Here is a 57671-nt window from a genome sequence, read left to right on the forward strand (position 1 = left end):
GCAGCGGTGGCCCGAATAATGGTCGCCGCCGCCGTGCGGCACGAAATCGAAGCCGCTGCTCTGCCGGCGGTCGAAGCGCTCCGGCCGGAACACCTCGGGGTCGCCCCAGATCGCGGGGTGGTGGTTCGTGCCGTACAGGTCGAACAACACCCACGTCCCTTTTTTCACATGCATTCCGCGCCAGTCGAAGGCGTGCAGGGCGCGGCCGCCCATCGCCGGGATGAACGGGTAGTAGCGCCGCACTTCCTGCATGAACCACGTCGTGTACGCGTCGTCGCCCGCGGCGATGCGCGCGCGGGATTCCGGGTGGTCGTGCAGCGCCAGCAGGCCGAACACGATGTAGCGCGCCACGGCCACCGTCGGGCGCAGCAGGTTGATGAGTTCCACGCCCGCGTGCTTGCGGTGCATGAGTTCCCCGTCGGCGCCGCGGTGGCGTGCGATCACGTTCAGCGGACTGTCGAACGCCGGCTGGACCTGGCCGGCGCGCACGGCGTCGACGAGGGCGCGGGCCCATTGCTCGGTGCGGGCACGCGCGAGGTGGCCGCGCCAGTTGCGCGGACCGGCCGAGCCGGCACCCGCGATCATCCGTGCGAATTCGCGCGTGCGCTCCTGCGCGTCCTCCGCGCTGATCGGAATCCCGGCCCAGTGGCACACCGCGCGGCACAGCACTTCCTGCGCGGCCTCGTGCACGACGACCTGCGCGTTGCCCGTCCACTGCGCGAAGCGCGTGCGCCATTCGGCCGCGGCCAGGCCGACGAGGCGCTGCCGCTCCAGGGGGCTGAACAACGACATCAGCATGGCCTTGCGCTTCTTGTGCGCCTCGCCGTCCAGCGCCATGACGCTGCCGAAGTCCTGCAGCAGGGCCATCGTCGTCGCCGGCAGCGCGTGGCGGCGCGTGAAGCGGCCGGGTTGATAAAACATGCGGCCCGCGTCCTCGCCGCGCACGCACAGCACGCGCTGCAGCATCAGGCGGGTCGCGAACAGGTCGCTGTCCAGCGCGGCGTAACGGCGCGGCATGAACTCGTAGCCTTGCGCCAGAAAGGCGATCGAGTTGTCGAAACCCGGGGCGCGCGGTGCGGCGTCGAGGGCGTCGGCGTGGTGGTGGTCGGTATTGCTCAAGACTTCTCCTGCGGTGGTGATACCAGATACTCGGTGCGTCAGTGCGGCACGGGCACGAAGGCGGGATCGGGCGTGTCCTGCAGCGCGCGCGGCAGGTAGATGGTCACGGTCGTGCCTTCTCCCTCGCGGCTCGCCAGCCGGATATGGCCGCCGCTCTGCTTGACGAAGCCGTGTGCCATCGACAGGCCCAGGCCCGTGCCCTTGCCCTCGGGCTTGGTCGTGAAGAACGGTTCGAACGCCCGCTCGATCACGTCGGGCGGCATGCCGCTGCCCGCGTCGCTGACGGCGATCGTGACGAATTCGCCGGGACGGATGCCGGGGTAGGCCAGCTGGTCGGCCGGGTCGATCGTCACGTTGGCGAGTGCGATGGTGACATTGCCGCCGCCTTCCATCGCGTCGCGCGCGTTGATCACGAGGTTCAGCAGCACGTTTTCCAGCTGGTTCGGGTCGACGAGGACGTTCCACAGGTCGGGCGGCATGGTCAACCGGATCGCGACGCTGTCGCCGGCCGCGCGGTGCAGCAGCGTGTCCATGCGTTCGATGAGCTGGGCCAGGTTGACGACGCTCGGGTGCAGCGGCTGGCGCCGCGCGAAGGCGAGCAGCTGGGCGGCCAGCTTCTTGCCCCGCTCGACGGCGTCGAGGATGTTCAGCAGGCGCTTGCGGCCGTTGTCGTCGCTGCGCAGCATCAGCTGGACGTTGGCGCTGATGATGTGCAGGATGTTGTTGAAGTCGTGGGCCACGCCGCCCGTCAGCTTGCCGACGGCTTCCAGCTTCTGCGAGCGCAGCAGCGCGGCGCGCGCGTCCTCCAGGCCTTGCTGGCGCTGGCGCTCGCGTTCCGCCGTTTCCTTGCGCGGGCGGATGTCGCGCACGAACGCCGTGACGCCGTAGCCGTGCTTCGTCGGCAGCGGCGTCATCGCGACCTCCACCGGGATCGCGTGGCCGTCGCGCGTCAGCGCGGTCGTTTCCGTGGGGCCCGTCAGCATCGCGCAGGTGCCGCGCTGGGCGAACTGCGCCAGGCAGTCGCGCCACGCCGCGCGCTCGGAGGCGGGGACCAGGAGGTCGAGCACGTCGTGCCCCACCGCCTCGCCCTCGCGCCAGCCGAACAGTTTGCAGGCCTGCAGGTTCCAGTCCGTGATGCGGCCGTCGGGTGCGATGGCGATGAAGGCGTCGTACGCCGTCTGCAGGATCAGGCGCACGCGTTCGCGTTCGGCGTCGATGCGGTCGCGCGAGGCGCGCAGTTCCACCGTCATCCCTTGCGCCAGCTGCAGCGCGCGGCGGCGTTCGGAGGCCAGCAGCCAGACGACGAGCGCCAGCAGCATGCCCAGGCCGACGCCGGTCAGCGCGATCGCGACGGTCGTGCGGCGCTCCAGCGATGCCTCGAAACGGGGCATCGAGTGGATGACGACGGTCCATGTGCGGCCGGCGCTGTCGACCGTCGTCTGGTAGTTCAGCAGCGGCTTGCGGCCGGGCGCGCCGCGGGAAGAGCGGTAGAGCAGGGCGTCCGCGGTGGGCGCGAGGCCATCGTAGATTTCGACCAGCAGGTCGTCCGCGTGTTCGCCGCCCAGGCCGCGCATCAGGTCGTTCATGCGGAACGGCGCGTACACCCAGCCGACGATGGCGGCGCGCCGGGCGTCGAGCGAGTCGTGCACGAGGCCGGCCTCGTATACCGGCATGTACATCAGGAAGCCGGGCTGGCCGCCGTTGCCGCCTTCCTGCACCAGCACGACCTTGCCGGTGGCGGCCGCATGGCCGGTATCGCGCGCCTGCTCCATCGCCGCGCGCCGCACCGGCTCGCTGAACATGTCGTAGCCGAACGCGCGCAGGTTACGTCCCGAGAACGGTTCGATGCGGGTGATCGACGTGATCACGGGGCGCGGCCCGGGCGGCTTGATCGCATAGTCGCGAAAGCCCTCGGCACGCATCGCGGCGACGTGCGCGTCGACACGGCCGGGCGGGACGATCGCGGCGATGCCCAGCGCCTCGATGCCGGGGAAGTGTTCGTTCAGGCGCAGCAGGTCGTAGTATTCGGCGAATGCACCGCGGTCGATCTCGACCGAGCCGCGCAGGAAGCCGCTCGTGGCCAGCAGCACTTCCTCGTAGACGTCCATGCGCCGGTCGATGCTGGCCGCCATGTCGCGTGCGCGGAAATTAAAATTGCCGGCCAGTTCGGCCGCCGCCGTCCGCTGCGCATTGCCGGCCACCATATAGGTCACGATCAACGCGGCGAGAAACGCGAGCGCGGCCAGGAGCAGGGGAAGGTGGACCGGGCTGCGCGGCGCCGGGCGGGTGGTTGAAACGAGCGATGGGTCTGGACGCGGCATGAATGCAGTACGCTGTACTCGACAAGGGAAAAGGTGGCAATGGTCCATTGCCGGCAGGGCAAGCGTGCCGTCATGACAGGATACGCGGGTGCCCACGAAATCGGCGCACAACAGGGCGCGTACCGTCCGGCTACAATGAGCGTTTTACGCCATGCCGATGCCTTCCCACTTCTCCACGATGAGCCTGCTGCAGCGCGTGCGCTGGGGTGCCGCGCTGGCCCTCGTCGCCGTCCTGCTGTGGGCCGCGCTCGCGCCCGTGCGCTACCCGACGCGCGAGCGCACGTTCGTGTTCCCGCGCGGCGCGGCCGTCCTGCGCGGGGAGCATGCCGGCCTGGTGCCGGCCGAGGTGCAGCTGACGCTGGGCGTGCGCGACGTCCTGCTGCTGCACAACCGCGACATCGCGCCGCACGTGTTCGGCCAGGTGCTCGTGCTGCCGGGCCACGCGTTCCGCCTGCCGTTCGAGCAGGCCGGCGACTACGTGTACGCCTGCGACGCGGCGCCCGGCCATGCCGTCACGGTGCGCGTGGCGAATCATCCCGATCCTGGTTGGGCGCGTCTCGGGTGGCGCCTGCGTGGGCTGGCCGAGGCCGTACGCACCTTGCCGATCGTCGCGCCGGACGACTGACGGGACGCGCAATCGTGCTCCGTCCCGCGCGGCGAATCTGTCATCATGCGCGCATGGCCACGATCACGTTACCCCTGTTCCCGCTCAGTACGGTCCTGTTCCCGGATGGCGTGCTGCCGCTACAGATCTTTGAGGTACGCTACCTCGACATGATCAGCCATTGCCTGACGGAAGACGAGCCGTTCGGCGTCGTGCTGCTGACGCATGGCCAGGAAGTGCGCACTCCGCAGGGCCAGGAAAAGTTCGCGTCGGCGGGCACGCTGGCGTCCGTGCAGGACACGACGGCCTCCACGCCGGGGCTGCTGCAGGTGGTGTGCCGCGGCGGTGCGCGTTTCAATGTCCTGGAAAGCGAACGCCGCACGAACGGCCTGTGGATGGCCGAGGCGGAATTGCTGGACGACGATCACATCGTGCGCATCCCGTCCGACCTGAAGGGCGCGGCCGATGCGCTCGACCGCGTGCTGGCGTCGCTGCACGACGTGCCGCAGAGCCGCTGGCCCGTGCAGCCGCCGTTCCGCCTGGACGATTGCGGCTGGGTGGCCAACCGCTGGTGCGAGCTGCTGCCGCTGCCCAATCACCAGAAGCAGAGCATGCTCATGCTGGACAATCCGATGATCCGGCTGGAGCTGCTCCATGACGTGCTCGACGAGCACGGCTTGATCACGTCGTAATCTACGCTTCGACGCTGACGGCGCTACTGGTCGAGGGCGTGTCGCCGTCGTCCGAATACGCCTTCAACAACTGCAGCGCATGGGCGAATGCGCGCATCGGATCGCGCTCGTCGTGCGGTTTGGCCGCCTGGCCGCTGTCCGATTCGCTGGCCTGCTTCGTCTCGTACGCCGCCTGTTCCTGGGCGCTGACGGTGCCGTCGCCGTTGGTGTCGGCCGGCTCGGTCGTGCTGGTGGTGCTGCTGCTCGTGCTGTCGGCCGCACCGCCCGCGCCGCCCGCGCCGCCTGCACCGCCCGGCGGCGGACCGGGCGGGGGACCGTCCGGCCGCATGCCGCCGCCGTTCACGCGCGCCGCGTCGTATTGGGCGTTGAGCTGGCCGGACAGCTTCGTCATCGCATCCGTGAGCTCGCTCCTGGTGACCTTGCCGTCGCCATCGCCGTCGAGGGCGCTGAAGGCGTCGTCGATGTCGCCCGACTGCATGCCGCCGCCATCGTCCGTCGCCGAGAGCGCGCTCTGCAGGTCGGTCTTCTCGATATAGCCCTGCTTCTTCGTATCGAGTTTGGAAAAGACGGAATCGGCCCACGTCGACAGGCCACCGCTGATGCTCGCTACCATGCTGGAATCCTTTATTTGATGAACTATTTATTCAAAGAATTATCGGTCCGACAAGCGATTTAAGGCTGTAAAGGCGCGTAAAGGTAGGTAAAAACACGGATTTCATATACAGGGGGTACGATTTGAGGTAACCTTGAGCGCGATTTAGATTCTCTACGTCAGCCTAAGCCGCCGCTCCCGGCCAAGCCCGCGCGAGGCGCGTCCCGTCATCCCGGTTTACCCGCGTTGGCCCAGCCAGGGCAGCAGCCCGGCCGTAGAACGCAACGATTCATTGCCCGAAAGAAAACATGTCTGAAACACCGACCACTATTGAAGCTGGCGGCGCGCCGACCGTGCGCTTCGCCGATTTCGGCCTCGCGCCTGAGATCCAGCGTGCGCTGTCGGACCAGGGCTATGTCCATCCGACCCCGATCCAGGCCCAGGCGATCCCCATCGTCCTGCAGGGCCGCGACGTCATGGGCGCGGCCCAGACCGGCACCGGCAAGACGGCGAGCTTCTCGCTACCGATCATCCAGCTGCTGCTGCCGCATGCCAACACGAGCATGTCGCCCGCGCGCCATGCCGTGCGCGCCCTCGTGCTGACGCCGACACGCGAACTGGCGATCCAGGTTGCCGAGAACGTCAAGGCCTATGCCCAGCACACGCCGCTGCGCTCCACCGTCGTCTTCGGCGGCATGGACATGAAGCCGCAGACCGAGATCCTGCGCCGCGGCGTCGAGATCGTCATCGCCACGCCGGGCCGCCTGCTCGACCACGTGGAGCAGAAGAACATCAGCCTGGGCCAGGTGCAGATGCTCGTGATGGACGAAGCCGACCGCATGCTCGACATGGGCTTCCTGCCCGACCTGCAGCGCATCATCAACCTGCTGCCGAAGAAGCGCCAGAACCTGATGTTCTCGGCCACGTTCTCGCCGGAGATCAAGAAGCTGGCGTCCAGCTTCCTGAACGACCCGCTGACGATCGAAGTCGCGCGCAGCAACGCCACCAACACCTCGATCACGCAGGTGCTGTACAAGGTCGACGAAGAGCAGAAGCGCAACGTCGTCGAGCACCTGATCCGCGCGCGCGACCTGAAGCAGGTCCTCGTGTTCTCGAACACCAAGATCGGCGCCTCGCGCCTGGCGCGTTACCTCGAGCAGGCCGGCATCAAGGCCTCCGCCATTCACGGCGACAAGACGCAACAGGAACGCATCGCCGCGCTGGATGCGTTCAAGAACGGCGACATCGACGTGCTCGTCGCGACCGACGTCGCGGCGCGCGGCCTCGACATCACCGACCTGCCGTGCGTGATCAACTACGACCTGCCGTACAACGCCGAGGACTACGTGCACCGCATCGGCCGCACGGGCCGCGCCGGCGCCACGGGCGATGCGCTGTCCGTGTATTCGGACAAGGACGAGCGCCTGCTGGCGGACATCGAGAAGCTGATCAAGCAGACCATCACCCGCGGCGAACTGACGGGCTTCATGCCGTCGCGCGGCGGCGAGCGCGGCGAGCGCCCGGTCGAGCGCCGCGGCGGCCGCCGCGAGACGGACAGCCCGCGTCCCGAGCGCACGGAACGTCCCGACCGCGGTCCGCGCAACTACGGCGCGCCGCGCCGCGACAAGATCGATCCGTGGTTCCTCAAGCCGTACGAACCGTCGGCAGCCCCGCGCAAGGAAGCGCCCCCGGCACCGGCTGCATCGGGCAAGCCGAAGCCCAAGCTGGCGGCGCTGCTGGGCGGACTCCCGAAGCAGTAAGCTCCCTTACGTCGTCCCCGCGAAGGCGGGGATCCAAGTTCGACGCGTTACGACACCGCATGCAACATTGGGCCCCCGCCTGCGCGGGGGCGACGGTAATTAGACTTCCTTTCCCAGCGCCGCCTCCACCCGCTCCAGCAGATCGCCATGCTTGTACGGCTTGGCGAGGATATTCAGCCGCTGGCCCTGCCCGCGTCCCGGCAGTTCGTCCATGTAGCCCGTCGTGACGAGCACCTGCAGGCGCGGGCGCAGCCGGCGCGCTTCGTCGACCAGCTGCAGGCCGTTCATCCCGCCCGGCATGATCACGTCCGTGAACAGCAGGTCCACCCGCGCGCCTTCGCGCAGCAGGTCCAGCGCCTGTTCTCCGCTGGCGGCCGCCAGCACCGCGTAGCCGGCCATGCCCAGCACGCTCTCCGCCAGTTCGCGCACGTCGTCGTTGTCTTCCACCACGAGCACGCTGGGCCGGCTGCCCGCCATGGCGTCCGTTTCCGGTGTCGTCGCGTCGAGCTCCGGCCCCGCGCCGCCGGCACCGTCCTGGCCATTGTCGGCCACGGGGAAGATCATGCGCACCGTCGTGCCTTCGCCCGGCTTGCTGTCGATTTCCAGGCGGCCGTGCGACTGCTGCACGAAGCCGTGCACCATCGCCAGGCCGAGCCCCGTGCCCGGTCCCTTGGTCGTGAAGAAGGGCTCGGTCGCGCGCTGCAGGACTTCGGGCGGCATGCCGGTGCCCTTGTCGACCACGCACAGGTCGACATAGGAGATGCGCTCCTCGCCGCGCACGATGGCGGTGCCGACCGTCACCTGGCCGCCGTCCGGCATGGCATCGCGCGCGTTGATCAGCACGTTCAGCAGGGCCATCTCCAGGTGCGTCGGATCGAGGTAGCACAGCGGCAGGCCGGGACGCAAGTCGAGGCGCAGGTCGACCTTCTCGCCCAGCGTGCGCACGAGCATCTCGGAAAATTCCACGACGAGGGTGTTGATGTTGATGGCCTTGGGTTCCAGCCGCTGCTTGCGCGCGAACGTCAGCAGCTGCTGGGTGAGCTTGCCGGCCCGCATGGCCGCGCGCTGCGCCCGTTCCAGTGCGGTGCGCGCCATGTCCGGCTTGTCGAGGCTGATCAGCGCGACTTCCAGGTTGCCGTTGATGACTTGCAGCAGGTTGTTGAAGTCGTGCGCCATGCCGGCCGTCAGCTGGCCGATCGCTTCCATCTTCTGCGCCTGCAGGTGCGATTCCTGGCTCGTGCGGCGCTCCGTGACGTCCATCTGCGACGCGAAGAAATACAGCAGCTGGCCGTCCTGGTCGAAGATCGGGCCGATGAACAGGGCGTTCCAGAACGGCGTGCCGTCGGCCTTGTAGTTCAGGATGTCGACGGCGACGGCGCGCTGCTCGGCGACCGCCTTGCGCACCTCGTCCACCGTGCTGCGATCCGTCTGCGGGCCCTGCAGGAGGCGGCAGTTGCGGCCAACGACGTCGTCTTCCTTGTACTGCGTGAGGTCGAGGAAGGCGCCATTGCAGAACACGATCGGGTTATCGGGCTGGCGCGGATCCGTGATGACCATCGGCATGCGCGTCATCTCGACGGCGGCGAAGAAGATGTTGCCGCGGTCCTGCAAGCCATCGCGGTCGATGTACGTGGCCTGCCAGTGGTTGACGCCGGGGCTGCCCATGGGCTCGTAGGCATTGCCCTCGATCTCGCCGTCGGCGCGCACGCCATAGCTCTGGCCACCGCCCTGCACCTCGACGTTCCTGTTGCGCGTTTGTTCTTTTTTCGGACCGACGACCATACGATTTCCCTGGACATGAAGGCTTGCGAAGCCTTCATTCTGGCGGGGCGGCGGTCGGTGCTCTGTACGTGCGCGCACAGAGCACCTCGGCGTCAGGCGGCCGGTGCGGACAGCAGCGCCAGTAGCGCCTGCGCCTGTTCCCGCCAGGTCATCCACGTCATGCCGTGCGACGCCGGATGGCGCCCCTCGGCATGCAGCGCGAGCCAGGCGCGCACCGCGTCGGCCAGCGCCGCGCCGTCCAGGCCCGAGAAGTAATACGCATGCTCGCCCGCCACTTCGCGGAACACGGGCAGGTCGCGCGCCAGCAGCGGCAGGCCGTGGTGCGCCGCCTCGATCAGCGGCAGGCCGAAGCCTTCGCCCTCGCTGGGGAACAGCAGGCAGGTGCTGGCCAGGTAGACTTGCTGCAGCGTGTCGTCGTCGATGCCGTCCAGCCACAGCAGGCGGCGGCCCAGTTCCGGACTGCCGCGCAGGCGTTCCATGATGCGGGGCAGCGTGCGGCGGTCGGCGTCGGCCAGCGGCTTCCAGCCTTCGCGGCCCACGATCACGAGGTTTACGTCCACCCCCGCGGCCCACAGCTGCTCGAAGGCCTCGATGGCCTGCAGGTGGCCCTTGCGCGGCTCGATCGTGCCCACCATCAGGAAGCTCGGGCGCGCTGCGACTTGCTCCGCGACTGACGATTGCACCGCGTCGTGCGGCTTTTCCAGTTCCAGGTCGGCGCCGAGGTGCAGCGCCGTCAGCAGCTGGCCCGGCCGGCGCGCCGCGCCGCGCGTCGCCAGCCATTGGGCGAGGTCGTCGCACACCGCGTGCGAGATGCAGACCAGGCGGTCCGCCTCGCCGGCCACGCAGTCGAGGAATGCCGCGTGCGTGACGTCGGCATGGGGCGGGAAGAATTCCGGCCGCAGCACGGGCAGCAGGTCGTACACCGTGAAGTTGATGGAGACGCCGCGCGCGCGCCAGGCGGCGTACAGACCGCTGCGCGCGGCCGTCATCGCGGCATGCGGCGAATGGTCGGCGCAGTAATAGATGTCGCCGGCCAGCACGTCCACCACGGGGTCCGGCCCCTGCAGCACCTGGTCGATGCCGAGCAGGCGCGCCGCGTAGTTGCGCGCGTAGCGGTATTGCGGGTGGCCGCCCGTTTCGTCGAGGTACACCGGTTCGACGCGCCAGCCGATCGCGCGCATCCCGAGCAGTTCCTGCAGCTGGTTGCGCACGACGCGCTCGATGCCCGTCTTGAGGTCGTGGCGCGCGATCGTCGTCACGTCCAGCAGCAGCTGGCGCGGCTGCAGCGGGTCGGGCGCGCGCGCGATGCAGCGCGCGAGACGCTGCAGCAGGGCGTCGTCGTCGTCGAGGCCGGGCGTCGCCAGCAGCGCGCGCAGCAGCGCGGGACGGCCGTGCCGCTGTTTCCGCGCATCGCGCGCGAGGGCCGCCTTGTACATCAGGCCCACGCGTTCCGGGCTGTTGCGCGTGCCCATCAGCGCGAAGCCGGCGGCGCCCAGCGCGAGGCGGCGCGCGTCGTCGGCGCGCAGCGCTTCCAGCGCGGCGACGAGCGCGTGTTGTTCAAACACGTCCGGCAGCATCCACACGGCGTCGTGCGGGAATTCCGCCATTGCGCCGTTGGCGTTGATGATCACGGGCAGGCCGTAGATCATGCAGTCGAGGACCGTGCCCGACGTCTCGCCGCGCGAACTGGTGCGCAGCTGCACGCCGAGGTCGGCGGCCTGCAGCCAGCGGAAATAATCGTCGTCCGACGTCCAGCCGGAGATGCGCACGCGTTCCCCCGCATGGGCGGCGGCGATGGTGTCCGTCATCTGGCGGCCGTAGTCGCCGCCGTGGTTGGCGCCGACGAACACGAGGTGGCAGCTCGTGTCGCCGTGCAGGCTGGAAGCGAGCCAGGCCTGCAGCAGTTCCAGGCAGTGCTTGGTGGGCGCGACGAAGCCGAAGTTACAGACGACGAAGGCGTCGTCCGCGATGCCGAGCGCGCGCCGCGCCCGCATGCGGTCGTTCTCGGCCGGCACCGCGCGCGGCAGCTGCGCCGGGCTCCAGTCGGCGCCGGCCTCCGGCCCGTACCACTCGCGCGCGAGCTGGCGCGCGTAGTCGGAGTGGACGATCACGTGCGACGCGTCCTGCAGGATCTCCAGGTTGCACGGGTAGTCCTGCTTGGCGCGTTCGAGGCCGTCCGGCCCCATGCTCGCCTGCACGGCCGCGTAGCCGTGCGAGTGGAGCAGGCTGCGCGTCCACACGTCCGGCATCGCGCCCGTGACCTGCTCGTACGAGAGCATCCCGCTCAGGAAGAAGTCGTGCAGGACGACGACGCCCGGATGGCGCTGCAGCAGCGGCATCATGTGGCTGTGGAACGGGCTGTTGCCGAACTGGTAGACGATGTGCCGGTAGCGGTCCGGATGCGCGTCGAGCCATGCGAGCGGATGCCGCGGCAGGTGCGCGAGTTCCGGCGGCAGCGTCACCTCCGCCTGGTGCACGATCAGTTCCACGTCGAAGTGGGGCAGCAGCGTGGGCAGCACGCGCACGGCGTAGTCGGCGACGCCGGTGCGTTCCGGCGGCAGCGGCGACAGGAAGGCGATGCGCGGCTTGGCGTGCGCGTCCGGTGCCGGCGCCTGCGCCGCCGCATGCGCTTCCAGCGCGGCGATCGCGCGGCGGGCGCTGTGGTCCCAGCTGAACTTGCGCGCCTGGACGGCGCCGTGCTCGCGCAGGCGTGCCTGCAGCGCCGGATCGTCGAGCACCTGCCGGATGCGCGCCGCGATGGCGGCCGGGTCGCGCGGGTCGAACAGCGCTTCCGGGTTGCCGATCACTTCCGGGACGCTGGTGCTGTCGGCGCCGATCACGAGCGCGCCGCACGCCATCGCTTCCAGCGCGGGCAGGCCGAAGCCTTCGTGCAGCGACGGGAACACGAACAGCGCGGCGCCGCGGTACAGGTCGATCAGGTCGGCGTCGCTCACGTAACCCGTCAGGACCATCTCGTCCGGCGCGAGGCCGTGGCGGCGCGCGAGGTCGCGCAGGCGCTGGCGCTCGCCGTCGTTGATCTTGCCGGCGATGAGCAGCTGGTGCGCGGCGCGCTGCACGGGCGGCAGCATGCCGTAGGCGGCGACGAGGCCGTCGATGTTCTTGCGCGCGTCGAAGCCGCCGGGCGCGCACATCAGGTAAGCGCGGCGGATGCCGAAGCGCGTGCGCAGCGCGGCCGCGTGCGCCGCATCGAGCGCGGCGGGGCAAAAGGTCTCGTCCACGGCCGTCGAGATCGAGACGACGCGCGCCGGATCGAGGCCCAGCGCGTCGATGGCTTCCTGGCGCGAGTAGTCGGAAATCGCCAGCAGCAGGCCGGCCTGGCGCAGCGAGGCGATCTTGCGCTCGTAGTAGTGGCGCTGCTCCGGCTGGGCCAGGTATTTGTCCGGGTTCAGGAACGGGATCAGGTCGTACAGGACGGCCGCGGTGGACGCGCCGTCCGCCAGGCGGCCGATCGAGACGACGGCATCGTCCACATAGCCTTCGAACAGGCTCGTGACGAGCACGGCGTCCGGGCGCAGCTGGGCGATCGCGTGTTCGCGCAGCAGCTCGGACGCGCGCGCGCGCGGGCCGTTGTGCGGATGCGATTCGGCCGTCGGGCCGACGATGTCGAACACGCAGATGCGCTCCGGCGGCACGAGGCCCGCGAACGCCTGGCGGATGTCGTCGATGGCGCTGCCCAGGGCGGCGTTCAGCACGAGCCAGACCTCGTGGCCGCCGGCATTGCGCGCCACGCCCAGCGCCAGCGCGAGCGAATAGCGGCCGATGCCGCGGTAGCGGCTTTCGGACTGGGCGCCCTGGAGATCAATGACGATCCGCATCGTTCATCCTTGCTTGTTCCTGTTTCAGTTGGCGCAGCTGGCGGTACGCGCGCGCGGCGCGCGGCGACAGCTCGCCCGGTTCGTCGTCCAGCCGCACGCGCGCGGCGCCGCTGTTGTCCAGCATGAGCGTGTACAGGCGGGCTTCCAGCGCCGGCACCTTGCGCAGCAGGGCGCGCGCGGCGCGCTTCATGCCTGGACGGCGCAGCACGGCGCCGCCGGCGCCGCGCACCAGGCCTTTTACGCGCGTCTTGATGCCGCTGCCGATGCGGCCCTCGCGCTGCGCGCTGCGCAGGCGCAGGGCCAGCGTCATCGCGCGCCGCAGCGGTTCGGTGATGCGCCACGAGGTGCTCGACAACAGGTCGACGACGCGCTGCGACATCTCGGCCGCATGCGCCTCGGCCCGGCCGATGCGCTCGTCCAGCCGCGCCAGCGCGTGATGCAGTTCCTGCGCCTGCGCCTGGGCGCTCGCCAGTTGCTGCGCGAGGTCGGTGCCGTGCCGTTCGACGCGGGCGAGGATGTGGTGGATCTCGGCGTCGCGGCCGGCCAGCTGGTCTTCGTAGCGCAGCGCGAGCTGGCCCAGCGTGATGCCCCAGCGGGCGGAGAAAGCGGCGTCGAAGCGGGCCAGCGTGTCCGGGTCGGCGGCCTTCTGCGCCACCACGGCGTAGTCGGGACTGACGCCTTCGAGCACGTTGATGAGGCCCAGCGGCGCGCCTGTGTGCAGTTGCGGATCTTCCTGCAGGCGCACGATGCGCTGGCGCGCGAAGCCCGCGTGTTCGGCCGCGAAGCCGAGCAGGCCGGGAGGCAGCGGGTGCAGGTGCGAGGGATCGAGATAGAAGCTGGTGGCGCCGACCGTCAGGTTTTCCGGGTTCGGCGTCTCCATGACGAGCAGGCCGCCCGGGCGCAGCGCGCGCAGCGCTTCGGCGATCAGTTCGCGCACGAGGTCGAACGGCAGGTGCTCGACGAGGTGGAAGGCCGAGACCAGCGCCAGGCTGCCGTCCGGCTGGGCGCGCAGCGCGGCCAGCGCGTCGCCGTGCTGCGCGGCGAGGCCGCGTTCGCGGCATGCGGCCAGCATGCCCTCGTCGAGGTCCACGCCGCGCGCATCGAAACCGCTTTCGCCCAGCAGCTCCAGCCATTCGCCGCGGCCGCAGCCCAGGTCGAGGGCGACGGCCGGCGCGTCCGGCCGCAGCAGGGGATCGGTGAAGGGGGCGTAGGCGCGCAGCCGCTCCTTGATGGTGTCGCGCGAACCGCGGTAGCGGTCTTCGAAGGCGCGGTAGAACGATGTCTGGCTCATCGCCGGATCTCCACTTGCGGTTCCAGCCAACTGCTGCCCACGAACTCGCGCCGGTTCATGTTCATGACCATGAAGATGGCCGCCAGGTCGCGCCATTCGTAGTTGTCGGCCAGATGGGTTTCGTTGCTCGTCAGGGCGGTGGTGATCGAATAGCTGCCCGGACCCAGGTTGAGCGGGAAGCGGAAGCGGTAGTCGATGGTTTCGCCGGCCGCGAGGTCCGTCAGCGGGTGGTCGAGGAAGTGCGTGTTGGTGCCGAAGATCTGCTGGCCCAGGCGGTCCTTGATCATGTAGCCCAGCACGAGGCGCGGCAGCGGCTTGTTCACGCGCACGCGGATGCGCAGGGTGGCCGGCACGCCCACGTTCAGCACTTCCAGCGCCCGGCCTTCCTCGTTTTCCAGCGCGACGTCGACGACGTTCGCGTGGCCGTTGCCGGACGTGGTCTGGACGCGGCCTTCCGGCGTGCGTACCTGTTCCACCGTCGTGCCTTCGCGCTCGGCGATCAGCGCGTTGTAGTAGTCCATCACTTCCTCGGGCGTGCCCTGCTTGGCCAGGCGCCCGCCGTCGAGCAGGATCGCGCGGTCGCAGATCGACTGCATCGCGGCGCGGTCGTGGCTGACGATCAGCAGCGTCGTGCCCTGCTTGCGGAACTCGCGGATGCGGTCGAAGCTCTTGTGCTGGAAGTAGGCGTCGCCGACGGACAGCGCCTCGTCCACGATCAGCACGTCCGGCCGGCGCACGGTGGCCACGCTGAACGCGAGGCGCATCTGCATGCCGGACGAGTACACGCGCACGGGCTGGTCGATGTAGTCGCCGATCTCGGCGAACGCCTCGATCTGCGGCATCAGTTCCTCGAGCTCGTGCACGCCGAGGCCCAGCAGCTGGCCCGCCATGAAGACGTTCTGGCGGCCCGTGAAATCGGGGTGGAAGCCCATCCCCAGTTCGAGCAGCGCCGCCACGCGGCCGCTGATCGCCACGCCGCCCGTGGTCGGCTGCGTCGTGCCGGTGATCAGCTTGAGCAGCGTGCTCTTGCCGGCGCCGTTGATGCCGATGATGCCCACGGCGTCGCCCGGCGCCAGTTCGAAGCTGATGTCCTGCAGCACCCACTTCAGCTTGTGGCGCGGCTGGTTGCCGGGCAGGATCCATTCGGCCAGCCGGCTCCAGCGGTTGCCGTACTGTTTATAGGCCTTGCCCAGGTTTTCGACTCGGATCGCGCCCATTACAGTTCATCCACCATTTCGCCCGCGCGCTTGCGGAACAGGTGCATCCCCAGCGCGCAGAACAGCAGCGCCAGCACCGTGACCGGCACCAGCCCTTTCCAATGCGGCAGCCGGCCGTCCAGCAGGATGCCCTGGCAGGCCTGCACGACGGCCGCCATCGGGTTCCAGGCCAGCAGCGGACGGATGTCCTGCGGCAGGGCCGTGGCGGGATAGACGACCGGCGTGAACCAGAACCAGAACTGCAGCACGATCGCGAAGAACTGGCCGACGTCGCGGAAGAACACGTTCAGCACGCCCAGTATCATGGCCAGGCCGATCGCGAACAGCACCAGCACGCCGAGCACGGGCACCAGCGCCAGGAACGACCAGCCGGGGAACGAGCCGCTGATGGCGAGGAAGACGGTGAACAGGCCGAAGATGATCGCGAAATTGACCAGCGCGTTGAGCACGACGACGATCGGCAGGCAGATGCGGGGAAACTGCAGCTTCTTGATCAGGTTGGCGTTTTCGAGGAAGACGTTCTGGCCGCGCGACGTGATCTCGGCGAACAGGCCCCACGTGAGCACGCCCGCGCACAGGTAGATGCTGTACGCGAAGTGGCCGGTGCTGCCCTGCAGGCGCGTGCCCATCACCTGCGAAAAGATGACGGTGTACACGACGATCATCGCGAGGGGATTCAGGATGGTCCACGCGGCGCCCAGCAGGGAATTGCGGTACTTGGCCTGGAATTCGCGGCGTACGCTACCCGCGATGAAGCCGCGATAGCGCCAGACGCCACCCAGCATGGAACGGGAAATCATAGGGAGACGAAAGGAGGAAAACCGGATGGTAAGTTGTTGATTATAACATGTTGCAAGTCGCTAATTTACGTCTTACCAATTGTTACGAATGGGCGCGAACGTCAGCCGTCGATCAGCTTTTGCAGCGCGTCCGGCTTGACGATGATGAGGCGGTGCGTGCCTTTTTCGATGATGCCCTGTTGCACCAGGGTGAGCAGGGCGCGGGTCACCGTTTCGCGGCTCGTGTTGATCATGTTGGCGATGTCCTGATGCGTGGGCAGGTTTTCCACGACCTGCATGTTGCCGTCCTTTTGCTCCTTCAGCAGGTTGAGGAACGTGTAGATGCGGCGCGATGTGTTGTGGATGCTGAGCAGGGCGCGGAATTCCGAATCGCGCTGCACTTTCTCGGCCAAAAAGCGCAGCATCTGGTTCGCGACCGACGGCGAGTGGGAAAACAGGTACAGTGCCGTCGCGCGCGGCAGCAATGCCACCAGCACGGACGTCAGCGCCACGACGGACGCAGAGCGCATCGAGCCGTTGATGACGGCGATTTCGCCGAAGAAGTCGCCCGGTTGCAGCAGGCGCAGGCCGATCGCGCGGCCATCTTCCGTGACGTCGACGACTTGCAGCGAGCCCGTCAGCAGGAACAGCAGGCTGTCGCCGGCCGCGCCCTTTTGCAGGACGATGTCGCGCTTGGCGTACTGGCGGATGCGCAGGTCGGACTTCACCCGCTGCATGTGCTCCTCGCTGAGGTTGGCCAGCAACGGGATCTTGCGCAGGTGGATGTGCACGTTGACTTCCTGCGGCGCCGGCTCGTTGGCGGCCGCGGCCGGATCCGGCACCAGCTCCTTCGGGACGATGTCGTTGTCCGTCTCGTTCTTACGTTTGCTCGACGATGTCATTCGCGTCTCAGATCACTTGTAACAGTCCGAAAACCAGGGTGGCGGCCAGGATGCCTGCCGTGTTGGCGCCCATGTCGCGCCAGCAGAAACTGCGTCCGGGCACCATTTTTTGCAGCAATTCGATCGCCAGCCCCGCCATCAGCAACCCCAGCAGCCAGACCGCGCGCCAGGGCCATGCGGGTTCGATATGCAGCGCGAGCGCGCTCAGTCCGGCAAACGCGATGAAGTGCAGTAGTTTGTCGTGTGGCAATAACGGCAGCCAGCGCGCCGGCAGCAGGCAGCCAAGGACAACCGCGGCTGCGGCAGCCAGGAAGACGATCAGTTCCCAGGACATATCGGTCGATTGCTTGTACACCGAATCCCGGCGTCAGAAATTATCCCATCGCAGACTTAGCTGCAGAGCCCGACTATTATATTGGAACAGCGAGATGTTCTCGCGATTGAACGTGCCGCGCCATTCCAGCACCAGGCTGGTGTGTGGCCGCAGCAACCACTGGCCGGCGGCGCGCAGCGTCGTCGTGTCTTGCCGCCGGCGCTTGTCGATCAGGTTGGGGGAATAGATCTCGCTGCTTTGCCACATCTGGTGGCTCAGTCCCGCTTCCAGGCCCAGGCGGCTGGTCACGTCGCCGGACCATTGCAGGTTGCCGAACCAGCCCTTGCGGTCGCCGCCGGGACGGTCCGCCGCGCTGGCGTCGTGCAGCCGGGTCAGCGTGGCCTGCGCCAGGCCGAATTCGCTACGATAGCCGAAGATGCCACCGATTTCCACCGTGTTGCCGTCATAGGCCGGGCGTGTCGGATACGTGACATGGCTGTAGTTCGCCGTGGCCGCGAACTCGACCCCGGGTGCCAGCCGGGCCGCCGGGGGCGCCAGGCGTGCCTGGACTTGCTGCTGGCGCTGGTACAGGGTGCCGTCGAGCGTCACGTAGCCGGTCGCCGCGGTGCCGCGCAGCCGCCAGGCGAACGGTTTCCACGTGTGCTCGACGGCGGCCAGCACGGAGGCGGTGTCCTGCGCGCGGACGTTGTCGTGCCGGCGCGTGTACGCCTGGACGATGAGGTCGCTGTCCGCATCGCCGAGCGGACGCAGCCACGACGCGGACAGCTGGCTGAACGCGTCGGCCCGGGGCAGGAAGGACGGGTCGAGCTGGTATTCCGTTTGGGTGCTGCCCGTGCCGATCGTGAAGCGCGGATCGCTCGCGCCCTGGTTGACGTTGTCGTCGTGCCCGCGGGTGGCGGCCAGCAGCCAGACGCCGCCCCTGCGCGCCGGCGCCTTGCCGCAACCGGTGGCGCGGTAGCGCGCGATCACGTCTTCGATGCCGGCCGGCACGGCCATACGTTGTTCGAGGCTGGAAAACAGGCGCTCCGCCTCCGCCGCGTTGCCCAGTTCGCACTGGCTGATGGCGAGGTCGAGCCACGCGCCGGCGTGGCGCGGTTCGCGCTCGACGACGCGCTGCAGCAGGGCGGCGGCTTCCTCGAGGCGGCCTTCGCCCAGGGCCAGCAGCGCCGCGGCGTACAGGTCGCCCGGCTGGGCCGGATCGGCGGCGATGGCGAGCGGCGCCTGCTGGGCGCGGACCGTGCCGGCGGCGAGACACGACGACAGCGCCGCGGCCAGCGCGGCGCACATGGACAGGCGCCTCATGCGTTGCGCTCCAGCGTATAGATGCGGAGCGAGCGTTCCTTGCCGCGCAGCTGGCGCTCGCCCAGCGGCAGCAGGCGGTGGCGGTGCGCCCGGGAGGCCGTGCCTTCGCCGATGATCACGTCGTGCGGATAGTCGCGTGCGGCCTGTTCCAGGCGCGCGGCCGTGTTCACGCTATCGCCCACCGCCGTATAGATGCTGCGCGCGGCCGTGCCGTAGTCGCCGGCCATCGCGGTGCCGCTTTCGATGCCGATGCGCACGCGCAGCGCCGGCTTGCCGTTGGCGACGCGTAGCGCGGAGAAGCGCGCCACTTCGCGCAGGATGCTGGCGGCGGCGTCCAGGGCGAGATCGGCGTGGTCGTCGTCCGGCAGCGGCGCGCCCCAGAATGCGACGAGGCCGTCGCCCGTGTATTTGTCGAGCGTGCCGCGGTGTTCCAGCACGGGGCGCGTCAGGCAGTCGAGGAATTCGGTCGTCAGGCGCGACGCGTCTTCCAGCGACAGCGACTCGACCTGGCCCGTATAGCCTTCCATGTCCGCCACGAGCGTCGTCACCTCGAGCCGGCGCGGCGCCAGCGGGTCCTGCAGGTCGCTGCGCAGCAGTTCGTCGACGACGGCGCCGGCGACGTATTGGCGCAGCGTCCCCAGCAGCTGGCGCGAGCGGCGCTGCGCCAGTTCCCACTGAAACGGCACCGCGACGGCGAGCAGGTACAGGCAGCAGAACAGCGGCGCCGCCGGCGCGAAGACGGGATCGCGCGGCGCCAGCAGCCACACGACGCCGAGCCACACGAACGCGCTCGCGCCCAGCAGCAGCGCATTGGCGGCCGCGGCCATGCGCGGCAGCGTATAGCCCGTCAGCAGCACGACCGCCAGCGTGAAGGCGAACGCGATCGCGCGGCCGGGCAGCGGCGCGGGTGCCAGGCCCTGCTGGCGGTCCAGCAGCGACGTCAGCATCGACGCGTGGACCAGCAGGCCGGCGCTGGACGCGCCCAGCGGCGTGGAAATGCGGTCGCCGAGGCTCAGCGAGGACGAGCCGATCAGCACCAGCCGGCCGCGCGCCATGCCGGGCGGCATCCGGCCCGCGAGCACGTCGCGCGCCTTGACGACGTCGTACGCCGACCAGGCGCGGGAATAGGGGATGCGCTCCACCGGACGCACCGGCGGCACGGCGGCTGTCGCGGCGCCGCAACATTCGAGTAAGGCGAGCGAGAGCGTAGGATAGACTTGGCCCTGGTACGTGGTCCGCATCGGCAGGCGGCGCAAGGTGCCGTCCGCGTCGGGCAGTACGCCGATGTTGCCGGCGTGACGCGCCACTGCGAATGTCGCGTGGTTGGCCAGGTAGCCATGCGCGCTCGGGATGCCGGCCGTCGCCCGGGCAGGCCGGCCGCCGATCAGCCGGCCGCTCGCGAGGGGCGCGGCGTCGTGCAGGTAGTCGAACATCTGGGCCAGCACGACGGGGCCGTGGCTCGCCAGCATGGCAAGGCGCAGGTCGCCGGACGTATCGGCCGGTTTCTCGAGCAGGATATCCAGTGCGACGCCGCGGGCGCCGTCCGCCAGCACCAGTTCGACCAGGTCGGCGATGCGCGCGCGGGGCCACGGCCACGGCAGCTGCGCGACGCTGCTTTCGTCGATGTCGACCACGAGCACGCGCCGTTCCGGTGCCGATGTCGCCTGCAACTGGATAGTTTTGTCGCGCAGCCATTCGTTGGCCGCGGCCGTGAAAGCGGGGCCGTCGTGCCACTGCAGCCAGCCCCCGATGGCCAGGGCCACGAGCGCGATCAGGCCGCGCAGGATGCCTGTATCGCGCAAAGTGGTACGCAGGAAACCGGGGAATCTCATCAATAAAGAAGACGAAGGGCGCAGGAAGCTGGCGAATGTCGAAGTATAACTGCTTGTTAGTCTGGAATTATATGTTGCTTGAACCAATCCTCAGTGCAACAATCGTTACTTGTGACGACGGTCACAGACTTTAGCATTTGCGTCAGGACAATGCTAGTTATGGAGGACTCTATGCTGAAAAAACTCGCCCTGGCCATTGGCCTGATGTGGTCGCTTGTCGACATGGCGTACGCCGCCGAGGCCGGGCGTGTCGTATTTACCGCGGGACAGGCCCAGGTCGGCCGCCACGCTGCCACCCTCAATACTGCGGTGGGCGAGGGCGACGAACTGTCGACCGGTGGCGACGGCTATATCTATATGAAGACCGTCGACAACGGTTTCCTGATCCTGCGCCCGAACAGTACGGCGCGCGTCGTCACGTATTCGATCGACAAGGCCGATCCGTCGAAGACGCAGGTCAAGCTCGAGCTCCTGCGGGGCGTGGCACGGGCGATTTCCGGCCAGGGTGTCAAGCAGGCCCGGCAGAACTTCCGCTTCAACACGCCCGTTGCCGCGATCGGCGTGCGCGGGACCGACTTCACCGTGTACACCGACCAGCAGACCACCCGCGTGACCGTGCTGTCCGGCGGCGTCGTGATGAGCGGCTTCGGCGCCAACTGCACGGCCGCGGGCACGGGCCCCTGCGAGGGCCGCAGCGCACGCGAACTGTTTGCCGGCCAGGCGGGCCTGCTGCTGCAGGTGGAGCGCGGCACCAGCGTGCCGCAGCTGCTGCAGAACCCGGCGCTGGCGCCGGACCAGACGGAAAAGCCGCGCAGCGACGAACCTGCCGCCAAGCAGGCGCTGTCGGCGACGCCGGCGGCTCAGGTCAACCTGGATCCGCAGCGCTCCGAGCAGTCGTTGAACAGCGCGCGTCCCGTGACGCCGCCGCCGCCGGGCTCGAACAACCCGCCGCCGGTCGTCACGCCGCCGCCCGTCGTGATCAACGACCCTACGCCGCCGAAACCGACCCAGCCGTCGCCGCCGGAAATCTTCTGGGGCCGCTGGCAGGCGCTCGCCGGCCTGCCGGCGCAACCGGGACGTATCGGTGATGCCGATGTGGAAATTGCCACCTATTACGCGCCGTATGCCATTACCCGCGTAAAAAATACGGAGCTCGTACTTCCGAGGGACGGTACGGCCGCATTCAAATTGATGAGTGGTGAAGCGATCATGTCGAATAGCATCGGCGACCGCCCCGCCAATATCCAGTCGGGGCAGTTGAATATGGACTTTTCCAAAAGAACGTTTTCCACGTCATTGGACGTGAGAGCGGGAAATGATCGTGCCGACGTCATCGGTAACGGCGTGATTACCGACAAGGGGATGCTGTATGAGGGAATCGGCTCGCCCACCATCATCCGCGGCTATCTGGGCGGTTCGAACGCCGAACAGGCGGGTTATATCTTCAAGAATTCCGCCACGCCCGGCATTACCGTCAGCGGCGCCACGCTGTGGGGACGCTGAAAAATGGCGTCAATTGCGTGGAAATCCGTGAGTATCTGAAATAACGTGTAAATAAATTGTATTAATGAAGTAAAAATTCGTAGCTTTGTGATGACTGTCACAACGCTACTTTGGTGGTCTGGCAATATACTTCGCAGTTCTGCAAATAGCGTTCCGTATCTCGGCACGCGAACCGGTAGCAGACTTGGTTTAAACCACAATCTTTAAAGGATTTCACATCATGGCAGCACAAGACTACACCAGCGTAGTGCAGCAACTGTACGTTTCGTACTTCGGCCGTCCGGCCGACTACTATGGCCTGCAGAATTTCGCGGCAGCCCTCGACAAGATGGGCGCACCGAAGGACTTCGCCGCGGTGCAAGCTGCTGTGCAGGCCGACAAGGCAGGCACCACCGCGCTGTCGCAACTGGTGAACAGCTTCAACTCGTCGGCTGAGTCGGTCGCCCTGTACGGCAACGACAACAGCCAGATCGGCATCGGCAAATTCGTCAACGCCATCTACCAGAACGTCCTGGGCCGTGACGCCGACAAATCCGGCTTCGACTTCTGGGTCAACGCCATCAACACCGGCGAACTGACCAAGGCCAACGCCGCCGCCGCCATCACCCAGGCAGCACTGACCAACACGTCGGACCAGGGCAAGCTGGACGCACTGACCGTGCAGAACAAGCTGGCCGTCGCCACCGCCTTCACGACCGCACTGGACACCCCGGCCGAGATCACCTCGTTCTCGGGTGACGCAGCTGCCGCAGCCGCACGTTCGCTGCTGCTGGGCGTGAACAGCAGCACCAACCTGACCGCCTACCAGGCCAACATCAACGACACCATCGACAAGCTGGGCAACGTCGTCAACGGCACGACCTTCTCCGTGACCACCGGCGTCGACACGCTGGCAGGCACGAGCGGCAACGACGTGTTCAACTCGCTGAACGTCGCAGCTGACGGCCAGACCGCATCGTCGACCCTGAGCGCATTCGACTCGATCGACGGCGGCGCAGGCAAGGACACGCTGAACGTCTACACCGACGGCACGACCAATGCTTCGATCCCGGCCAATGCCACGATCAAGAACATCGAAACCGTCAACATCTTCAACACCGGCGCCGCTGCAACCGGCCTGACCGACGCTTCGAAATACGCTGGCGTGACCGCCCTGTGGCAGACCGGTGCTGCTGCCAACGTTACCAACCTGTCTGCAACCACGACCGCTGGCTTCCACGGCCTGAACGGTGCAGTGGGTGTCGCTGCTGTTGACGCTGCTGCAACCGCAACCATCGCTCTGGACAAGGCAGTCGAAGGCTCGACCCTGAACGTGACCTCGGGCGCTGCCGGCACGCTGGCTACCGTCGTCGTGGGCGGCACCGTCGTCGACGGCGGCGATGCTGGCTCGGACGTTGGCAACATCAACCTGAACATCACCGGCGGCAAAGATGTCCAGACCCTGATGGTCAACACCGCTGTTGCTACCAACGTGGCTTCCACCGCCAACGGCAAGGCAGTCACCACGATCGACGCCAGCGCAAGCACCGGCGCCATCACCTACGCCGACAGCGAAACGACCGTTGCCAACATCAAGACCGGTTCGGGCAACGACACCGTGACCCTGGTGGCTGCAACCGTCAAGGATGACTCGGCTACCACCGCTGACGAAACCGTCAACGCCACCGTCAACACCGGCGCAGGCAACGACAAGATCACCGTCAACGCATCGGGCAACGGCATCGTGACGATCGTCGCTGGCGACGGCAACGACACCGTCAACGTCACCGGCCGCAGCAGCGGCGCGCTGAACGTCGACCTGGGCGCAGGCAACGACACCTTCACCTCGACCGTCGCTATCGGCGCGAACGACAAGATCGACGCCGGCGCTGGCACCGACACCCTGCTGCTGAACCTGGTTGGTTCGGCCAACGTGGGCGCATTCAGCAACTTCGACGCATTCGACGCCAAAGGCCTGGCCAAGGCCCTGGACGTGGACATCCTGTCGCAGAAGAACACCGTCACCGAAATCGTCGCTTCCGCTGACGTCGGCGTCGGCGCTTCGCTGCTGAACGTGGGTTCGGGCGTGAGCTACCGCGTCACCGGCGACACCAACGTCGCCAACGCGCTGAGCCTGACCCAGAAGGTCGCTGGCGACCTGACCGTCACGCTGGACATCGACGAATCGGGCGACGCTGCTACCTCCACCGCGACCAGCGCTGACGCAGCCGTCAACGCCACCAACGCCACCGGCGTGAAAGTCGTGTTCGATTCGTCGTTCGTCGGCGCATCGAAAGCTGCTGGCGACAACGTCTCGGCACTGACCCTGACCGCTGGCGCAGCGAAGACCATCGCTGTCACCTCGGGCGGCGCCAACGCCGAAAACCACCTGACGCTGACCGCCAGCGACGCGCTGACCTCGGTCACCGTCACCGGCGCAAGCGAACTGGTGATCGACTCGGTCACCGGCGCAACCAAGCTGGCGTCGATCGACGCATCGGCTGCAACCGGTGGCCTGACCGCCTCGCTGGCTGACGTCGCCAACGGCGGCACCATCAAGCTGGGCACGGGCGCTGACATGATCACCATCACCAGCGCTTCGACCGTCGGTGCTGTCGAGTCGATCTCTGGCTTCGAGAAGACCGCCGCCGCTGCCGTGGGTTCGGATGCAACCGCCAAGGCTGCTGCAATCGCCGACGCCGACGTGCTGTCGTTCGCTGGTACCGTTGCTGCTGACGGCGGCCAGATCTCGAAGGGCGTGCTGAGCTTCACCGGCGCCGGCCCGTCGACCCTGGCTGATGCTGTCGGCCTGGCTGACGGCGCTGCTACCGTCGCTGGCTCCGCTGTCGTGTTCGAATACCTGGGTAACTCCTACGTGTTCGTCCAGGGCGGCGCGACCGACACGCTGGTCCAGCTGGCTGGCATCACCGGCATCAAGAACTTCGCCGAAGACGGTGCTACCGACCACTTCTTCATCGTCTAATCGATGCTTCGGTCGCCATCCGCTCCGGCGGATGGCGCTGAATGACAAGGGCAGGGCGGGTTCGGCGGAACGGTTGTCGCGACTTCTGTAGTGCTGTCGAATGCGGAGCATATCTGCTGGGTGTCGGCCGGATGGATAACATGCACCGGTCCCGGAGCCCACCATGTCCTTCGGGGGCCACGCTGCAAAGCGTGGCCCTTTGTGTTTTGTCTGTTGTTACCAACGTAGTGGCCCAACCTCTCCGAGATTTAATCAAATGCGTTATTAAAATGTGATCCTCGTCACATTTTCTCGATCTTTTAGGCGATAATGTCGCGTCTGCTTGATATTGGGTATTTCTATCCATCAAGTACCTCAACGACGGCCTGAAGATGAACAACAAACAATCCCAACCCAAGAACGAGATCGAGCTCGCGCTACGCAGCTTTAAGAGCACCTTCGTGACCGTGGGCACGTTCAGTGCCATCACGAACCTGTTGGCCCTCGTGCCTTCGCTGTACATGCTGCAGGTCTACGACCGCGTGCTGGCGAGCCGCAACGGGATCACGCTGCTCATGCTCACCTTGATCATGCTCGGCGGCTTCCTGCTGCTCTCGGCGCTGGAAATGATGCGCAGCTTCGTGCTCGTGCGCGTGGGCGCCAAGTTCGACATGATGCTGAACAAGCGCGTCTACACGGCCGCCTTCGAGCAGAACCTCAAGAAGGCGGGCGGCAACGCGGGGCAGGCGCTCAACGACCTGACGAACCTGCGCCAGTTCCTGACCGGTAACGCGCTGTTCGCGTTCTTCGACGCGCCGTGGTTCCCGATCTACCTGATCGTCATCTTCTTCTTCGAGCCCTGGCTCGGCCTGTTCGCGCTGTGCGGTACCGCGGTGCTGATCGTGCTGGCCATCGTCAACGAAAAAGTGTCGCGCGCGCCGCTCAGCGAAGCCAACACCATGGCGATCATGGCCGGCACGCTGGCGACCAACAACCTGCGCAACGCCGAAGTCATCGAATCGATGGGCATGCTGCCCAACCTGATGGGCCGCTGGTTCAAGCTGCACAGCCGTTTCCTGAACTTGCAGGCGGATGCCAGCCAGAAGGCCGGCGTCGTCGGCGCCATCACCAAGTTCGTCCAGTCCTCGCTGACGTCCGGCGTGCTCGGTTTCGGCGCGCTGCTGGCGATCGACGGCCGCATCACCCCGGGCATGATGATCGCCGCGTCCATCCTCGTGGGCCGCGCGCTGGCGCCGGTGCAGCAGGTGATCGCGGTGTGGAAATCGTGGGCGAGCACCCGCAGCGCCTATGGCCGCCTGGCGGAACTGCTGAATGGTAATCCCGAGCGCAGCGCCGGCATGGAATTGCCCAAGCCGGAAGGCATCCTGACGGTCGAAGGCGTCACCGCGGCGCCGCCGGGCGCGGCGCAGGCCGTCGTGCGCGGCCTGTCGTTCGCCATCGCGCCGGGCGACGCGCTGGGCGTGGTCGGTCCGTCCGGCTCCGGCAAGTCGACGCTGGCGCGGCTGCTGGTGGGCGTCTGGCCGGCCGCGGGCGGCAAGGTGCGCCTCGACGGCGCCGACATCTACAGCTGGAACAAGGGCGAACTGGGCCCGAACATCGGCTATCTGCCGCAAGACATCGAACTGTTCGGCGGGACCGTCAGCGACAACATCGCCCGCTTCGGCGAAGTCGATCCGGAGAAAGTGGTCGATGCCGCCAAGCGTGCGGGCGTGCACGACATGATCCTGCACCTGCCGAAAGGCTACGACACGCCGCTGGGCGACGCCGGTGCCGGCCTGTCCGGCGGCCAGAAGCAGCGCCTGGGCCTGGCCCGCGCCATGTACGGCGATCCGGCGCTGATCGTCCTCGACGAACCGAATTCGAATCTCGACGAGATCGGCGAACAGGCGCTCGTGCAGGCCGTGCTCGACCTGCGCCGGCGCGGCAAGACGATCGTCCTGATCACGCACCGCACCAGCATCATCGGCGCCACCAGCAAGCTGCTCGTGATGCGCGACGGCGTCGGCCAGATGTTCGGCCCGACCGACCAGGTACTGGCCGCCCTCCAGGAAGCGAACCAGAAGGCGGCGCAACAGCAGGCCGCCGCCCAGCAGCAGGCAGCCCAGCAGGCCGCGCAGGCACGTGCCCAGGCCATGCAGGCGCAGGCGCCCGCAACGACGGAACAAGGAAGCAAATAATGAAGCTCGTGAAACACAACGATGCGCGCAAGGAAGCGGGCAAGCCCGCGGCCACCGAAGTGATCACCCATGACGTCGAGCCGTTGACCGTCAACACCGACGCGCGCGCCTACGCGCGCCTGGGCTGGCTCATCGTCCTGCTCGGCGTCGTCGGCTTCCTGGTCTGGGCCGCGTTCGCGCCGCTCGACAAGGGCGTGCCGATGTCCGGCACGGTCGCCAAGGAATCGAACCGCAAGGCCGTGCAGCACCAGACCGGCGGCACCATCCAGGAAATCCTCGTCAGGGATGGCGACGTCGTGAAGGCGGGGCAGGTGCTCGTCCGCATGAACGGCGTCACCGCCAAGGCGGGCTACGACATCACCGAGGCCCAGTACCTCAACGCGCGCGCCACCGAGGCGCGCCTGCTGGCCGAGCAGGCCGGCGCGAAGACCATTCGCTTCCCGGACGAGCTGACGAAGCGCGCCAGCGATCCGCGCGTGGCCGAGACGATGACCCTGCAAACCCAGCTGCTGGCCTCGCGCCAGGCATCGCTGCAGAGCGAGCTGGGCGGCGTGGACGAGAACATCGCCGGCCTCAAGTTGCAGATCCAGGGCCTGCAGGAAGGCCGCGAGAGCAAGAAGGCCCAGATGGGCTTCCTCAAGGAACAGCTCGCGGGCATGCGCGACCTGGCGAAGGATGGCTACGTCGCCCGCAACCGCCTGCTGGACCTGGAGCGCACCTACGCCCAGCTGCAGGGCGAGATCTCGGAAGACATCGGCAACATCGGCCGCGCCCAGCGCCAGGTGATGGAACTGACCCTGCGCAAGGCGCAGCGCGTGCAGGACTACCAGAAGGAAGTGCGCACCCAGCTGAGCGAGACGCAGAAAGAGGCCGAAGCCCAGGGCGCGCGCATGAGCGCCCAGCAATTCGAACTGTCGAACGTCGACGTCAAGGCGCCGGTCGACGGCACCGTCGTCAACCTCGCCGTGTTCACCAACGGCGGCGTCGTGCCGCCGGGCTTCAAGATGATGGACATCGTGCCGGCCGACGACCCGCTGATCGTCGAGGGCCAGCTGGCCGTCAACCTGGTCGACAAGGTGCACAAGGGCCTGCCGACCGAGCTGATCTTCTCGGCCTTCAATGCCAACCGCACGCCGCGCATTCCGGGCGAGGTCGAGACGGTGTCCGCCGACCGCAGCGTCGACGAGCACACTGGCGTGCCGTACTACAAGGTGCGCGTGAAGGTGACGCCGGAAGGCGCGAAGATGATCGCCGCCCACCACATGGCCATCCGTCCCGGCATGCCGGCGGAACTGTTCGTCAAGACGGGCGAGCGCACGATGATGAGCTACCTGCTCAAGCCGGTCTTCGACCGTGCCCATTCGTCGATGAGCGAGGAATGACGATGGCGCGAGCGATCAGGACGGCCGTGGCCGCGGCCGCACTGCTGGCGCTGGCCGCCGGCAACGCGGGCGCGATCAGCCTGCAACAGGCCTACGAGGCGGCACTGAAGAACGATCCTCAGTACCGCATGCATTACTTCGAGAAGGAATCGGCGCAGGAAAACGAGATCCTCGGGCGGTCGAACCTGCTGCCGCAGGTGTCGGCCAGCTATTCGGCGAACCGCAACGTGGCGGACCTCAACCAGTATTCGTCGCAGTACAACATGTGGTTTCCGAGCCACCCCCGCTACATCAGCCGGTCGTCCGCCATCCAGGTGCGCCAGCCGATCCTGAACCTGGACGGCATCGTGCGCTACCGCCAGGGCAAGGTCCAGGCGAAGCAGGGCGCCCAGCAGTTCGAGGCGGATACGAACGACGTGATCCTGCGCGTCGTCGGTGCGTATGCCGATGCCCTGTTCGCCGAAGACCAGGTGGAACTCGCGCGCGTGCAGCGCGATATGTACCAGGAGCAGATGAAGGTCAACGCGCGCCTGTTCGAAAAAGGCGAGGGCACGAAAACCGACATGCTCGAGACCAAGGCGCGGTTCGACCTCGCGGAAGCCCAGCTGGTGGAAACGCAGGACAACGCCCAGGCGATGCGCGACACGCTGGCCGGCGTGATCGGCATGGAACCCGGCACGCTCGACAAACTCGGGACGAATTTCCACTTCCAGCCGCTGAAGCCCGCGTCGATGGACGAGTGGCGCAACATCGCGCTCGCGCACAATCCGCAACTGCTGTCCGCGCGCCTGGGTGTCGAGAACGCGCGCCTGGAGATCCAGCGTAACAAGGCGGGCCATGCGCCGCGCGTCGATTTCATCGCGGCCTACAGCAAGGACGACTCGGCGTCGCTGCAGACTTACCAGCAGAACTCCGTGAACCGCACGATCGGCGTGCAGGTGAACATTCCGATCTACCAGGGCGGCGCCATCAGCGCGCAGACGCGCCAGGCCGCCGACAACTGGAACCGCGCCCAGTCCGACCTGGACAACCGCACGAACCAGGTGCTGGTCGAGCTGCGCAAGGCCTACGACCTCGTGCAGAACAGCGTGGCCAAGGTCACGGCGCTGGAAAAGGCCGTCGCGTCCGGCAAGGAGCTGATGGTCGCCACCGAGCAGAGCATCAAGGGTGGCGTGCGTATCAATCTCGACCTGCTCAATGCCCAGCAACAGTTGTACTCGAGCCAGCGCGATCTCGCGCAGGCGCGCTATTCCTACCTGCTCGGTCTGCTGCGCCTGCGCGCCGCAGCCGGCACGCTCGGCGACAGCGACGTGCGCGAAGTGGCGGCGTATTTCCGCTGACACGCTCGCCGCCCGACATGGACGAGGCCCGCTGCGTTCCGCGCAGCGGGCCTTTTTTTTGGCTATCCAAGAAGTAACAATTACACTCCAGAATGTAAGCAGTTACTTCTCTTGAGAAATACTATCCATGAGGAACTCGGCCCGTTGCGCCTGAGTTCGGTGCGCCTCCCGTCCATCAATTCATGTAGCATGAATTTACAACCGTTAGATGGAGGCAGCGATGGCTGACAATGTGAGTGAGATTCAGAAGCTGTATGTGGAATATTTCGGACGTCCCGCGGATCCGGAAGGCCTGAACTTCTGGGTCAGTGCCATGAACCAGGATCCGAACGTGATCACGCAAATCCAGCACGACTTCGCGACGTCGGCTGAATACCAGGCGAATTACGGCGGCAGGAGCAACCACGACGTGGTGGAAGCGGTGTACCACAACATGTTTGGCCGCGAAGGCGATGCGGAAGGCGTGAAATTCTGGACCGACGCCCTCGACAACCACATCCTCAGCATCGAGCACGTGGTCAGCGAGATGGTCAAGGCGGCGCAGACTGCGCACAATGCCGACAGTGTCGTCTTCAACGGCCGTCTCGCCGTCGCCGTCGAGTACACGAACCACCTCGACACGGCGGCCGAGATTTCGGCTTACATGGGACCGAAGGCGTTCGACATCTCGTCCGGCCTGATCGACTCGATCGTCGACCTCGCCAGCGCCGCCATGGCGCGCGACCCCGGCGTCATCGATGCCAATATCGCCCAGATCGTGGGCAGCGCACAGGGCGTCGAAGCGCCGCACTTCGTGGCTTGAATCGGGTGAGGATGGCACGCACTCTGCGCAAGACGCGCTCGTGATTTACATCGTGCCGGCTCCCGCTGCAGTATCGGGCGGGAGTTTTTTATTATGCGGCCGCGGCGTCCCCGGCGGCGGATTCGACCGTTGCCTTGCCACCCGCGCAATGCGGGCACGATTTCCCCACCACATACTCCGGCGACAACTGCTGCCGCGGCGTCACGACGGCACGGCACGCGAAGCATTGCACGGTCTCCGTCGGTTCCAGCTTCGGATTGAGTGCGGTGCGATAGTCGAACACGAAGCAGTCGCCCGTGTAGTGGTCGCCGCCCACTTCCTCGAAATACTTCAGGATGCCGCCGTCGAGTTGATAAACGCGGTCATAGCCGATGTTTTGCATGTGGATAGCGGCTTTTTCGCAGCGGATGCCGCCCGTGCAGAACGTCACGACGGTCTTGCCCTTGAGCTCGTCCTTGTGTTTCTCGACGACTTCCGGGAATTCGCTGAACTTGTCAATGCGGTAGTCGAGCGTGTTGTCGAACGTGCCGACGTCGACTTCGAACGCGTTGCGCGTTTCCATCATGACGACCGGGACGCCGTCGTCGTCATGGCCCTGGTCGAGCCAGCGCTTGAGCGTCTTCGGCGCCACGGAGGGCGCGCGGCCCAGTTCAGGCTTGATCAGCGGCATGCGCATCGTGATGATTTCCTTCTTGATGCGAACCAGCATGCGGCGGTGCGACTGTTCGGTCGACACGCTTTCTTTCCACTCCAGGTCGGCCAGGCGGGCGTCGCTGTGCACCCAGGCGAGGTACTGGTCGATCTCCGCGCGCGGGCCGGAGACGAACATGTTGATGCCCTCCGGCGTCAGCAGGACCGTGCCCTTCAGGCCCAGCTCGTTGCACTTCGCCTGGTATTGCGGGCGCAATTCTTCGAGGTTGTCGAGGGTGACGAACTTGTAGGCGGCGATATTGACGTGCATGATCGTGAATGCGGGAGAACGTGACATGAAGCCCGCTATTATAAGTCAGCTGCGGGCCGTAAGCGTCGCTTTCCCGGCACTGGCGTCCGTTCATGCACGCCGGACCAGCGTCAGAACCAGTAGCCGAGATTCAGCGTCAGGCCACGGGTGACGTTGCTGCGCACGTAAGAGACGCCCGCACGCAGGAAGCTGTGGCGGTTCGAGGCGTTGCGGTTGGTGCCGAGCGTGACGCCGATCTCCTGGCTGTTGCTGACATACGGTTTCTCGCCCAGGTAGCGGGTGTCGATCAGCGAGAACTCCGCGGCCGTATCGGCGCCGAAGGCCGTCGTCGGCAGCGAGGCCATCAGGCCATTGCGCGTCATCTTCAGCTTGATGTCCGGATCGAACGAGTAATCGCCGCTGCGGAACTTGCCCGTTTTATACAGGGCGATCATGTTGCCGACCGCGAGATCGACGCCGCCCAGGGGAATGACGTACGTGCTCATCAGCGAGGCGGATGCGACGGTGGAGACGGTGGCGCGGTCGAGCGACGCCACGGCGGAGTAGCGCACGCCCGGCGTCAGGGTCCAGTTGTCGCTGACCGGCAGGCGCACGGCCAGGCCGAGCCCGAAGTTGTAGGCGTGGGCGTTGCCCGTCTTCGCATCCATGATGGGCATGCTCAGCACGACCTGGCGCCGTGCGTCGCTGTCGCTCCGCCAGGTGTAGGAAAGGGGCAGGCTGGTCGTCTTGACCTGTTCGCCGCCGCCGCTCACGTTGTAGGTCGAGTAGCCCAGGCCGACGCCGATCAGGTTGTTCGGCGTGCCGGCCGTGCCGCCCGTGGCGATCTTGCTGGCGGTATCGAAGCCGGCTGCGAAGTCGGCGGTGCCGAGCATCGGGATGAGGCCGCCGGCGCCGGTCAGGGCGCTCGAGGCCGAGTGCTGCGACTGGTAGCGCAATACCTTGCCGAGGATATCGGATTTCTTCAGGAATTCGACGAGTTGTTCCTCGGAGTCGTCACGCGTCGCGCCCGTGAAGGAGCCGCTCATGCCGAGTTCCGGGAAGTTGTAGCTCAGCGTGGTGGAGGCGGTCGCGTAGCGCAGGACGACGTTGATGTCGTCGAAACGGCCTTGCGCCTGGGCGACCGAGTTGTCCCGGTAGCCGCTGTTGCTCAGCGTGAAGTTCTTCGCAGAGTCGATGAAGGTATCGACGTTGGACGCGCACAGCGTCTGGCCTGCCGTGCCGTTCACGTCCGCGCGAAAACCGAACGATTTCTGGCAATCCAGTTGTTGGGCGGCTGCCGGCAGCGCCATGGTGCCCGCCAGTGCGACGATAAGAGTCGTTTGCTTCAAATGCATGAGTTTAACCCCTAGTTAATAATAGTTGTGGGACGGAATTATATTTACTTGAATATCAATGTTGATCATCATTCAATACCGACTGTTGTTATTCGGTCAGGATGTTTGTTGTCGCGTTCGGCAGGACAAAGTCGGCTCATAAAAGTTCGCCGGTGCGTATGAGCTGCCGCAAACAGTCATATTGACGTCTCCCCTTAGGATGGTTTGCATCTTTCATCGGGGGTAAATCATGACGAAGCCAACGTTGTTGAAGGCCGGTATAGCAGTGTCCGGCGCTTTCCTGCTCGCGGCGCATGCGGGCGCGCAGGAAGTGATCCCGGTCGAGATGCCGCAGGAAGTCAATATGGTGGGCGCGGGTGCGTTCGGGCTGCCGGATTTTCCCGGTTCCGAGGATTACCATGCCGAAGGTGCGGGTTTCTTGCATGCCAACTTCGGCAATGGCATGTGGCTGCGCGTGATCGGCCCGGAGGTCAAGCTGAACGTGCTGCCGTCCAACATGAACCTGCCGCAGACCTTTATCCCGCTCAACAGCCTGCGGGCCGGGTTCCTGTACCGGGCGCGGCCGACGCGCGACACGGACGTCGACGATGCCGTCGTGCGCCAGATGCGCCGGATCCCGGCCGCGTCCGAGCTCGGCATCTTTGCCAGCTACGATGTGCCGATGTCCGCCGACCCGCTGCACAAGATCGTGTTCAGCGGCGACGTCGCGTGGAACACGAACAACCTGTACACGGGCGCCACGGGGAGCATCAAGGCGACGTATTTTTATCCCTTCCCGCAGGGTATCGGCGGGCGGCCGCTGCTCGGCTCGGCCGGCTTCAGCCTGTTTTTCGCGAGTGACCATTTCAACGACCGTTATTTCGGCATCAACGGCGCGGATCTCGCCGCGTTCCCGGAGCGGGGCGGGACGCCATACCGGGCCGAGGGCGGGCTCACGTCGATCCGGGTCCCGTTCCAGCTGATGTCGCAGTTCGACCGGCACTGGGGCGTCACCCTGGCCGGGCGCTACGAGCGGCTGCTGGGAGATGCGAAGGACAGTCCGATCGTGGACCGGCGCGGAAGTCCGAACCAGTGGGTGTTCGGGGGCGCGATCAATTACGCGTTCTGAATATGACCGTCGTCCCTGCGAAAGCGGGAACCCATACTGAGTCGATCAGGACGCTCAGCATGGGTTCCCGCCTCCGCGGGAACGACTTGCTGAGGTCTTGTCAAGAGGAACACGGTGCCTGGATGCAACCCTCCATTCCGGCCGTCCGAGGTAAAATGACAGGATGACTTCCCCGATCTTCACCCACCTCCGCGTCCATACCGAATACTCGATCGTCGACGGCCTCGTCCGTATTGACGACCTCGTGGCTGCCGCCGTCAAGGACCAGCAGCCGGCGGTGGGTGTGACCGACCTGGCCAACGCCTTCTGCCTCGTGCGCTTCTATAAAGCGGCGCGCGGCAAGGGCGTCAAGCCGATCGTCGGGGTGGATGCGTGGATCACGAACGACGAGAACCGCGACAAGCCGTTCCGCCTGCTCATCCTGTGCAAGAACAAGACGGGCTATCTGCAGCTGTGCGAGCTGGTGTCCAAGGCGTGGCTGACGAACCAGTACAAGGGCCGGGCCGAGATCCGCGTCGAGTGGCTGGAAGCGCTCGCAACCTCCGTCTCCACGCTGGAGCCCGACGTGCCGCAATCGAACGGCCTGATCGTCCTGTCGGGCGCGCAGTTCGGCGACATCGGCCAGGCCATCGACAACGGCGACCTGGACAAGGCCGAGGCGTGCGCGCGCCGCTGGGCGCAGATCTTCCCGGGGCACTTCTACGTCGAGATCCAGCGTGCCGGCCAGCCGAACCAGGAACAGCAGGTGCGCCACTCGGTGGCGCTGGCGAACCGGCTCGGGCTGCCCGTCGTCGCGACGCACCCGGTGCAGTTCATCAGCAAGGACGAATTCATCGCCCACGAAGCGCGCGTGTGTATCGCCGAGGGCGAGATGCTGGCCAACGCCAAGCGCGTGCGCCGCTTCAATGAAGGCATGTGCTTCAAGTCGCAGGCCGAGATGGCGGAACTGTTCAAGGACCTGCCGGGTGCCTTGGCCAACTCCGTGGAGATCGCCAAGCGCTGCAACGTCACGCTGACGCTCGGCAAGCCGCAGCTGCCGAACTTCCCGACGCCGGGCATGACGATCGACGAATTCCTCGTCGCGGAAACGAAGAAGGGCCTGGAAGAGCGCCTCATCGAGCTGTACCCGGATCCGGTGCAGCGCGAGAAGGAGCGCCCGCGCTACGAAGCCCGCCTGGAGTTCGAGAACAACACCATCATCAAGATGAAGTTCCCGGGCTACTTCCTCATCGTGGCGGAGTTCATCCAGTGGGGCAAGAACAACGGCGTGCCGATCGGTCCGGGCCGCGGCTCCGGTGCGGGTTCGCTCGTCGCGTACGCGCTCAAGATCACCGACCTCGATCCGCTGAAATACAACCTGCTGTTCGAACGTTTCCTGAACCCGGAACGTGTCTCGATGCCCGACTTCGACATCGACTTTTGCCAGGAAAAGCGGGAACTCGTCATCCAGCACGTGAAGGACCTGTACGGCCGCGACGCCGTGTCGCAGATCGCCACGTTCGGTACGATGGCGGCGAAGGGCGCGATCCGCGACGTGGGCCGCGTGCTCGACTTCGGCTATAACTTCTGCGACGGCATCTCGAAACTGATCCCGTTCAAGCCGGGCAAGCCCGTGTCGATCGCCGAGGCGATCGAAGAAGAGCCGATGTTGAAGGAGCGCCTCGAGAACGAAGAAGAAGTGAAGCAGCTGCTCGATCTCGCGCAGCAGGTCGAAGGCATCACCCGCAACATCGGCATGCACGCGGGCGGCGTGCTGATCGCGCCCGGCAAGCTGACGGACTTCTGCCCGCTGTACACGCAGGGCGGCGACGCCGGCGTCGTGTCGCAGTACGACAAGGACGACGTGGAGGCGGCCGGCCTCGTGAAGTTCGACTTCCTTGGCCTGACCACCTTGACCATCCTCGACCGCGCCGTCAACTACATCCGCGCGCTCGATCCGGTCGACAAGGATTTCGAGCTGTCCAAGCTGCCGCTGACGGACCGGCCGACCTATAAACTGCTGACGGACGCGAAAACCGTCGCCGTGTTCCAGCTTGAAAGCCGCGGCATGCAGGGCATGCTGAAGGATGCGCGTCCCGACCGCTTCGAGGACATCATCGCGCTCGTCGCGCTGTACCGTCCGGGCCCGATGGACCTGATTCCCGACTTCTGCAAGCGGAAACACGGCGAAAAGTTCGACTACCCGGACCCGCGCACGGAGTCGATCCTGTCCGAGACCTACGGCATCATGGTCTACCAGGAGCAGGTGATGCAGATGGCGCAGATCGTCGGCGGCTATTCGCTGGGCGGCGCGGACATGCTGCGCCGCGCGATGGGCAAGAAGAAGGCCGAGGAAATGGCCGAGCACCGCGCGATCTTCCGCGCCGGCGCCGCGAAGGACGGCCTGACGACCGAGAAGGCCGACGAGATCTTCGACTTGATGGAGAAGTTCGCGGGCTACGGCTTCAACAAGTCGCACGCGGCCGCGTACGCGCTGCTGTCGTACCACACGGCGTACCTGAAGGTCCACCACACCGCCGCGTTCATGGCAGCCAACATGTCGCTGGCCATGGAAGACACGGACAAGATCAAGATCCTCGTCGAGGACTCGATCGACATGTGCGGCCTGACGATCCTGCCGCCGGACGTCAACGAATCGCAGTTCCGCTTCACGCCGGAAGGCCCGCCGCCGTCCGTCACGGGCAAGCCCGTCAAGAACATCCGCTACGGCCTCGGCGGCGTGAAGGGCGCGGGGCAGGGCGCGATCGAGGCGATCATCGCCGCGCGCGAATCGGGCGGCAGGTTCAAGGACCTGTTCGACTTCTGCAAGCGCGTCGACCGCAAGCAGATCAACCGCCGCACGATCGAATCGCTGATCCGCGCGGGTGCGATGGACTGCTTCGGCATCGACCGCGCGGTGCTGCTGGCATCGGTCGCCTTCGCGATGGAAGCAGCGGGACAGGCCGCCGCCGCCGCCAACCAGGTCAGCCTGTTCGGCGGCGACGATTCCGACCTCGTCGCGCCGCCCGACTATGTGAAGGCGACGCCGTGGACGGACCGCCAGAAGCTGGCCGAGGAAAAGACCGCGCTGGGTTATTACCTGTCCGGTCACATGTTCGACTCGTACGCGCAGGAAGTGCGCCGGTTCGCCAAGACCAAGCTGAAGGACCTGGAACCGTCGCGCGACCCGCGCATGCTGTGCGGCGTGATCACGGGCGTGCGCACGCAGCTCACGCAGCGCGGCAAGATCCTCATCGTGTCGCTGGACGACAAGTCCGGCGTCGTCGAGGTCACCATCTACAACGAGCTGTTCGAGCAGCACAAGAACATCTTCCGCGAGGACGAGTTCCTGCTCGTCGTCGGCAAGGTCTCGGAAGACCGCTTCAACGGCGGCCTGCGCATCACGGCCGAGAAGGTGTTCGACATCGCGACGGCGCGCATCCAGTACGGCCACAAGCTGGAGATGGACGTGGCGTGCACGATCGCGCCGGCGAAGCTGGCCGAGATCCTGCAGCCTTACCGCCACGAGAACGGCCTGCCGGTCAGCCTGCGCGTGACGCCGCAGGGCATCCCGTGCATCCTGCAGCTGGGCGACGCCTGGCGCGTGGCGCCGTCGGATGAACTGAAATACGCGCTCGAGCTGCACCTCGGCGCGAAAGACGTCGCGGTCGAGTATTGACGCGCGCCGTGCGTGCTGCGGTGAATAACTGACAAGACATATTGTCAACTGTGTTGTTGGGCCGCCTCGTTCCGGCGGCAGTGAGCGCTAACATTGATTGTGATTGCAATTGAGACATTGAGTTAGACAATGTTCGTTGGTAAATATTGATCCACGGATACTTTCCGGGTTTCGGGCGCCGGGATGACGGCGCAGATCAATATGAAAATCACATTTCGTCAAAAACTGTTCCTCCCTTTACTGCTCAGTTGGATCTGCCTTCTCGGGGTGTTCACCGTGAACGCGCTGCAGAGCCGCGCGCTTCGCCTCGAGGAGCGCAAGATCCAGCTGTCGAACGCCAGCGAGATGGCGGTGTCCATCGCCAAGGAATACGCGGCCGCGGCCACTGCCGGCAAGATGCCGGTCGACGAGGCGAAAAAGCAGGTGCTGGACCGTACCCGCGCGTTGCGCTTCGGGACCAGCGGCTATCTCACCATCTATGACGACAAGACCGTGCTGATGCATCCGATCAAGCCGGAACTGGTCGGTACGCCGCTCGGCCAGACGGCCGATCCGGAAGGCCACAAGCCGTACGTCGACGGTATCGCCGCGACGCAGGCGGGTCGCGGCGGCTTCATCGAATACCTGTGGGCCAAGCCGGGCTCGCAAAAGCCCGAGCCCAAGCTGACCTATGTCGAGCCCTACGCGCCCTGGGGCTGGTACTTCATGACGGGCCTGTACATCGACGACCTCGATCATGCTTTCTACGCGCAATTGATTGCGGCCGCCGGCTGGCTGGCCGTCATCGGCGTGCTGCTCAACGCCCTGGTCTGGATGGTGGTACGCAGCGTCGAGCGCTCGATCGGCGGCGATCCGGCCGAGGCCGTCGCCGTCGCGCAGCGCATCGCCGCCGGTGACCTCGGCAGCGACGTGCCCGTGCGTGCCGGTGCCGAAGCGAGCCTGATGGCCGCGATGAAACGCATGCGTGACGCCTTGGCCGGCATCGTCGCCGACGTGCGCTCGGGCACGGACCTGATCGCCACGGCATCGCGCGAGATCGCCAGCGGCAACCTGGATCTCTCCAGCCGCACGGAAGAACAGGCCAGCTCGCTCGAAGAGACGGCCGCGTCGATGGAAGAATTGACGTCGACCGTGAAGAACAGCGCCGGGAACGCGCGCGAAGCGAGCCGGCTGGCCGATTCCGCCGCCGAGGTGGCGGGCCGCGGCGGCGCCGTCGTCGCGCGCGTGGTCGATACGATGGCGTCGATCAACGAATCGTCGGGCAAGATCGTCGACATCATCGGCGTCATCGACGGCATCGCGTTCCAGACGAATATCCTCGCGCTGAATGCCGCGGTCGAGGCGGCTAGAGCCGGCGAGCAGGGCCGGGGCTTTGCCGTGGTGGCGAGCGAAGTGCGCAACCTGGCCCAGCGTTCCGCCACGGCCGCCAGGGAAATCAAGGCCCTGATCGGCGATTCCGTCGCGCGCGTGGACGACGGCGCGAAGCTCGTGGAGGAGGCGGGCGCGACGATGCAGGAGATCGTCGCGAGCGTGAACAAGGTCAGCACGATGATCGGCGCGATCAGCAGCGCCACGCGGGAGCAGGGCGACGGCATCGAGCACATCAACCAGGCCATCGCCCAGATGGACCAGGTGACCCAGCAGAACGCCTCGCTCGTCGAGGAAGCGGCGGCCGCGTCGGAAGCGATGCAGGAGCAGGCCGCGAAGCTGGCCCAGGTGGTCAGCGTGTTCCGCGTGGACGCGGCGCCGGTGGAGACCCGCCGGGCCGCTACGGCGCCGGCTGCGCGTGCTCGCGCAACCCGATCGTTGCCTGCGTAATCTTGTTGGCAGCGCGTTCCAGGACGACCTTGCGGTTGCTGGTCTCCTGGTCGCGCTGCGCCTCGCGGTGCCACAGATGGAATACCTCGGTGGCGAAAGCGCCGTCCTTGCGCCGCACGCCGGCGTGGAACAGCCGCACGACGAGGTCGGAATCTTCATGGCCCCAGCCCGTGAAGCTCTCGTCGAACCCGTTCACTTTCTCCAGGTCGCTGCGCCAGACGGCCAGGTTGCAGCTCTTGATGCGCCGCCAGGTGAACTTGCGCGACGTGCGGCCCAGGTCGGGCCAGCGCAGCCCCAGCGGCTGGAGCGTCTTGTTCAGGTCGCCCTGCAGCCGCCATCCCAGCCGGGTCAGGGGCGCGGTGGCGCTTACATCGATCCCGTCGTCCAGCACCCGGCGCGTCAGGGCCTCCGACATCAGGATGCGGCTGCCCGACACGAGGCAACCGGGCTCGGCCAGCATTCGATGGCGCGCGATGAAATCGCGTTGCGGGATGCAATCGCCGTCGAGGAAGACGATGTAGTCGCCCGTCGCGGCCAGGGTGCCGCGGTTGCGGGCCATCGCGGCGCGAAAACCCTGGTCGGGTTGCCAGACGTGGCGCAGAAGCACCGGTGACGCCGCCGCCAGCCGCTCCACGCAGGCACGCGTGTTGGCAGTCGAGCCATCATCAGCGATAATGATTTCGAAATTCTTGTCGTTCTGCATAAAACATGCCCGCACCACCGCCTCCAGCGCGTCGGGCCGGTTGTAGGTGGTGATCACGACCGAGATTGTCTGTGCGTGAAGCATAAGGTCCAGTGTACACTCCCATATTTTGGGCACGTCGCCAAACCTCGACGGTTTTGCGAGGTGCCATCAGGGGCAAGAGTATCCCACAAGAACATCGATGAACAGCAATCCGACGAACACGAGGGAACCGATGCGGGTCTGGATCGGCACCCTGGCCTTCCTGTTACCCTTTTTGAGCCTCGTCACCTCGTTCGGCGTGAATCTTGCGAGTTTCCTGTTCCTGGCCAGCGCTTTGATATTCTTCAAACCGAGCCGGGATGCGCTCGTGCGCCACTGGCCGCAGGTACGCTGGGTCGTGCTAGCCTTCCTGCTGCACTTCCTGTTCGTGCTCGCGTGCGCGCTGCTGCGCGGCGAACGGCTCAGCGTGCAGGAAAAGCCGCTGCGCATGCTCCTGTCGGTGAGCGCGCTCGTCCTCGTCGTGGCCATGCGCGCGCCGCGCCGGGCGCTGTGGTGGGGCGCGAGCGCGGGCGCCGTGGCGGCGCTGCCGTTCATCGCCTGGCAGCGTCTCGTGCTGCACATCGACCGGCCGGGCGGATTCGTCAATTCGATCACGTTCGGCGACCTGGCGATGCTGCTGGGGCTGCTGTCGCTGGCCGGCGCGATCGACATGCGCGACCGCCCGCGCGATGCGGTGCTGGCCGGCGCCGGCGCGCTGGCGGGACTCGCCGCGTCCGTGCTGACGGGCACCCGCGGCAGCTGGGCAGCGGTCGCGCTGGCGCTGCTGGTGCTGGGGCGCCACGCGCGCGGGATCGACAGCCGCCGGGTGCGCGCGCTGCTGGCCGGCGGCGTGGCCGTGCTGGCCGCGGCCTGGTTCACGCCGGCGCTGGGCGTGCAGGAGCGCTTCGCCCAGGGCGTCAGCGACGCCCGCATCTGGTACGAGGGCGGCACCGTGTGGACGAACGTCGGCACCCGGCTGGAGTTGTGGAAGGGTGCCATCATGCTGATCCGCGAGCATCCGGTGCTGGGCATGGGTTTCGATGCCTGCCGCGTCCGCCTGGCGGACTATGCGCAGGCCGGCCGGCTCGATCCGTTGGTGCTCCAGCTGCCGCACCTGCATAATGATGTGTTGCAGGCGCTGGCGACGGGCGGCGTCGTCGGCTTCGTCCTCTGGGCCGCCACGCTGGTCGCGCCCCTGCGGTTCTTCCTGCGCCGGCTCGGCCAGGATGCGCGCGGACCGCAGTTCGCGGTCGCGCTGGGCGGAGCGTTCGTGGTGCTGGGCTATGTCGGCTTCGGGCTGACGGAAGTGATTTTCTGGTCTATGAAGGGCAGTCTGTTCTATGCGCTCATGGTGTTTGTGCTCATGGGCTTCTGCCTGAATGCGAAAGAAAAAATTGGATAACAGTGTCATCATCAAGCGCCTGTGGGCGATCCTGAAACCCTATCGCGGGCGCGCCTTCCTGTCGCTGCTCGCGATGGCGTTGACGGCCGCCACCCAGCCGTTGCTGGGCGAGGCCCTGAAGCTGCTGATGGACATGGGCTTCAAGAACAAGGTGCCGTTCAGCCTGTGGTGGATTCCCGGCGTGCTGGTGTCGATCTTCGTCCTGCGCGGCATCGGCACGTTCGCCACCGCCTATTACAACAACTGGGTGCTCTCGCGCGTGCTGAACGACTTGCGCGCGCAGGCCTTCGCGCGGCTGCTGCGCCTGCCGGTCGCGCGCTTCCACGAAGAGTCGACCGGCAAGGTGATCAACACCGTCGTCGGCGACGTGCGCCAGGTCGTGGACATGATCCAGTCCGTGTTCATCTCGTTCGTGCGCGACGTGCTCGTCGTGATCGGCCTGCTCGGCTCGCTGCTGTGGCTGAACTGGATGCTGACCGTCGTCGCGATCGTCGTCGTGCCGCTGACGGCCGTGATCGTGCGCACGACGAGCCGCCGCCTGCGCCACCTGAACCGCGAGAACCAGCGCGTGACGGCCGAGATGACCCAGGTCGTCGAGGAAGCGGCGCGCGGCCACCAGGTGATCCGCGTGTTCTCCGGCGAGAACTACGAGAACCGCAGGTTTTATTTGCGCAGCGAGGCGCTGCGCGGCTTTTCGCAGCGCATGACGGTCGCCTTCGCGGCGACGACGCCCGTGACCCAGGTCGCCACGTCGGTGGCGTTGTCGGTCGTCGTGGTGCTGGCGCTGCGGGCCGACATGACGGTCGGCGAGTTCACCCAGTTCGTCACCCTGATGCTGATGCTGCTCACGCCGCTGAAAGCGCTGGCCGAAGTGAACGGCCCGATGCAGCGCGGGATCGCCGCGGCGGAAACCGTGTTCTCCCTGATCGACGCGCCGGTCGAACACGACCCGGGCACGCGCATCATCGCGCGCGCGCAGGGCCACGTGCGCTTCGAGCACGTGAAGTTCCGCTACCCGAACGCGCAGTCGCTCGCGCTGGACGACGTGTCGCTGGAGGTCAAGCCGGGCCAGACCGTCGCGCTGGTCGGCATGTCGGGCGGCGGCAAGTCGACGTTCGTGAACCTCGTCACGCGCTTCTACGAACCGGAAGCCGGCCGCATCCTGCTGGACGGCATTCCGTACCAGGACATCCAGCTGCCGTCGCTGCGCGCCCAGCTGGCGCTCGTCAGCCAGAACGTCGTGCTGTTCGACGACACGCTGCGCGCCAACATCGCCTACGGGGTCGAGCATGTGGACGAGGCGCGCCTCGCCGCGGCCATCCGCGCCGCGCATCTCGACGACGTCGTCGCGCGCCTGCCGGAAGGCGTCGACACGATGATCGGCGAGAACGGCATGCGCCTGTCGGGCGGCCAGCGCCAGCGCGTGGCCATCGCGCGCGCCATCTACAAGGATGCGCCGATCCTGATCCTGGACGAGGCCACGTCGGCGCTGGACAACGAATCGGAACGCGCCGTGCAGGCCGCCCTCGACACCCTGATGGCCGGCCGCACCACGTTCGTGATCGCGCACCGCCTGTCGACCATCGAAGGCGCCGACCTGATCGTCGTGATGGAACATGGCCGCATCGTCGAGCAGGGCACGCATGACGAATTGCTGTCCCGCGGCGGCATGTACGCCAACCTGTATCGGTTGCAGTTCTCGGCGCTGGTGGAAGAAACATGACGGAGAAAGATCGCACCCTCGTCATCTCGCCGAACTGGATCGGCGACGCGGTGATGGCCCAGCCCCTGCTGCGCCTGCTCAAGCAGGCCCACCCGGAGCGCGCCATCGACGTGCTGGCGCCGCCGCAGGTGGTGCCCGTGTGGCGCCGCATCCAGGAGGCGGACGACATCCTGGTGACGCCGTTCCGCCACCGCGCGCTGCAGCTGGGCGAACGGTGGCGCTATGCACGGATCCTGAAGGAGCGCGGCTACAGCGATGCCTACGTCTTGCCCAACACCCTGAAATACGCGCTGATCCCGTGGCTCGCGCGCATCCCGCGCCGCGTGGGCTACAAGGGAGAAATGCGCTACGGGATGGTCAACGTCATGCACCACGACGACAAGCCGCGCCGCTCGATGGTGCCCTTCTACGCGGCCCTCGCGCGCGAGCCCGAGGTTCCGCTGCCGGGCAAGCTGGTGCGGCCCTACCTCGTCGTCGGCGGGGAAGAAACGGAACAGGTCGGCAAGCGTTTCGGCGTGGACTTGTCCCGTCCCCTGGTCGCGTTCGCGCCCGGTGCCGAGTTCGGCATCGCCAAGCGCTGGCCGCCTGCGTACTACGGCGCGCTGGCCGCGAAGGTCGTCGACGCCGTGCCGGGCGTGCAGGTGGTGCTGCTCGGTTCGCCGAACGACCGCGAGACGTGCGACCAGGTCGTGCGGCATGTCGCGGGCGCGGCCGGCGCAGCGGTGCGCAACCTGGCCGGCCAGACGTCGCTCGACGACGCCATCGCACTGCTGGCGCGGGCGAGCGCCGTCGTCTCCAACGATTCCGGCCTGCTGCACATCGCCTCGGCGCTGAACCGGCCGGTCGTCGCCCTGTACGGCTCGACGGATCCGGATTACGCGCCGCCGCTGTCCGAGGTGGCACGGACGGTGTCGCTGCGCCTGGCATGCTCGCCATGCCGCAAGCGCGAGTGCCCGCTCGGGCATCACGATTGCATGAACAAGATGAGCGTGGAGAGGGTGTGGAGTGAGCTGGTGCCGATTCTGGTGCCGGTAAAGGGCAGTGCGGTAAGAGCTTAGCGTCGTCCCCGCGAAAGCGGGGACCCATGCTGAGTAACTTCGATTCGCTCAGTATGGATTCCCGCGTGCGCGGGAATGACGTTCATCGGCCGCGTAATCCTTCGCATACCTGGTCGGCGATGCTGCTGACCACCTCATGCCGCTTGCGCGCCTCTGACCGCTTCTTCGACGGGATGCTGTCCAGGTCCGGCGCCGCCACCGGCGCGCAGTCGAGTTCCCAGTCGCCGTCGGCCCGCTTGCGCGCGCCCAGTTCTTCCCACAGCTGGTCATAGTCGGCCAGCACGCGGCCGTTGCGGATCGCCTTGTAGATCACGCGGTTGCGGTTCGACACCATCACCATCCGTTCGCACCCGTAGTCGTGGCCCAGCTGGCGCACCAGCGTCGCCATCAGCTGCTTCGGGCGGATGCCGTGCAGCTCGCGCGTGGCTATGCGGATCGCCTCGCGCGCATCCTCCGTCTTGCCGCCCTGGATGCAGCCGATGCTGACGGCCGGACGGCCGTCGCGCGGCGCCACCGTGAACGCCACCGTGTACAAGGCCTTGTCGTCCTGGGTCAGTTGCAGCACCAGTTCGCCTTCGCGGTCGAACATGTTCACGGTGCGCAGCTGGACCTGGTAGGGCAGGCCGCTTTTACCCGAGGCTTCGGCCAGCACGACGGGCCCCAGGCTGGCACGCGCCAGCACCTGGCCCAGGCCGCGCTGGAACATGAAGTCGTAATGCGCGCGGATCGCCTCCAGGCGCGTGCGGGCATCCAGCACGTGGCTGATGTACGGACGGTAGACCTTGTACAGGAAGCGCGGGCAATTGCGCACGTAGTCGGAGAATGCCGGATGTGCGTTGAGCAGGTGCAGCCACCGCGGCGTCTGGCGCGGATGCAGCGCGGCGCGCATGCAGATCTTGGCGTATTCGCGGGTGGACTTGAAACCCGCCAGGTGCGGCGGAACGGCGGAGCGCAACGTGACGGCGGGGGAAGCAAGCGGGCGATAGCCTGCATACATACCAGACACCGCGGGTAGCGGCTGGCGAGGGAAGTCGGACATGTGAGTCACACCAAGGTTGCGTAAGGTAACGCTAAGTAACGTAGTGTAACTAAATAAATTCCGCCGGTAAATACACCTTGATCACATTTAATGTAGCGGTAACACGACCGCACGCGGGGGCGCGCGGTCGTGTTTCATCGAGCGTGGATCAGCTGGCGTAATGCGCCGGTTCGACGTCGTCCGCCCGTTTCGACAGCAGCTCGCGGTCGCGCAGGTAGCGGGCCAGCGCATCGCCGAACGATGGCAGCAACAGGCCGCGTTCGCTGCTCATCGCGCTGTTGCGGGGACGGGCGGCGCGCAGGCCGAGTTCGCCGGTCGTGCGTTCCTCCAGCCGGCCGTCGTCGACGCCGGCCGCAGCACACGCCTGGCGTGCCAGGTCGGCCCAGCTCATCGCGGCGCCGTTGGTGAGGTGCCAGAGACCGCACTCGCGGTCGATCAGCAGGTCGAGGCAGGTATTCACCAGGTCCGGCACGTACGTCGGCGACACGACCTGGTCGGCGGCCGCCGCGAACGGCCGGCCCGCGTCGAGCGCGTCGAGGGCCTGCGTGACGAAGTTGTGTTCGTCCCACGGACCGAAGAAGGCGCTCGTGCGGATGACGAGGGCCTGCGGGTCGGAATCGAGCACGCGCCGTTCCGCATCCGCCTTGCTGCGGCCGTACACGCCCAGCGGCGCCACCTTGTCGGACTCCACGTACGGGCGGTCGAGCGTGCCGTCGAACACGAGGTCGCTGGAGAAGGTCATGAAGCGCAGCGCGTGCCGGATGGCGGCCAGCGCCAGCACGGTCGGGCCGTGCGCGTTTTCGCGCATGCAGCGGTCGACGTCGCCCTCGGCATCGTCCACGCGCACGTAGCCGCCCGCGTTGATGATGGCCCATGGCTTGAAGCGCACGATCGCCGCCTCGACGGAGGCCGGATCGGCGATGTCCATCTCCTGGCGTGTGAGCACGTGGTAGGCGAGGTTACGGCGCTCGCAGATGCGGGCGAAGGCGCGGCCCAGCGTGCCCGTCGCGCCGGTGATCAGGATCGGCTGCGGGAACGTGGAGCGGAACGCGCCGCGTTCGGCGATGTCGGCCACGGCGGTGCGGGTCGCCACCGGCTTCGCGAGGAAGCGGCCTGGACGGCGCCACCAGCCCTGGCCCTGCAGCACGGGGTGCGCCAGCGGCCGGCCGCTGGCCAGTTCGCGCATCAGGTTCGCGACCGCGGTCGGGCGCGGCTGCGGGCCACGCACGTCGAACGGACCGGGCTCGTAATAGCCTTTGCATTCGGTGACGAGGCAGTTCCAGTCGAACGAGCCGAGCAGGGCCCACACGGTGACGGCGCGGATGTCGGCGCCGCCCTGCTGGACCTTCCTGGCGGCGTTCCAGATCTCCACGAGCCAGCGCAATTGATCTTCACGGTTGGCATCGATGTGCGCCTCGGTGACGGCGACCGGCAGGCCGTAGCGGTCCCACGTTTCCTGCAGCAGTGGTCCGATGCCGGGCGTCGGCGTGGCCAGCACGCGCGGGCATTCGATGTCGGCGTGGGGGACGCCGCGGTAATGGGTGCGGTGGCTTTCCGGATAGCGCTCGACGCGGTGGTCGAGCCAGCGCTCGCTGGTGATGTAGTAGTTGACGCCGATGATGTCCGGCGGGCAGTTGTTTTCCTTAAACCACAGCAGCTCGTCGGCGCCGGCGCCGTTCTCGAGCAGGTAGTCCCACAGCGCGTGGCCGGGGTCGATCTTCCCGCACAACATATCCCACGCCAGCCAGCGGCGTTCGTTGAAGAAATTTGCGATCTCCGCCATCTCGGGCGTGCCGTAGGTGCGCGACAAGTCGTCGGTCTGGACCAGCTTCGCGTTCGGGTTCACGGCGCGGATCGCGCGCATCGACAGCACGACGGCTCGGCACTGGTTGATGAGGGCGCGGATGAAGCCATCCTCGCTCGTGTCATGCGGATACCAGACGCCGTTGAGGCCGGAAAAGCGCGCGGTCGTGCACGGTTCATTGACGGGCGTCCAGTACTCGACCCACGGGTAGCGGCGCGCGACGGCGCCGGCATATTCGGCCAGTTTCTCGGCGAAGTCGGGGGACATCAGGCTCGTGTGGCGCGGGCCGCTGCCATGGTGGACGAGGCCGACGATGGGCGTCACGCCCAGTTGCTGCAGGACGGGCAGGCGTTCGTCGGACCACGACCAGTCGGCGGAGTCGATGCCGTCGGGTGCGGTACGTTCCCACAGCACGGGGTAGCGGATGGCGCGAATGCCGAGCGAAGCGAACCGCTCCAGGTCCTGAAGCCGTTCGGCATGTCCGTTGCGTTCCATTTGGGAGAAGTACTGATCGCGTACGCGGTTGACGGTGCATTCGAGGCCGCCCCAGAGCTGGAGTGGCGAGCTTGCTGGCTGGATATGGTTGCTGAGATTCATGTGCATGTCCTGCTGTTGATCCAAGACGTAAGCCTAGACGCCGATGCCGGCTTCTTGTGTGGGATGGCGAACATATAGACCGGATTTAGGACAAGTCCTACGTACTATCGGTCTTTGCTATGACTCCCGTCTTGACATGCCGACCGTGCGCCCACACGATGCAGGCAGGAGGGCACACGATGTACATGGTCTACTGGACGATCGAAAACGATGGGCGCCGGGCCCCGCACGCGCAGGGGTTCGACACGACCGCGATGGTCGAGGCGATGCGCTTCATGGAAGACCTGCGGCGGCGCCAGCGCGAAGGCGAGCGCATCCGCTTCGTGACGATGTGTTCCGAGCATCCGGACGTCGTCGGGCATCCGGGCGTGGATGTGACGGGACCGGAGTACGACTGGAAGAAGCGGCGGCGGTAACTGTCGGACGCTGCCTATGAACGTCGTCCCTGCGGAGGCAGGGACCCAAGTGCTGCGGGCACAGCCGCGGTACATGCAAATTGGGCCCCCGCCTGCGCGGGGGCGACGGTTTCCAGCGCGGGGGCGACGTTACAGGCTGGCGGCTTGTTCCTTCAGTACATGCTTGAGCACCTTGCCGTTCGCCGCCGCCGGCAGGGCTTCCATCATGACGATGCGCGCCGGCCGCTTGTAGGGCGCCAGCCGCCCGGCGGCCCACGCACGCAGCTCGGCTTCCGACGGCATGCGGCGCGGATCCGGCTGGACGAACGCGACGATCTCTTCGTTGCCGTCGGCGACCGGGCGGCCGACGACGGCCGACTGCGTCACCCCCGGGTGCGCGTTCAGCACGGTCTCCACTTCCAGCGGATAGACGTTGAAGCCGGACCGGATGATCAATTCCTTCGTGCGGCCGACGATGAACAGCGCGCCGTCCGGGTCCTGGCGCGCCATGTCGCCCGTGTTCAGCCAGCCGCCGGGACGCAGCGCCGCGGCGGTCGCTTCCGGATTGCGGTAATAGCCGCGCATCAGGTTCGGCCCGCGCACCCACAATTCTCCCGCCGTGCCGTCGACGATATCCGCGCCTGCCTTGTCCACGACGCGCACCTCGACGCCGGGAATCGGCAGGCCGACCGAGGTGTCGGACCGCGGCGCGTCCAGCCGCGTCTGGCTGACCGTGGGCGCCGCCTCGGACAGGCCATAGCCATTGTGCAGCGGCACGCCCAGCAGGCGCCCGACGGCCGCCTTCAGTGCGGGATCGAGAGGCGAACCGCCGGCGTAGGCGAAGCGCAGGCGCGTGGCGAGCGGACCGCTGTCGCCGACGTGCTCCAGCAGCCGCGCATACATCGCGGGCACGCCTTGCACGATGGAGAGCCCGTCGTCGCGGATGGCCGCCAGCATCGCCTCGGGCGTGAAGCGGGGCGTCAGGTGCAGGCAGGCGCCCGCGCTGAGCGTACCCAGCATCACCGACGTCAGGCCGTACACGTGCGAGATCGGCAGCACGCCCCACGCCTTGTCGGCCGGCGTCAGGCCGCGCAGCCGGCTCGACACGGCGGCCACGAACAGCAGGCTGCGGTGGCTCAGCATCACGCCCTTCGGCGTGCCCGTCGTGCCCGTCGTGTAGAGCAGGGCGGCGACATCTGCATCCTGTTCGGGCGTACAGTCGTCGTTCAGGGGCCCGATCATCAGGCCATCGTCGAGCGACGCGGCCGCGCGGGCCGCATGCGCCTCCGCTTCGGGCGACACGGCCGCCGTGTACACCGCGAGGCGCGCGCTCGCGTGGCCCCGGATCGCGTCCAGCTCGGGCGCGGTCAGGCGCGGGTTGACGTTGACGATCCACGCGCCCACGGCCGCCGCGGCGAAGATGAGTGCGATCTGGTCCGCGCAGTTTTCGCTGGCCAGCAGCACGCGGTCGCCGGGACGCACGCCGCGCGCGCGCAACTGGTCCGCGCGGCGGTCGACGAGGGCGGCCAGCTCGCGGTACGTGAGCGTGCGGCCGGCGTCGACGAGGGCAGGGGCGTCGGGCGTGCGCGCGGCCGCGGTGCGCGGGATGGAGTCAATGCGGGCGGGGAGCGAGGCCAGCAGGGAGTGAATGTCGATCATGGCGGCACCCGTGGAGTTTCCAACGGTATATTATTTCAGAAATTCATCCGCACAGGAGGAGGCATGGCAGAACCCATGGTACCCGCGGCCGGCAGGACGGTGATCCCGATCGCGGCCCAGGGCCCGAGCCGCCAGCGCAAGCGCGAGGCGCCGAAGGGCCGCCGTGTCGACCCGCAGGCGCTCGCCGAGGTGCAGGCGGCGCTGGGGGATGCGCCTCGGCGGCGTGACCTGCTCATCGAGCATCTGCACAAGATCCAGGACCGCTACGGTAGCTTGTCCGCCGCGCACCTGGCCGCGCTGGCGCAGGAGCTGAAGCTGGCGCAATCCGAGGTCTACGAGGTGGCCACGTTCTACCACCACTTCGACGTGCTGCGCGACGGCGAGGCTGCGCCGCCCGCGCTCAGCGTGCGCGTGTGCGCCGGCCTGTCGTGCGAACTGGCCGGCGCGCGCGGCCTGCTGGACCGTTTGCCGGCGATTCTCGGCACCGAGGTGCGCGTGCTGGCCGCGCCGTGCATCGGCCGCTGCGACAAGGCGCCCGCGGCCCTCGTCGGCCAGCGGCCCGTCACCCATGCGAGCGCCGAGTCGGTGCTGGCCGCCGTCAGCGCGCGCGCGACCACCGACGTCCACACGGGCCACCTCGACTACGACGCCTGCCGCGAAGCCGGCGGCTACCGGCTGCTGCGTGCGTGCACGGAAGGGCGGTTCGACCCGGAGAGCGTGATCGTGACCCTGATGGCGTCCGGCCTGCGCGGCCTGGGCGGCGCCGGTTTTCCGGCCGGGCGCAAGTGGCGCATCGTCAGGAACGAGCCGGGCCCGCGCCTCATGGCCGTCAACATCGACGAAGGCGAGCCGGGCACCTTCAAGGACCGGCATTACCTGGAACGCGACCCGCACCGCTTCCTGGAAGGCGCGCTCGTCGCCGCGTGGGCCGTCGGCATCGAGACGATCTACCTGTACCTGCGCGACGAATACCACGGCCTGCGCGCCATGCTGGAAACGGAACTCGACCGGCTGCGCGCCGATCCTCCGGTGCCCGGCCTGCCGGACATCGTCCTGCGGCGCGGCGCCGGCGCGTACATCTGCGGCGAGGAATCCGCGATGATCGAATCGATCGAGGGCAAGCGCGGGATGCCGCGCCTGCGCCCGCCGTACGTCGCGCAAGTGGGCCTGTTCGGGCGGCCCACGCTGGAACACAACATGGAAACGCTGTACTGGGTGCGCGATATCGTCGAGCGCGGCGCGGAATGGTTCACGAACCGGGGCCGCCACGGTCGGAAGGGGCTGCGCTCGTTTTCCGTGTCGGGCCGCGTGCGCGAGCCGGGCGTGAAGCTGGCACCGGCCGGCATCACGATGCAGGAACTCCTGGACGAATACTGCGGCGGCATGCAGGACGGGCACACGTTCTATGCGTACCTGCCGGGCGGCGCCTCGGGCGGCATCCTGCCGGCCTCGATGGCCAATATTCCGCTCGACTTCGACACCTTGCAGCGCCATGGCTGCTTCATCGGTTCGGCAGCCGTCGTCGTGCTGTCCGATCGCGACACGGCCCGCGCCGCCGCGCTGAACACCTTGCGCTTCTTCCGCGACGAATCGTGCGGCCAGTGCACGCCGTGCCGCGCCGGCACCGCGAAGGCCGTCGCGCTGATGGAGCGGGCGACGTGGGACACCGCGCTGCTGACCGAGCTGTCGCAGGTGATGCGCGACGCGTCCATCTGCGGCCTGGGCCAGGCGGCGCCGAATCCGTTCGACTGCGTCATCAAGTATTTCCCGCACGAGCTGGAGGCGTCATGACTGTGTTTTTCGAGCTCGACGGCCGGACCGTCGAGGCGCAACCGTTCGAGACGATCTTCGAGACCGCGGCCCGCGCCGGCATCGCCCTGCCGCACCTGTGCCACAAGGACGGGCTGGAGCCGGCCGGTAACTGCCGCGCGTGCGTCGTGGAAGTCGACGGCGAGCGCACGCTGGCGCCGTCGTGCTGCCGCCATCCGGCGCCCGGCATGAAGGTGCGCACGGACAGCGACCGCGCCGTCGCCGCACGCAGGATGGTGCTGGAGCTGCTGCTGTCCGACCTGTCGGACACTCCCCGCACGCGCGAGAACGAGGTCGCGCAGTGGGCAGATAAACTCGGCGTGGGCACGCCGCGCTTTCCCGCCACGCGCGCGGTGCCGCCGGCGGACGCGAGCCATGCCGCGATCGAAGTGAACCTCGACGCCTGCATCCAGTGCACGCGCTGCGTGCGCGCATGCCGCGACGAGCAGGTCAACGACGTGATCGGCCTTGCCGGCCGCGGAGAAAATGCGCGCATCGTGTTCGACCAGGGCGATCCGATGGGCGCGTCCACGTGCGTCGCGTGCGGCGAATGCGTGCAGGCCTGTCCGACGGGGGCGCTGGCGCCGGCGCGCGGCGCGGCACTCGCCGTGCCCGACAAGCAGGTCGATTCCGTGTGCCCGTACTGCGGCGTGGGCTGCCAGCTGACGTACCACGTGAAGGACAACCGCATCGTGCGCGTGGAGGGCCGCGACGGTCCCGCCAACCACGGCCGCCTGTGCGTGAAGGGGCGCTACGGCTACGACTACGCGCACCATCCGCAGCGTCTCACCATGCCGCTGATCCGTCGTGAAGGCATGCCGAAGAACGGTGAATTCACGATGGACCCGGCGCGCGTGCTGGACGTGTTCCGCGCAGCGACGTGGGACGAAGCGCTGGAGGCGGCCGGCGGCGGCCTCGCGCGCATCCGCGCCGCGCACGGCGGGCGCGCGCTGGCCGGCTTCGGTTCGGCCAAGGGCAGCAACGAGGAAGCCTACTTGTTCCAGAAGCTCGTGCGCACGGGCTTCGGCAGCAACAACGTCGACCACTGCACGCGGCTGTGCCACGCGTCGTCCGTCGCCGCGCTGCTGGAAGGGATCGGCTCGGGCGCCGTGTCGAACCCGGTGATGGACGTGACGCGCGCGGAGGTCGTGCTGGTCATCGGCGCCAACCCGACCGTCAACCATCCCGTCGCGGCCACGTGGATGAAGAACGCGGCGAGGACGGGTGTAAAACTGATCGTCGCGGACCCGCGCCGCTCCGACCTCGCGCGCCACGCGCACCGCTTCCTGCAGTTCAAGCCCGACACGGACGTCGCGCTGCTCAACGCCATGATGCACACGATCGTGGAAGAGGGCCTCGTCGACCCGGCGTTCATCGCCGACCGCACGAGCGGCTACGACGCGCTGGCCGCGAACGTGGCGCACTACAGCCCGGAAGCGATGGCGCCCATCTGCGGCATCGCCGCGGAGACGATCCGCTACGTGGCGCGGCTGTATGCGACATCGAAGGGATCGATGATCCTGTGGGGCATGGGCGTGTCGCAGCACGTGCATGGCACGGACAATGCGCGCTGCCTGATCGCGCTCGCGCTGATGACGGGCCAGATCGGCCGTCCCGGCACGGGCCTGCATCCGCTGCGTGGCCAGAACAACGTGCAGGGCGCGTCGGATGCGGGGCTCATCCCGATGATGTATCCGGATTACCGCCGTGTCGACGATGTGCAGGCACAGGCGACATTCGAGGCCGCGTGGGGCAGGCAGCTCGACGGCAAGCCTGGCCTGACGGTCGTCGAGATCATGGACGATATCCTGGCCGGTGGGATCAAAGGCATGTACATCATGGGCGAGAACCCCGCCATGTCCGACCCGGATGCGAACCATGCGCGCGAGGCGCTGGCGGCGCTGGACCACCTCGTCGTGCAAGACATCTTCCTCACGGAGACGGCATACCTGGCCGACGTGATCCTGCCCGCATCAAGCTTCGCGGAAAAGACCGGCAGCTTCACGAACACGGACCGCGTCGTGCAGCTGGGCCGCCAGGCGCTGGACCCGCCGGGAGATGCGCGCCAGGACCTGTGGATCATCCAGCAGATGGCGCACCGCCTTGGCCTGGACTGGGATTACGCCGGACCGGCCGCCGTGTTCGACGAAATGCGCAACCTCATGCCCAGCATCGCCGGTATCACGTGGGACCGGCTGGAACACGACGGTGCCGTCACGTACCCGTGCCGCGTGCCGGGCGATCCGGGCGAACCCGTCGTCTTCACGCGCGAGTTTCCGCGCGAAGGCGGCCGCGCGCGCTTCGTCCCGGCAGACATCATCCCGGCCGACGAGCGCCCCGACACCGACTACCCCGTCGTGCTGATTACGGGCCGCCAGCTCGAGCACTGGCACACGGGCAGCATGACGCGCCGCGCGGGCGTGCTGGACGCGCTGGAGCCGGACCCGGTCGCGCTCGTGCATCCGCTCGACCTGGAAGCGCTCGGGGGCCGGCCGGGCGACGTGATCACGATCACGTCGCGCCGCGGCGAGGTCACGCTGTATGCCCGGGCCGACGACGGCACGCCGCGCGGCGCCGTGTTCGTCCCGTTCTGTTATTACGAGGCCGCGATCAACCGGCTGACGAATGCGGCGCTCGACCCGTTCGGCAAGATCCCGGAATTCAAGTACTGCGCCGTGCGCGTGCGGCTGGGCGGCGAGGTCGCGCACCCCGGTTCCTACGGTGGCGGCCAGATTTTGGGGGACGTGGCAGAATTGCAAGCATGACATCATCTTCTTATCGTCCCCAGCTATCGCAGGCCAGCGCCGGCCTCACGCATCCCGTGACGGCCATCGACGAGCGCGGGCGCCGCGAGACGCTCTACATTCCGGCCGAGCGCCCGCTGACGGTCTATGTCGACAAGCGCGAGCTCGTCACGCTGATGACCCTGGGCGCGGCGCCGGAAGCGCTGACGCTGGGCTACCTGCGCAACCAGCGCCTCGTGCGCTCGCTGGACGACATCGTGTCCGTGCAGGTCGACTGGTCCGTCGATGCCGTGGCCGTCGTCACACGCGGCGGCATCCAGGACGTCGAGGCGCGCACGGCCAAGAAGGTCGTCACGACCGGTTGCGGCCAGGGTTCCGTGTTCGGCGGCCTGATGGACGAAGTCGACCGCATCGTGCTGCCGCCCGACGCGCGCCTGCGCCAGTCCGTCGTGCACCGCATCGTCGAGACGGTGCGCACCCAGCAATCCGTGTACAAGCAGGCCGGCTCCGTGCACGGCTGCGCGCTGTTCACGAGCGACGGCGACCTGCTGTGGTTCATCGAGGACGTGGGCCGCCACAATGCCGTCGACGCCATCGCGGGGCTGATGTGGCTGGAGGGGATGGAGGGCGCCGACAAGGTGTTCTACACGACCGGGCGGCTGACGTCCGAAATGGTCATCAAGGGCGCGCAGATGGGCATCCCGTTCCTGCTGTCGCGTTCCGGCACGACACAGATGGGCCATGCGGTGGCGGAGCAGGTCGGCATGTCGCTGCTCGCGCGCTGCAGCGGCCATCACTTCCTGCTGCTGTCCGGCGAGGAGCGCCTCGTGTTCGAGCCGGAATGGCTCGCCGCGCTGGAGACGGCGCGCACGTTGCGAACGGCATGAATGCGATTGCCGACGCCGTCGCGCGCGCGTTCACGCTGCTGTTCACGGGGGATCCCGACCTGTGGCGCATCGTCTGGGTGTCGCTCAAGACGAGCATCGTCGGCCTGCTGCTGGCCACGCCGCCCGCGATCCTGATCGGTTACGTCGTCGCCATGCGCAAGTTCCGCGGGCGGCGCATCGTCATCTGGCTGGCGCAGGCGGCGCTGTCGCTGCCGACCGTCCTGATCGGCCTCCTGCTGTATTTGCTGCTGTCGCGCCACGGGCCGCTGGGCGGCCTGCAATGGCTCTTTTCGCAGCCCGGCATCGTGTTCGGCCAGTGCGTCGTCGCGCTGCCCGTGCTGCTCGCCTTTACGCTGGCGGCCGTGCAGGGGCTCGATCCGCGCTATGCCGAGACCGCGATCGCGCTGGGCGCGGCGCCGATGCAGGTGATGGTGCGCGTGCTGTACGAGGCGCGCTTCGGCGTGATGGCGGCCGTGCTGTCCGGCTTCGGCCGCGTGATCTCGGAAGTGGGCTGCGCACTGATGGTGGGCGGGAACATCGAAGGCGAGACCCGCACGATCACGACCGCGATCGCGCTGGAGACGAGCAAGGGCGAGTTCGCACAGGGCATCGCGCTCGGCATCGTGCTCGTGTCGATTGCGTTGCTGATGAACGGCGCGCTGATGCTGCTGCAGGGCGACGCGCACACCGCCCGGGAGCGCGCATGAGCATCGGCATCCATTCGCAGATTTCGGCGGCCGTGTACGAGAACGAGGGCGAATCACAGCGCGTGAAGCGGCGCGACGAGCGCCGCAAGGCCCTGCTGGGCGTGCGCGGCCTGCGCAAGCGCCATGGCGACCGGCTGCTGTTCGACATCGACCGGCTCGAGATCGCCACGCACAGTGCCTACGTGCTGACGGGGATGAACGGCGCCGGCAAAAGCACCCTGCTGCGCGTGCTGGGCGGCCTGGAGCGGGCCGAGATCGACAGCCTGCGCTTCGCCGGCGAGGACGTCCTGCGCGTGCACCCGTATCCGCGCGCGCTGCGCCGGGCGATCGTCTACGTGCACCAGCACCCGATCCTGTTCTCGACGAGCGTCGCCGACAACATCGGCTACGGCCTCGTCGTGCGCGGCGAAAAGCCCGAGACCGTGCGTCCCGTCGTGGCAGAGGCGATGGCGTGGGCCGGCGTGGCGCACCTGCGCGACACGGACCCGACGCGGCTGTCGGGCGGCGAAAAACAGCGCGTGGCGCTCGCGCGTGCAAAAGTGCTGGAGCCGCGCCTGCTGCTGCTGGACGAGCCGACGGCGAACCTGGACGGCGCCGCGCGCGAACAGGTGATCGCCCTGATTCCGACCATGATCGAAGCGGGGAGCAGCGTCATCATCGCCTGCCACGACCGCGACCTGATCAACCTGCCCGGCGTGCAGCGGTTGAAGCTGCGCGACGGGCATCTCGAACACCGCTGATACCAACAAGGAGAAATCATGCAACGCCGTTCCATCCTCGCGCTCATCGCCGGCCTTGTTTGTGCCGTTCCGTTCGTGCATGCGCAATCGGACACGCAGTCCGGTAAGCCTCTGCGCCTGTCCACGACCACGAGCACCGAGAACTCGGGCCTGCTGGGCTACCTGCTGCCCGCGTTCGAAGCGAAGACGGGCATCAAGGTCAACGTGATCTCCGTCGGCACCGGCAAGGCGCTGGAGTTGGGCAAGAACGGCGACGTCGACGTGACGCTCGTGCACGCGCGCGCGCTGGAGGACAAATTCGTGGCCGAGGGCTGGGGGATCGACCGCCACGACGTCATGTACAACGACTTCATCGTCGCGGGACCGGTCGCCGACCCGGCGGGCGTGAAGGGCAGCCGCGACGTCATCGCGGCCTTCAGGAAGATCGCGGCGGCCAACGTGAAATTCATCTCGCGCGGCGACAATTCCGGCACGGACGTGATGGAGAATGGCTACTGGCAGCAGGCGGGCCCGAAGCCCGCCGGGAGCAACTACGTCAACGCCGGCCTGGGCATGGGCGAGGTGCTGAACATGGCGGCGGAGATGGGCGCCTACACGCTGACGGACCGCGCGACGTATGGCGCCTACAAAGCGAAGACGGGACTGGCCATCCTCGTCGAGGGCGACAAGCGGATGTTCAATCCGTACGGGATCATTGCCGTCAATCCGGCGAAGCACAAGGGGATCAACTACAAGGGCGCGAAGGTGTTGATCGAGTGGATCACGTCGCCGGAAGGGCAGGCGAAGATCGCTTCGTTCAAGCCGGCGGGCGAGCAGTTGTTTTTCCCGTCGGCGAAATAAACCTATCCCTTGCGGCGGGTATCGACGGCGATCCAGTTGGTCTCCCAACGCCTCCCGCCATCCGCCGAATACGCCTGCTCGAAGCGCCACTGGCCGGCGCCCATCGGCACGATCAGGAACCGCACCAGCACCGCG

41 protein-coding genes (2 of these 41 running past the window's edge) are annotated in these 57671 nt (G+C 67.2%); 22 read left to right on the forward strand and 19 right to left on the reverse strand.

Annotation, left to right across the window (positions count from 1 at the left end):
• Positions 1–1119 carry the 5' portion of a cytochrome P450 gene (locus QPK29_RS12595; RefSeq protein ID WP_371769011.1) on the reverse strand. It extends 189 nt beyond the left edge of the window, so 1119 of the gene's 1308 nt are visible here — the first part of the coding sequence; it begins with the start codon at positions 1117–1119; its stop codon lies off the left edge, out of view.
• 38 nt (positions 1120–1157) lie between these two features.
• Complete coding sequence (locus QPK29_RS12600) at positions 1158–3440, reverse strand: CHASE domain-containing protein (RefSeq protein ID WP_371769012.1); 2283 nt, start codon at positions 3438–3440, stop codon at positions 1158–1160.
• Positions 3441–3591: 151 nt separating this feature from the next.
• On the opposite strand from QPK29_RS12600, the gene QPK29_RS12605 reads away from it, so the two are divergent.
• Together QPK29_RS12605 and QPK29_RS12610 are read left to right on the forward strand one after the other, a co-directional pair.
• Complete coding sequence (locus tag QPK29_RS12605) at positions 3592–4065, forward strand: cupredoxin domain-containing protein (RefSeq protein ID WP_371769013.1); 474 nt, start codon at positions 3592–3594, stop codon at positions 4063–4065.
• A gap of 53 nt (positions 4066–4118) precedes the next feature.
• Positions 4119–4736, forward strand: coding sequence for an LON peptidase substrate-binding domain-containing protein (locus QPK29_RS12610; protein ID WP_056130231.1), 618 nt, complete (start codon positions 4119–4121; stop codon positions 4734–4736).
• Between the two features lies 1 nt (position 4737).
• On the opposite strand, the gene QPK29_RS12615 is transcribed toward QPK29_RS12610, so the two are convergent.
• On the reverse strand, positions 4738–5349 hold the full coding sequence (locus QPK29_RS12615) for an EF-hand domain-containing protein (RefSeq protein WP_371769014.1): 612 nt from the start codon (positions 5347–5349) through the stop codon (positions 4738–4740).
• Positions 5350–5636: 287 nt separating this feature from the next.
• Here QPK29_RS12615 and QPK29_RS12620 point away from each other — a divergent pair, with 287 nt between their 5' ends.
• On the forward strand, positions 5637–7088 hold the full coding sequence (locus QPK29_RS12620; RefSeq protein ID WP_371769015.1) for a DEAD/DEAH box helicase: 1452 nt from the start codon (positions 5637–5639) through the stop codon (positions 7086–7088).
• A gap of 99 nt (positions 7089–7187) precedes the next feature.
• On the opposite strand, the gene QPK29_RS12625 is transcribed toward QPK29_RS12620, so the two are convergent.
• The 9 genes from QPK29_RS12625 to QPK29_RS12665 form a co-directional block, all read right to left on the reverse strand.
• On the reverse strand, positions 7188–8870 hold the full coding sequence (locus QPK29_RS12625; RefSeq protein ID WP_371769016.1) for a histidine kinase famiy protein: 1683 nt from the start codon (positions 8868–8870) through the stop codon (positions 7188–7190).
• 92 nt (positions 8871–8962) lie between these two features.
• Complete coding sequence (locus QPK29_RS12630) at positions 8963–12706, reverse strand: glycosyltransferase (RefSeq protein WP_371769017.1); 3744 nt, start codon at positions 12704–12706, stop codon at positions 8963–8965.
• Positions 12690–13997, reverse strand: coding sequence for a class I SAM-dependent methyltransferase (locus QPK29_RS12635; RefSeq protein ID WP_371769018.1), 1308 nt, complete (start codon positions 13995–13997; stop codon positions 12690–12692). The genes QPK29_RS12630 and QPK29_RS12635 overlap by 17 nt, the downstream gene beginning before the upstream one ends.
• Positions 13994–15214 (reverse strand): ABC transporter ATP-binding protein, encoded by a 1221-nt coding sequence (locus QPK29_RS12640; RefSeq protein ID WP_160409363.1) that lies wholly within the window; start codon positions 15212–15214, stop codon positions 13994–13996. Before QPK29_RS12640 ends, QPK29_RS12635 begins: the two co-directional genes overlap by 4 nt.
• Positions 15214–16014, reverse strand: a complete 801-nt coding sequence (locus tag QPK29_RS12645; RefSeq protein ID WP_160409362.1) for an ABC transporter permease — start codon at positions 16012–16014, stop codon at positions 15214–15216. Before QPK29_RS12645 ends, QPK29_RS12640 begins: the two co-directional genes overlap by 1 nt.
• Before the next feature lie 101 nt (positions 16015–16115).
• Entirely contained in the window at positions 16116–16895 is a 780-nt protein-coding gene (locus tag QPK29_RS12650) for a Crp/Fnr family transcriptional regulator (RefSeq protein WP_082577122.1), read from the reverse strand.
• Between the two features lie 7 nt (positions 16896–16902).
• Complete coding sequence (locus QPK29_RS12655) at positions 16903–17250, reverse strand: VanZ family protein (protein ID WP_400189764.1); 348 nt, start codon at positions 17248–17250, stop codon at positions 16903–16905.
• Between the two features lie 12 nt (positions 17251–17262).
• Entirely contained in the window at positions 17263–18531 is a 1269-nt protein-coding gene (locus QPK29_RS12660) for a tetratricopeptide repeat protein (protein WP_371769020.1), read from the reverse strand.
• Positions 18528–20333 (reverse strand): CHASE2 domain-containing protein, encoded by a 1806-nt coding sequence (locus QPK29_RS12665; RefSeq protein WP_371769021.1) that lies wholly within the window; start codon positions 20331–20333, stop codon positions 18528–18530. Before QPK29_RS12665 ends, QPK29_RS12660 begins: the two co-directional genes overlap by 4 nt.
• A gap of 201 nt (positions 20334–20534) precedes the next feature.
• Between QPK29_RS12665 and QPK29_RS12670 the strand changes: the two genes are divergently transcribed.
• From QPK29_RS12670 to QPK29_RS12695, 6 genes are all read left to right on the forward strand, one after another.
• Positions 20535–21866: a FecR family protein gene (locus QPK29_RS12670; RefSeq protein WP_371769022.1), complete on the forward strand. Its 1332-nt coding sequence runs from the start codon at positions 20535–20537 to the stop codon at positions 21864–21866.
• Positions 21867–22086: 220 nt separating this feature from the next.
• Positions 22087–24828: a DUF4214 domain-containing protein gene (locus tag QPK29_RS12675; RefSeq protein ID WP_056130260.1), complete on the forward strand. Its 2742-nt coding sequence runs from the start codon at positions 22087–22089 to the stop codon at positions 24826–24828.
• Positions 24829–25199: 371 nt separating this feature from the next.
• Complete coding sequence (locus tag QPK29_RS12680) at positions 25200–27005, forward strand: type I secretion system permease/ATPase (RefSeq protein WP_371769023.1); 1806 nt, start codon at positions 25200–25202, stop codon at positions 27003–27005.
• Positions 27005–28387: an HlyD family type I secretion periplasmic adaptor subunit gene (locus tag QPK29_RS12685; RefSeq protein WP_371769024.1), complete on the forward strand. Its 1383-nt coding sequence runs from the start codon at positions 27005–27007 to the stop codon at positions 28385–28387. The genes QPK29_RS12680 and QPK29_RS12685 overlap by 1 nt, the downstream gene beginning before the upstream one ends.
• A 2-nt stretch (positions 28388–28389) precedes the next feature.
• A complete protein-coding gene (locus QPK29_RS12690; protein ID WP_371769025.1) occupies positions 28390–29727 on the forward strand; it encodes a TolC family outer membrane protein in 1338 nt (445 codons plus the stop codon).
• Between the two features lie 232 nt (positions 29728–29959).
• Positions 29960–30529, forward strand: coding sequence for a DUF4214 domain-containing protein (locus tag QPK29_RS12695; protein WP_400189765.1), 570 nt, complete (start codon positions 29960–29962; stop codon positions 30527–30529).
• 91 nt (positions 30530–30620) lie between these two features.
• On the opposite strand, the gene QPK29_RS12700 is transcribed toward QPK29_RS12695, so the two are convergent.
• Together QPK29_RS12700 and QPK29_RS12705 are read right to left on the reverse strand one after the other, a co-directional pair.
• Positions 30621–31517 carry a sulfurtransferase gene (locus QPK29_RS12700; protein ID WP_056130274.1) on the reverse strand — a complete coding sequence of 299 codons (897 nt, stop codon included), beginning with the start codon at positions 31515–31517 and terminating at the stop codon, positions 30621–30623.
• Between the two features lie 83 nt (positions 31518–31600).
• Positions 31601–32824, reverse strand: a complete 1224-nt coding sequence (locus tag QPK29_RS12705) for a TonB-dependent receptor (protein ID WP_371769026.1) — start codon at positions 32822–32824, stop codon at positions 31601–31603.
• A 229-nt stretch (positions 32825–33053) separates the two neighbouring features.
• Between QPK29_RS12705 and QPK29_RS12710 the strand changes: the two genes are divergently transcribed.
• From QPK29_RS12710 to QPK29_RS12720, 3 genes are all read left to right on the forward strand, one after another.
• Positions 33054–33932, forward strand: coding sequence for a MipA/OmpV family protein (locus QPK29_RS12710; protein ID WP_371769027.1), 879 nt, complete (start codon positions 33054–33056; stop codon positions 33930–33932).
• A 163-nt stretch (positions 33933–34095) separates the two neighbouring features.
• Positions 34096–37590, forward strand: coding sequence for a DNA polymerase III subunit alpha (gene dnaE / locus QPK29_RS12715; RefSeq protein WP_160409347.1), 3495 nt, complete (start codon positions 34096–34098; stop codon positions 37588–37590).
• A gap of 201 nt (positions 37591–37791) precedes the next feature.
• Entirely contained in the window at positions 37792–39408 is a 1617-nt protein-coding gene (locus QPK29_RS12720) for a methyl-accepting chemotaxis protein (RefSeq protein ID WP_371769028.1), read from the forward strand.
• Here the strand turns inward: QPK29_RS12720 and QPK29_RS12725 are convergent.
• Entirely contained in the window at positions 39359–40195 is an 837-nt protein-coding gene (locus QPK29_RS12725; RefSeq protein ID WP_371769029.1) for a glycosyltransferase family 2 protein, read from the reverse strand. The two genes, QPK29_RS12720 and QPK29_RS12725, sit on opposite strands and share 50 nt — an antisense overlap.
• Before the next feature lie 97 nt (positions 40196–40292).
• On the opposite strand from QPK29_RS12725, the gene QPK29_RS12730 reads away from it, so the two are divergent.
• From QPK29_RS12730 to waaF, 3 genes are read left to right on the forward strand one after another with little or no spacing between them, the layout of a single operon-like run.
• Positions 40293–41534: an O-antigen ligase family protein gene (locus tag QPK29_RS12730; RefSeq protein ID WP_056130290.1), complete on the forward strand. Its 1242-nt coding sequence runs from the start codon at positions 40293–40295 to the stop codon at positions 41532–41534.
• On the forward strand, positions 41527–43257 hold the full coding sequence (gene msbA / locus QPK29_RS12735; RefSeq protein WP_371769030.1) for a lipid A export permease/ATP-binding protein MsbA: 1731 nt from the start codon (positions 41527–41529) through the stop codon (positions 43255–43257). Before QPK29_RS12730 ends, msbA begins: the two co-directional genes overlap by 8 nt.
• Entirely contained in the window at positions 43254–44315 is a 1062-nt protein-coding gene (gene waaF, locus QPK29_RS12740) for a lipopolysaccharide heptosyltransferase II (RefSeq protein WP_371763858.1), read from the forward strand. Before msbA ends, waaF begins: the two co-directional genes overlap by 4 nt.
• A gap of 82 nt (positions 44316–44397) precedes the next feature.
• Here waaF and QPK29_RS12745 read toward each other — a convergent pair whose 3' ends face one another.
• Positions 44398–45354: a VirK/YbjX family protein gene (locus QPK29_RS12745; protein ID WP_371769031.1), complete on the reverse strand. Its 957-nt coding sequence runs from the start codon at positions 45352–45354 to the stop codon at positions 44398–44400.
• A 148-nt stretch (positions 45355–45502) separates the two neighbouring features.
• Entirely contained in the window at positions 45503–47755 is a 2253-nt protein-coding gene (locus QPK29_RS12750; RefSeq protein WP_371769032.1) for a family 1 glycosylhydrolase, read from the reverse strand.
• Positions 47756–47934: 179 nt separating this feature from the next.
• Here QPK29_RS12750 and QPK29_RS12755 point away from each other — a divergent pair, with 179 nt between their 5' ends.
• Positions 47935–48171, forward strand: a complete 237-nt coding sequence (locus tag QPK29_RS12755) for a hypothetical protein (protein ID WP_371769033.1) — start codon at positions 47935–47937, stop codon at positions 48169–48171.
• Positions 48172–48300: 129 nt separating this feature from the next.
• On the opposite strand, the gene QPK29_RS12760 is transcribed toward QPK29_RS12755, so the two are convergent.
• The gene (locus QPK29_RS12760; RefSeq protein WP_371769034.1) at positions 48301–49809 is read right to left on the reverse strand and encodes a class I adenylate-forming enzyme family protein; all 1509 of its coding nucleotides are present in this window, start codon (positions 49807–49809) and stop codon (positions 48301–48303) included.
• A gap of 63 nt (positions 49810–49872) precedes the next feature.
• Here QPK29_RS12760 and QPK29_RS12765 point away from each other — a divergent pair, with 63 nt between their 5' ends.
• The 6 genes from QPK29_RS12765 to QPK29_RS12790 are packed head-to-tail and all read left to right on the forward strand — an operon-like array spanning position 49873 to position 57536.
• A complete protein-coding gene (locus tag QPK29_RS12765; protein WP_371769035.1) occupies positions 49873–51600 on the forward strand; it encodes an NADH-ubiquinone oxidoreductase-F iron-sulfur binding region domain-containing protein in 1728 nt (575 codons plus the stop codon).
• The gene (gene fdhF / locus QPK29_RS12770; RefSeq protein WP_371769036.1) at positions 51597–54383 is read left to right on the forward strand and encodes a formate dehydrogenase subunit alpha; all 2787 of its coding nucleotides are present in this window, start codon (positions 51597–51599) and stop codon (positions 54381–54383) included. The genes QPK29_RS12765 and fdhF overlap by 4 nt, the downstream gene beginning before the upstream one ends.
• Positions 54380–55249: a formate dehydrogenase accessory sulfurtransferase FdhD gene (locus tag QPK29_RS12775; RefSeq protein WP_056130311.1), complete on the forward strand. Its 870-nt coding sequence runs from the start codon at positions 54380–54382 to the stop codon at positions 55247–55249. Before fdhF ends, QPK29_RS12775 begins: the two co-directional genes overlap by 4 nt.
• Positions 55246–55956, forward strand: a complete 711-nt coding sequence (locus tag QPK29_RS12780; protein ID WP_056130312.1) for an ABC transporter permease — start codon at positions 55246–55248, stop codon at positions 55954–55956. The genes QPK29_RS12775 and QPK29_RS12780 overlap by 4 nt, the downstream gene beginning before the upstream one ends.
• Entirely contained in the window at positions 55953–56696 is a 744-nt protein-coding gene (locus tag QPK29_RS12785) for an energy-coupling factor ABC transporter ATP-binding protein (RefSeq protein ID WP_082577129.1), read from the forward strand. Before QPK29_RS12780 ends, QPK29_RS12785 begins: the two co-directional genes overlap by 4 nt.
• Before the next feature lie 18 nt (positions 56697–56714).
• Positions 56715–57536 carry an extracellular solute-binding protein gene (locus QPK29_RS12790; protein ID WP_371769037.1) on the forward strand — a complete coding sequence of 274 codons (822 nt, stop codon included), beginning with the start codon at positions 56715–56717 and terminating at the stop codon, positions 57534–57536.
• Positions 57537–57538: 2 nt separating this feature from the next.
• On the opposite strand, the gene QPK29_RS12795 is transcribed toward QPK29_RS12790, so the two are convergent.
• Positions 57539–57671, reverse strand: partial view of a hypothetical protein gene (locus QPK29_RS12795; RefSeq protein WP_371763868.1) — the end only. It continues 443 nt past the right edge of the window; 133 of the gene's 576 nt are visible here — the last part of the coding sequence; its start codon lies off the right edge, out of view — the gene reads right to left on this strand; the stop codon is at positions 57539–57541.

Origin of the sequence: Massilia orientalis (genome assembly GCF_030411975.2) — a bacterium.
Taxonomy (GTDB): Bacteria; Pseudomonadota; Gammaproteobacteria; order Burkholderiales; family Burkholderiaceae_D; genus Telluria; species Telluria orientalis.

Excerpts from the sequence above, each read along its gene's own strand:
- QPK29_RS12675 (WP_056130260.1), top strand. The coding sequence starts at position 22,087 with ATGGCAGCACAAGACTACACCAGCGTAGTGCAGCAACTGTACGTTTCG.
- QPK29_RS12790 (WP_371769037.1), top strand. The coding sequence starts at position 56,715 with ATGCAACGCCGTTCCATCCTCGCGCTCATCGCCGGCCTTGTTTGTGCC.
- QPK29_RS12720 (WP_371769028.1), top strand. The coding sequence starts at position 37,792 with ATGAAAATCACATTTCGTCAAAAACTGTTCCTCCCTTTACTGCTCAGT.
- QPK29_RS12780 (WP_056130312.1), top strand. The coding sequence starts at position 55,246 with ATGAATGCGATTGCCGACGCCGTCGCGCGCGCGTTCACGCTGCTGTTC.
- QPK29_RS12785 (WP_082577129.1), top strand. The coding sequence starts at position 55,953 with ATGAGCATCGGCATCCATTCGCAGATTTCGGCGGCCGTGTACGAGAAC.
- QPK29_RS12620 (WP_371769015.1), top strand. The coding sequence starts at position 5,637 with ATGTCTGAAACACCGACCACTATTGAAGCTGGCGGCGCGCCGACCGTG.
- QPK29_RS12625 (WP_371769016.1), bottom strand. The coding sequence starts at position 8,870 with ATGGTCGTCGGTCCGAAAAAAGAACAAACGCGCAACAGGAACGTCGAG.
- QPK29_RS12750 (WP_371769032.1), bottom strand. The coding sequence starts at position 47,755 with ATGAATCTCAGCAACCATATCCAGCCAGCAAGCTCGCCACTCCAGCTC.
- QPK29_RS12600 (WP_371769012.1), bottom strand. The coding sequence starts at position 3,440 with ATGCCGCGTCCAGACCCATCGCTCGTTTCAACCACCCGCCCGGCGCCG.
- QPK29_RS12755 (WP_371769033.1), top strand. The coding sequence starts at position 47,935 with ATGTACATGGTCTACTGGACGATCGAAAACGATGGGCGCCGGGCCCCG.
- QPK29_RS12630 (WP_371769017.1), bottom strand. The coding sequence starts at position 12,706 with ATGCGGATCGTCATTGATCTCCAGGGCGCCCAGTCCGAAAGCCGCTAC.
- fdhF (WP_371769036.1), top strand. The coding sequence starts at position 51,597 with ATGACTGTGTTTTTCGAGCTCGACGGCCGGACCGTCGAGGCGCAACCG.
- QPK29_RS12700 (WP_056130274.1), bottom strand. The coding sequence starts at position 31,517 with ATGTCACGTTCTCCCGCATTCACGATCATGCACGTCAATATCGCCGCC.
- QPK29_RS12745 (WP_371769031.1), bottom strand. The coding sequence starts at position 45,354 with ATGTCCGACTTCCCTCGCCAGCCGCTACCCGCGGTGTCTGGTATGTAT.
- QPK29_RS12635 (WP_371769018.1), bottom strand. The coding sequence starts at position 13,997 with ATGAGCCAGACATCGTTCTACCGCGCCTTCGAAGACCGCTACCGCGGT.
- QPK29_RS12705 (WP_371769026.1), bottom strand. The coding sequence starts at position 32,824 with ATGCATTTGAAGCAAACGACTCTTATCGTCGCACTGGCGGGCACCATG.
- QPK29_RS12775 (WP_056130311.1), top strand. The coding sequence starts at position 54,380 with ATGACATCATCTTCTTATCGTCCCCAGCTATCGCAGGCCAGCGCCGGC.
- QPK29_RS12645 (WP_160409362.1), bottom strand. The coding sequence starts at position 16,014 with ATGATTTCCCGTTCCATGCTGGGTGGCGTCTGGCGCTATCGCGGCTTC.
- QPK29_RS12680 (WP_371769023.1), top strand. The coding sequence starts at position 25,200 with ATGAACAACAAACAATCCCAACCCAAGAACGAGATCGAGCTCGCGCTA.
- QPK29_RS12765 (WP_371769035.1), top strand. The coding sequence starts at position 49,873 with ATGGCAGAACCCATGGTACCCGCGGCCGGCAGGACGGTGATCCCGATC.
- QPK29_RS12640 (WP_160409363.1), bottom strand. The coding sequence starts at position 15,214 with ATGGGCGCGATCCGAGTCGAAAACCTGGGCAAGGCCTATAAACAGTAC.
- QPK29_RS12760 (WP_371769034.1), bottom strand. The coding sequence starts at position 49,809 with ATGATCGACATTCACTCCCTGCTGGCCTCGCTCCCCGCCCGCATTGAC.
- QPK29_RS12730 (WP_056130290.1), top strand. The coding sequence starts at position 40,293 with ATGAACAGCAATCCGACGAACACGAGGGAACCGATGCGGGTCTGGATC.
- QPK29_RS12690 (WP_371769025.1), top strand. The coding sequence starts at position 28,390 with ATGGCGCGAGCGATCAGGACGGCCGTGGCCGCGGCCGCACTGCTGGCG.
- dnaE (WP_160409347.1), top strand. The coding sequence starts at position 34,096 with ATGACTTCCCCGATCTTCACCCACCTCCGCGTCCATACCGAATACTCG.
- QPK29_RS12605 (WP_371769013.1), top strand. The coding sequence starts at position 3,592 with ATGCCGATGCCTTCCCACTTCTCCACGATGAGCCTGCTGCAGCGCGTG.
- QPK29_RS12670 (WP_371769022.1), top strand. The coding sequence starts at position 20,535 with ATGCTGAAAAAACTCGCCCTGGCCATTGGCCTGATGTGGTCGCTTGTC.
- QPK29_RS12610 (WP_056130231.1), top strand. The coding sequence starts at position 4,119 with ATGGCCACGATCACGTTACCCCTGTTCCCGCTCAGTACGGTCCTGTTC.
- waaF (WP_371763858.1), top strand. The coding sequence starts at position 43,254 with ATGACGGAGAAAGATCGCACCCTCGTCATCTCGCCGAACTGGATCGGC.
- QPK29_RS12710 (WP_371769027.1), top strand. The coding sequence starts at position 33,054 with ATGACGAAGCCAACGTTGTTGAAGGCCGGTATAGCAGTGTCCGGCGCT.
- QPK29_RS12660 (WP_371769020.1), bottom strand. The coding sequence starts at position 18,531 with ATGAGGCGCCTGTCCATGTGCGCCGCGCTGGCCGCGGCGCTGTCGTCG.
- QPK29_RS12725 (WP_371769029.1), bottom strand. The coding sequence starts at position 40,195 with ATGCTTCACGCACAGACAATCTCGGTCGTGATCACCACCTACAACCGG.
- QPK29_RS12615 (WP_371769014.1), bottom strand. The coding sequence starts at position 5,349 with ATGGTAGCGAGCATCAGCGGTGGCCTGTCGACGTGGGCCGATTCCGTC.
- QPK29_RS12685 (WP_371769024.1), top strand. The coding sequence starts at position 27,005 with ATGAAGCTCGTGAAACACAACGATGCGCGCAAGGAAGCGGGCAAGCCC.
- QPK29_RS12650 (WP_082577122.1), bottom strand. The coding sequence starts at position 16,895 with ATGACATCGTCGAGCAAACGTAAGAACGAGACGGACAACGACATCGTC.